61 protein-coding genes (1 of these 61 running past the window's edge) are annotated in these 56585 nt (G+C 47.7%); 16 read left to right on the plus strand and 45 right to left on the minus strand.

What is annotated here, in order from left to right; translation table 11 throughout:
* From RIG68_RS12305 to RIG68_RS12320, 4 genes are all read left to right on the plus strand, one after another.
* Positions 1-1072: the 3' portion of a GAF domain-containing protein gene (locus RIG68_RS12305; RefSeq protein ID WP_350122495.1), read on the plus strand. The gene continues 413 nt to the left of window position 1, outside the view; 1072 of the gene's 1485 nt are visible here — the last part of the coding sequence; its start codon lies off the left edge, out of view; it ends in the stop codon at positions 1070-1072.
* 231 nt (positions 1073-1303) lie between these two features.
* Complete coding sequence (locus tag RIG68_RS12310; RefSeq protein WP_317487635.1) at positions 1304-1438, plus strand: hypothetical protein; 135 nt, start codon at positions 1304-1306, stop codon at positions 1436-1438.
* Positions 1422-1706: a hypothetical protein gene (locus tag RIG68_RS12315; RefSeq protein ID WP_350122497.1), complete on the plus strand. Its 285-nt coding sequence runs from the start codon at positions 1422-1424 to the stop codon at positions 1704-1706. The genes RIG68_RS12310 and RIG68_RS12315 overlap by 17 nt, the downstream gene beginning before the upstream one ends.
* Before the next feature lie 30 nt (positions 1707-1736).
* Entirely contained in the window at positions 1737-1913 is a 177-nt protein-coding gene (locus RIG68_RS12320; protein ID WP_350122499.1) for a hypothetical protein, read from the plus strand.
* Positions 1914-2036: 123 nt separating this feature from the next.
* Here RIG68_RS12320 and RIG68_RS12325 read toward each other — a convergent pair whose 3' ends face one another.
* The 14 genes from RIG68_RS12325 to RIG68_RS12390 all read right to left on the minus strand — a co-directional run bounded on the left by RIG68_RS12325 (position 2037) and on the right by RIG68_RS12390 (position 12474).
* Entirely contained in the window at positions 2037-2372 is a 336-nt protein-coding gene (locus tag RIG68_RS12325) for a hypothetical protein (RefSeq protein WP_350122501.1), read from the minus strand.
* A 172-nt stretch (positions 2373-2544) separates the two neighbouring features.
* Entirely contained in the window at positions 2545-3057 is a 513-nt protein-coding gene (locus RIG68_RS12330; protein WP_350122503.1) for a hypothetical protein, read from the minus strand.
* 308 nt (positions 3058-3365) lie between these two features.
* Positions 3366-4583 (minus strand): glycoside hydrolase family 5 protein, encoded by a 1218-nt coding sequence (locus RIG68_RS12335; RefSeq protein WP_350122505.1) that lies wholly within the window; start codon positions 4581-4583, stop codon positions 3366-3368.
* Positions 4584-4587: 4 nt separating this feature from the next.
* Positions 4588-5856 carry a mandelate racemase/muconate lactonizing enzyme family protein gene (locus RIG68_RS12340; protein WP_350122507.1) on the minus strand — a complete coding sequence of 423 codons (1269 nt, stop codon included), beginning with the start codon at positions 5854-5856 and terminating at the stop codon, positions 4588-4590.
* Positions 5857-5945: 89 nt separating this feature from the next.
* Positions 5946-6416 carry a GNAT family N-acetyltransferase gene (locus tag RIG68_RS12345; RefSeq protein ID WP_350122509.1) on the minus strand — a complete coding sequence of 157 codons (471 nt, stop codon included), beginning with the start codon at positions 6414-6416 and terminating at the stop codon, positions 5946-5948.
* Positions 6417-6419: 3 nt separating this feature from the next.
* A complete protein-coding gene (locus RIG68_RS12350; protein ID WP_350122511.1) occupies positions 6420-6995 on the minus strand; it encodes a uracil-DNA glycosylase family protein in 576 nt (191 codons plus the stop codon).
* Positions 6996-7060: 65 nt separating this feature from the next.
* Complete coding sequence (locus RIG68_RS12355; RefSeq protein WP_350122513.1) at positions 7061-7519, minus strand: YHS domain-containing (seleno)protein; 459 nt, start codon at positions 7517-7519, stop codon at positions 7061-7063.
* A gap of 48 nt (positions 7520-7567) precedes the next feature.
* Positions 7568-7930: an SPW repeat domain-containing protein gene (locus tag RIG68_RS12360; protein ID WP_350088000.1), complete on the minus strand. Its 363-nt coding sequence runs from the start codon at positions 7928-7930 to the stop codon at positions 7568-7570.
* Between the two features lie 12 nt (positions 7931-7942).
* Positions 7943-8296, minus strand: coding sequence for a SnoaL-like domain-containing protein (locus RIG68_RS12365; RefSeq protein WP_350122515.1), 354 nt, complete (start codon positions 8294-8296; stop codon positions 7943-7945).
* A 102-nt stretch (positions 8297-8398) separates the two neighbouring features.
* Positions 8399-8983: a Crp/Fnr family transcriptional regulator gene (locus RIG68_RS12370; RefSeq protein WP_350122517.1), complete on the minus strand. Its 585-nt coding sequence runs from the start codon at positions 8981-8983 to the stop codon at positions 8399-8401.
* 253 nt (positions 8984-9236) lie between these two features.
* Positions 9237-9740, minus strand: coding sequence for a DinB family protein (locus RIG68_RS12375; protein WP_350122519.1), 504 nt, complete (start codon positions 9738-9740; stop codon positions 9237-9239).
* Positions 9741-9930: 190 nt separating this feature from the next.
* Entirely contained in the window at positions 9931-10413 is a 483-nt protein-coding gene (locus RIG68_RS12380) for a DUF2846 domain-containing protein (RefSeq protein ID WP_350122521.1), read from the minus strand.
* A gap of 85 nt (positions 10414-10498) precedes the next feature.
* On the minus strand, positions 10499-11182 hold the full coding sequence (locus RIG68_RS12385) for a response regulator transcription factor (protein WP_350122523.1): 684 nt from the start codon (positions 11180-11182) through the stop codon (positions 10499-10501).
* Positions 11179-12474: a sensor histidine kinase gene (locus RIG68_RS12390; RefSeq protein WP_350122525.1), complete on the minus strand. Its 1296-nt coding sequence runs from the start codon at positions 12472-12474 to the stop codon at positions 11179-11181. Before RIG68_RS12390 ends, RIG68_RS12385 begins: the two co-directional genes overlap by 4 nt.
* A 554-nt stretch (positions 12475-13028) precedes the next feature.
* Between RIG68_RS12390 and RIG68_RS12395 the strand changes: the two genes are divergently transcribed.
* Genes RIG68_RS12395 through RIG68_RS12415 form a run of 5 tightly spaced genes read left to right on the plus strand, consistent with a single transcriptional unit; the run spans position 13029 to position 17064 of the window.
* Positions 13029-13916, plus strand: a complete 888-nt coding sequence (locus RIG68_RS12395; protein WP_350122527.1) for a sulfurtransferase — start codon at positions 13029-13031, stop codon at positions 13914-13916.
* A 1-nt stretch (position 13917) separates the two neighbouring features.
* Positions 13918-14448 (plus strand): YeeE/YedE thiosulfate transporter family protein, encoded by a 531-nt coding sequence (locus tag RIG68_RS12400; protein ID WP_350122529.1) that lies wholly within the window; start codon positions 13918-13920, stop codon positions 14446-14448.
* Positions 14445-15032: a YeeE/YedE thiosulfate transporter family protein gene (locus RIG68_RS12405; protein ID WP_350122531.1), complete on the plus strand. Its 588-nt coding sequence runs from the start codon at positions 14445-14447 to the stop codon at positions 15030-15032. The genes RIG68_RS12400 and RIG68_RS12405 overlap by 4 nt, the downstream gene beginning before the upstream one ends.
* Complete coding sequence (locus RIG68_RS12410; protein WP_350122533.1) at positions 15029-15631, plus strand: rhodanese-like domain-containing protein; 603 nt, start codon at positions 15029-15031, stop codon at positions 15629-15631. The genes RIG68_RS12405 and RIG68_RS12410 overlap by 4 nt, the downstream gene beginning before the upstream one ends.
* Positions 15632-15678: 47 nt before the next feature.
* A complete protein-coding gene (locus RIG68_RS12415; protein ID WP_350122535.1) occupies positions 15679-17064 on the plus strand; it encodes an aminotransferase class V-fold PLP-dependent enzyme in 1386 nt (461 codons plus the stop codon).
* Between the two features lie 98 nt (positions 17065-17162).
* Here RIG68_RS12415 and RIG68_RS12420 read toward each other — a convergent pair whose 3' ends face one another.
* From RIG68_RS12420 to RIG68_RS12435, 4 genes are all read right to left on the minus strand, one after another.
* A complete protein-coding gene (locus RIG68_RS12420; protein WP_350122537.1) occupies positions 17163-17630 on the minus strand; it encodes a helix-turn-helix transcriptional regulator in 468 nt (155 codons plus the stop codon).
* Between the two features lie 2 nt (positions 17631-17632).
* A complete protein-coding gene (locus RIG68_RS12425) occupies positions 17633-18151 on the minus strand; it encodes a hypothetical protein (RefSeq protein ID WP_350122539.1) in 519 nt (172 codons plus the stop codon).
* 349 nt (positions 18152-18500) lie between these two features.
* Entirely contained in the window at positions 18501-18929 is a 429-nt protein-coding gene (locus RIG68_RS12430; RefSeq protein WP_350122541.1) for an EthD family reductase, read from the minus strand.
* Positions 18930-19147: 218 nt separating this feature from the next.
* Entirely contained in the window at positions 19148-19567 is a 420-nt protein-coding gene (locus tag RIG68_RS12435; RefSeq protein ID WP_350122543.1) for a hypothetical protein, read from the minus strand.
* A 100-nt stretch (positions 19568-19667) separates the two neighbouring features.
* Here RIG68_RS12435 and RIG68_RS12440 point away from each other — a divergent pair, with 100 nt between their 5' ends.
* Positions 19668-19871, plus strand: coding sequence for a hypothetical protein (locus RIG68_RS12440; RefSeq protein WP_350122545.1), 204 nt, complete (start codon positions 19668-19670; stop codon positions 19869-19871).
* A 38-nt stretch (positions 19872-19909) separates the two neighbouring features.
* On the opposite strand, the gene RIG68_RS12445 is transcribed toward RIG68_RS12440, so the two are convergent.
* Positions 19910-20914, minus strand: coding sequence for a glycoside hydrolase family protein (locus tag RIG68_RS12445; RefSeq protein WP_350122547.1), 1005 nt, complete (start codon positions 20912-20914; stop codon positions 19910-19912).
* Between the two features lie 355 nt (positions 20915-21269).
* Here RIG68_RS12445 and RIG68_RS12450 point away from each other — a divergent pair, with 355 nt between their 5' ends.
* Positions 21270-21485 carry a hypothetical protein gene (locus RIG68_RS12450; RefSeq protein ID WP_350122549.1) on the plus strand — a complete coding sequence of 72 codons (216 nt, stop codon included), beginning with the start codon at positions 21270-21272 and terminating at the stop codon, positions 21483-21485.
* A 185-nt stretch (positions 21486-21670) separates the two neighbouring features.
* Here RIG68_RS12450 and RIG68_RS12455 read toward each other — a convergent pair whose 3' ends face one another.
* From RIG68_RS12455 to RIG68_RS12465, 3 genes are all read right to left on the minus strand, one after another.
* Positions 21671-22099, minus strand: a complete 429-nt coding sequence (locus RIG68_RS12455; protein WP_350122551.1) for an EthD family reductase — start codon at positions 22097-22099, stop codon at positions 21671-21673.
* Positions 22100-22200: 101 nt separating this feature from the next.
* Positions 22201-22518: a nuclear transport factor 2 family protein gene (locus RIG68_RS12460; protein WP_350122553.1), complete on the minus strand. Its 318-nt coding sequence runs from the start codon at positions 22516-22518 to the stop codon at positions 22201-22203.
* 19 nt (positions 22519-22537) lie between these two features.
* Complete coding sequence (locus tag RIG68_RS12465) at positions 22538-23329, minus strand: SDR family oxidoreductase (protein WP_350122555.1); 792 nt, start codon at positions 23327-23329, stop codon at positions 22538-22540.
* 128 nt (positions 23330-23457) lie between these two features.
* Here RIG68_RS12465 and RIG68_RS12470 point away from each other — a divergent pair, with 128 nt between their 5' ends.
* Positions 23458-23829, plus strand: a complete 372-nt coding sequence (locus RIG68_RS12470; protein ID WP_350122872.1) for a winged helix-turn-helix transcriptional regulator — start codon at positions 23458-23460, stop codon at positions 23827-23829.
* Between the two features lie 121 nt (positions 23830-23950).
* Here the strand turns inward: RIG68_RS12470 and RIG68_RS12475 are convergent, their stop codons facing one another.
* The 4 genes from RIG68_RS12475 to RIG68_RS12490 form a co-directional block, all read right to left on the minus strand.
* Positions 23951-24895, minus strand: a complete 945-nt coding sequence (locus tag RIG68_RS12475) for a hypothetical protein (protein ID WP_350122557.1) — start codon at positions 24893-24895, stop codon at positions 23951-23953.
* Between the two features lie 251 nt (positions 24896-25146).
* Positions 25147-26523, minus strand: coding sequence for a coiled-coil domain-containing protein (locus RIG68_RS12480; protein ID WP_350122559.1), 1377 nt, complete (start codon positions 26521-26523; stop codon positions 25147-25149).
* A 350-nt stretch (positions 26524-26873) separates the two neighbouring features.
* Complete coding sequence (locus RIG68_RS12485) at positions 26874-27470, minus strand: hypothetical protein (protein WP_350122561.1); 597 nt, start codon at positions 27468-27470, stop codon at positions 26874-26876.
* A gap of 306 nt (positions 27471-27776) precedes the next feature.
* A complete protein-coding gene (locus RIG68_RS12490; protein ID WP_350122563.1) occupies positions 27777-27941 on the minus strand; it encodes a hypothetical protein in 165 nt (54 codons plus the stop codon).
* Positions 27942-28361: 420 nt separating this feature from the next.
* Between RIG68_RS12490 and RIG68_RS12495 the strand changes: the two genes are divergently transcribed.
* The gene (locus RIG68_RS12495) at positions 28362-30035 is read left to right on the plus strand and encodes a sulfatase family protein (RefSeq protein WP_350122565.1); all 1674 of its coding nucleotides are present in this window, start codon (positions 28362-28364) and stop codon (positions 30033-30035) included.
* A 276-nt stretch (positions 30036-30311) separates the two neighbouring features.
* On the opposite strand, the gene RIG68_RS12500 is transcribed toward RIG68_RS12495, so the two are convergent.
* The 17 genes from RIG68_RS12500 to RIG68_RS12580 all read right to left on the minus strand — a co-directional run bounded on the left by RIG68_RS12500 (position 30312) and on the right by RIG68_RS12580 (position 48871).
* Positions 30312-30710 carry a DUF1398 domain-containing protein gene (locus RIG68_RS12500; RefSeq protein ID WP_350122567.1) on the minus strand — a complete coding sequence of 133 codons (399 nt, stop codon included), beginning with the start codon at positions 30708-30710 and terminating at the stop codon, positions 30312-30314.
* Positions 30711-30781: 71 nt separating this feature from the next.
* The gene (locus RIG68_RS12505; RefSeq protein ID WP_350122569.1) at positions 30782-31708 is read right to left on the minus strand and encodes a helix-turn-helix domain-containing protein; all 927 of its coding nucleotides are present in this window, start codon (positions 31706-31708) and stop codon (positions 30782-30784) included.
* Positions 31709-31720: 12 nt separating this feature from the next.
* A complete protein-coding gene (locus tag RIG68_RS12510) occupies positions 31721-32818 on the minus strand; it encodes a ligand-binding sensor domain-containing protein (protein ID WP_350122571.1) in 1098 nt (365 codons plus the stop codon).
* Positions 32819-32979: 161 nt separating this feature from the next.
* Positions 32980-33414 (minus strand): hypothetical protein, encoded by a 435-nt coding sequence (locus RIG68_RS12515; RefSeq protein WP_350122573.1) that lies wholly within the window; start codon positions 33412-33414, stop codon positions 32980-32982.
* Positions 33415-33622: 208 nt separating this feature from the next.
* On the minus strand, positions 33623-34381 hold the full coding sequence (locus RIG68_RS12520; protein ID WP_350122575.1) for a CPBP family intramembrane glutamic endopeptidase: 759 nt from the start codon (positions 34379-34381) through the stop codon (positions 33623-33625).
* A gap of 148 nt (positions 34382-34529) precedes the next feature.
* Positions 34530-35813, minus strand: coding sequence for an alpha/beta hydrolase family protein (locus RIG68_RS12525; RefSeq protein ID WP_350122577.1), 1284 nt, complete (start codon positions 35811-35813; stop codon positions 34530-34532).
* Positions 35814-36132: 319 nt separating this feature from the next.
* Positions 36133-36867: a GIN domain-containing protein gene (locus RIG68_RS12530; protein ID WP_350122579.1), complete on the minus strand. Its 735-nt coding sequence runs from the start codon at positions 36865-36867 to the stop codon at positions 36133-36135.
* 70 nt (positions 36868-36937) lie between these two features.
* Positions 36938-37720 carry a GNAT family N-acetyltransferase gene (locus tag RIG68_RS12535; RefSeq protein ID WP_350122581.1) on the minus strand — a complete coding sequence of 261 codons (783 nt, stop codon included), beginning with the start codon at positions 37718-37720 and terminating at the stop codon, positions 36938-36940.
* Positions 37717-38259 carry a TetR/AcrR family transcriptional regulator gene (locus RIG68_RS12540; RefSeq protein WP_350122583.1) on the minus strand — a complete coding sequence of 181 codons (543 nt, stop codon included), beginning with the start codon at positions 38257-38259 and terminating at the stop codon, positions 37717-37719. The genes RIG68_RS12535 and RIG68_RS12540 overlap by 4 nt, the downstream gene beginning before the upstream one ends.
* A gap of 263 nt (positions 38260-38522) precedes the next feature.
* Positions 38523-39077, minus strand: coding sequence for a dihydrofolate reductase family protein (locus RIG68_RS12545; protein WP_350122585.1), 555 nt, complete (start codon positions 39075-39077; stop codon positions 38523-38525).
* Positions 39074-39925 carry a helix-turn-helix domain-containing protein gene (locus RIG68_RS12550; RefSeq protein WP_350122587.1) on the minus strand — a complete coding sequence of 284 codons (852 nt, stop codon included), beginning with the start codon at positions 39923-39925 and terminating at the stop codon, positions 39074-39076. Before RIG68_RS12550 ends, RIG68_RS12545 begins: the two co-directional genes overlap by 4 nt.
* Positions 39926-39956: 31 nt before the next feature.
* Positions 39957-41231: a metallophosphoesterase gene (locus RIG68_RS12555; protein ID WP_350122589.1), complete on the minus strand. Its 1275-nt coding sequence runs from the start codon at positions 41229-41231 to the stop codon at positions 39957-39959.
* Between the two features lie 78 nt (positions 41232-41309).
* Positions 41310-42287 (minus strand): alpha/beta hydrolase, encoded by a 978-nt coding sequence (locus RIG68_RS12560; RefSeq protein WP_350122591.1) that lies wholly within the window; start codon positions 42285-42287, stop codon positions 41310-41312.
* A 10-nt stretch (positions 42288-42297) separates the two neighbouring features.
* Positions 42298-43731 (minus strand): SDR family NAD(P)-dependent oxidoreductase, encoded by a 1434-nt coding sequence (locus tag RIG68_RS12565; protein ID WP_350122593.1) that lies wholly within the window; start codon positions 43729-43731, stop codon positions 42298-42300.
* A 286-nt stretch (positions 43732-44017) separates the two neighbouring features.
* Entirely contained in the window at positions 44018-45622 is a 1605-nt protein-coding gene (locus RIG68_RS12570) for a DUF1593 domain-containing protein (RefSeq protein WP_350122595.1), read from the minus strand.
* A gap of 304 nt (positions 45623-45926) precedes the next feature.
* A complete protein-coding gene (locus RIG68_RS12575; RefSeq protein WP_350122597.1) occupies positions 45927-48551 on the minus strand; it encodes an ABC transporter permease in 2625 nt (874 codons plus the stop codon).
* On the minus strand, positions 48548-48871 hold the full coding sequence (locus RIG68_RS12580; protein ID WP_350122599.1) for a PadR family transcriptional regulator: 324 nt from the start codon (positions 48869-48871) through the stop codon (positions 48548-48550). The genes RIG68_RS12575 and RIG68_RS12580 overlap by 4 nt, the downstream gene beginning before the upstream one ends.
* A 183-nt stretch (positions 48872-49054) precedes the next feature.
* Here RIG68_RS12580 and RIG68_RS12585 point away from each other — a divergent pair, with 183 nt between their 5' ends.
* The 3 genes from RIG68_RS12585 (at position 49055) to RIG68_RS12595 (ending at position 53162) form a co-directional block, all read left to right on the plus strand.
* Positions 49055-49828, plus strand: a complete 774-nt coding sequence (locus tag RIG68_RS12585; RefSeq protein WP_350122601.1) for an enoyl-CoA hydratase/isomerase family protein — start codon at positions 49055-49057, stop codon at positions 49826-49828.
* Positions 49829-50044: 216 nt separating this feature from the next.
* Positions 50045-51241, plus strand: a complete 1197-nt coding sequence (locus RIG68_RS12590; RefSeq protein ID WP_350122603.1) for a S41 family peptidase — start codon at positions 50045-50047, stop codon at positions 51239-51241.
* Between the two features lie 13 nt (positions 51242-51254).
* The gene (locus RIG68_RS12595) at positions 51255-53162 is read left to right on the plus strand and encodes a RecQ family ATP-dependent DNA helicase (protein ID WP_350122605.1); all 1908 of its coding nucleotides are present in this window, start codon (positions 51255-51257) and stop codon (positions 53160-53162) included.
* Here RIG68_RS12595 and RIG68_RS12600 read toward each other — a convergent pair.
* Together RIG68_RS12600 and RIG68_RS12605 are read right to left on the minus strand one after the other, a co-directional pair.
* Positions 53155-55236, minus strand: a complete 2082-nt coding sequence (locus RIG68_RS12600) for a tetratricopeptide repeat-containing sensor histidine kinase (protein WP_350122607.1) — start codon at positions 55234-55236, stop codon at positions 53155-53157. The genes RIG68_RS12595 and RIG68_RS12600 overlap by 8 nt on opposite strands.
* Positions 55237-55359: 123 nt before the next feature.
* On the minus strand, positions 55360-56544 hold the full coding sequence (locus tag RIG68_RS12605; RefSeq protein ID WP_350122609.1) for a phosphoglycerate kinase: 1185 nt from the start codon (positions 56542-56544) through the stop codon (positions 55360-55362).
* Positions 56545-56585: the final 41 nt, after the last annotated feature.

Genomic DNA, 56585 nt, shown 5'->3' on the forward strand with positions numbered 1-56585 from the left:
CGCTTTTGTCCACGATAATCTGGCGGTGCCAAAAGCTGGCAATGTGTATGGAGCCCTCGTGGCTCACCTCGGGCTGGCGGTCGTGATCTTCGTCTTCATCCAGCTATTCCACAGGATCCGCCAGCACCTGCTAACGACGATTACCGATAGGAATAATAAGCTGGAGGTAAGTCAGGAGGCGCTGGCAGCCAGGGTGAAAGAAATTGTTGACCGCAACAACAGCCTTGAAAAACACTGGCATACCCTGCTCGACATTTCAAAAAGCAGGAGCATCAGCTTCGGTACGCTAGAGGAGGCACTGCGGGACATTACCAAAACAGGCGCCGTTAGTCTTGAGGCGCACAGGGTGAGCATTTGGCATTATGACCGAACGAGCAACAAAATAAAATGCCTGCTGCTGTACAAACTGAAAGAGCAAGATTATGAAAAAGGGGCAGAGCTGCACGGCGAAGATTTTCCACGCTACTTTGAGGCACTGCTCGACGAAGAAATCATTCCGGCGGATGATGCGGAAGTTGACCCTAAGACGTTCGAATTTAAGGACAACTATTTGAAGCCCCACAACATCCTGTCAATGATGGATGCACCTTATTTCCTCGATGGAAAACTGGGAGGTGTGATTTGCTTCGAGCATCAAGAGCATCGCCACTGGCTACCGGAGGATTTGCTTTTTGCGAAAGCTCTGTCGGACATTGTGCCGCTGGTGATCAGGTCGATCCAGCGAAGAGACTATGAAGCGAGAATTCGGAAGCATAAGAAGGAAGTGAGCAGACTCAATCAAAGCCTGGAGGAGCGGATCAGCGAGAGGACGCAGGAGCTTGAAACGCAGAACAAGCAGTTGGCAGAGTATGCTTACATCAACTCCCATCAGCTAAGAGGGCCGATCTGCAGAATTCTGGGGCTCGTTAACCTGATCGAAGAGAGTGATACAAAGGAGAAGGAAATGGTTGGTCTTTTGAAAGCGTCGGTGGTAGAGCTGGATGATGTGGTGAAAAAGATCAACGAAATTGTGGACGCTGGCGCATCTATCGACCGAAACCAGCTGAACGGGTGGGTGCCCTCAGAGTCGTGAAGGAAGCTGCCGGCCCTCGCCTAACAGTTTTCCGCCGAGAGTCTCTGACTCATTTTTTGATTGGGCATTTTGCCATACCAGCACCGCCGACCAGGCGCAGGAGCAGATGGAGGTAATGTAGCGGTGGGTTTAGCACAGGAAAGGAGAAAGGCGGCTGAGAGGCTGCCTTTTTTGATGCTTTCAGTTGCGGAGGAAATTCCTGGGTGCAAATAAATTTGTATATTTGTTAATATGAAAGACGCAGTAAAAGACGCATTGAGAGCTGAAAAAGCAATGAATGAGGCTTTAAAGAGAGAAAAGGCATCCCGTGGAGGGAAAAAACAGTTAGTCGCTCCAAAAGTGATAGTTGTTGCAGAAAAAATCTGAACTCAGCTCGTCGTCATTTTTTATTGTTATTGCCGGACCCAACGGTGCTGGCAAGTCGACTACGAGTAAAGAAATACTTAGGCCGTATGGGTTAGAAGCCTTTGATTGGGATAAGGAATTCCACTCAGTATGGAAGAAATTCGGCTTTGATCCCCTGCTTACCGAAGGAATCAGGGAGTCTATCAACTCAAAATTTGAATCGTATTTGTCTCATTCTTTTTCCCAAGATATGTCGGTAGCCTACGAAACAAATTTCCACTCAGAATAGAATATCCAACTAGCAAAAAAAGCTAAGAAATTGGGTTATACAACGATTCTATACTTCCTGGCACTTACCGATCCTACCATTGCAATTCAGCGTGTGCAGGAAAGAGTCAGGAAAGGCGGCCATGCAGTGAGTGAGTCCACGATTAGAGAAAGATTTGCCAGAGGCCTGCAAATATTCGACGATAAAGCTATATCGGCTTTTGACTGAATAGCATTGTATAACTCTTCTAATAGCTTTGAATTGCAATTTGTGATCGAAGATCAAATGCCGATATTCATCAAAGATGTTGACAACGATTTAATCACATTATTACCTAACCTGAAGGCTCTTTTAGGATACGGATAATGTTTCGATACATCCTTTTTTTGAGAAATCGACCCAGCCCATCCTAGCAGCAGAGCTTGGCAATAGCAGCAAGCGCTGGTGCGATGGCCGGTTGGCGAAACTGACCCGGACGAAGTCTCGTGCCACTAGCGATAATACTATAGGAGATTGATTTAATTTAACTGGATACGAGCCGAAGGCTCGCACCAGCAGGGGCTCTTCGATGATGTACAGCCCAATGAAAATACAGGCGGCAAAGCCAATGGCCAGACCGAAGACATAGATGAAGCTGAGCGTTTTGCGGCGGGAAATGAATCTAAGGTAGGCGGTTAGGTTATGCATCGTCCGATGGTTTATTTAGCTATATGATCGACGTGACAACAATTGTCGGATAGTACCTAGATGCAACAATGCCTTTTTTGGTTGGAGGGCTGCTTGAGGTAGCGGTCGCCTGGCATGCTCCTGACTTTTTGGAAAATGGAAAGTAGGTCACACAACTAAACGTATCAAACACCTACTCTTCCGGCTGCCGCACCACCAGCTCAACACCAAAGCCACTGGCGAGCCGCTTGGCCGCATCGATGGCAATTGACCTCTTTGGGTATACAAATGAAAACACAGGCTTGGTTCTGTTGGCATACAACAGAACCTTGTGGTCAGTTATTTCCCCCGAAAGCGTCGGACTGATGCCGTTGGACGTGTTGGTGGTGCTGTATTTGGTGGAGGTTAAGGTTACCGTGGCGATAGACGGAAGCTCCACCCACTCACCAATTTTATATCCGAAAATTGACGTGTAGTGTTTTATTTTGTTTCCACTAAAATAGATGAGTGTTCCGCTGTACGATGACACTATTGCAAGGCCAATTACCACAGCGCCGACTCCCACGATCAAAGTCTTTTCCAGCGAACTCCCGCTCTCCATTAGCATGGGACTTATCAGGGCAAATACGCCCGTCAGGATCATCAGCGACCCCAGTAGGTGTGGGCCGGATAGAAGGTTTCTCTTTTTGAAATCAAATTGACTCATGAAGTTCGTTGGCTGTTTTCAGAATGGGCCTCGCCGTCAACCTCAAAGGCTCTCATGCAACCAGCACTTGAGAGCTTTCGACGTCGTACTCTCATCGTATAACAAATTTAGCCTTTTGGAGCTTATCATACTGCCCAGATAAATGTATCAACTCCACCACAACTTTGTCAAAGCGTAAACCAACTGCCGTTAAGCTCAGTCCGTTGGTTTCTGCAATGGCTTCGGCTATTTATTTTTCAGTGTTTGCCATAAGTCCAAAGCGATCGCTCCTCTCTGATCAACTTGCCTCCTGGGCGAGGAGAATGCCATCATTTTGTGCCGTTGATCAGTGCGTCGAGTGTTTGCTTATCAGCTATTTGGTTTGTAAACCTGTCGTAAATACCTGTGCCCAATTCCAGCGCTCCATTGTCCCAGAAAAAAGGAACTATGCCGGACTCAATGGCTTTCTTTGTCACAAATTCATGGTAATAGGCTCTGGAGTTAAGGTGCAATTGAAGGGCATCTCCCGTCAGGTTAGTTCTCTTCATGGCCCCATATTCTCCCAGAATAACCGGAACGCCTTTTTCGATAAACTGTGATTCCATCAGGTGAAAAGCCTCTGCCACGAATTCCTCCTCACCCCAGTTGGCGTTCCGATCTGTTTCCGTTGTTGAATGGAAGTCGGGACCCCAGTAGTAAAACATTTTGCCCCAGTCGGCATCTGCTTCAAGTCCGCAAAAATTCCATGGCGTATAATAGTGTATCTCTGCCATCATCCGATTGTCCACTTCGTCAACCGGTAGTTCACCCATCAGTTGGTTAGTTTTTTCAATATCCGTGCTGGGCCCCTGGATAACGAGCACCCGATAGCTGTTTTTGCCTCCGGTTGATCTTACGGCATCCACAAATGTTTGGTGGTAGGACTGCAGCACTGACATTTGGGTGCTGTTTTCTATATTGGGCTCGTTAGCACTGGCAAAAAGCAGGTGCTCGTCAAATTCACGCAGGTGGGTGGCTATCTGCTCCCAAAAAGCCTTCTGCTTGAAATTATTCTCCACCTTTTTGGCTTCCGTGCAATTGTTTTCAAGCCATCCGCCATCCCAATGGATATTGAGCAACACATACATGTCTCTGTCTGTGCAATATTTCACCACTTCCTTCACCCTGTCCAGCCATACCTGATCGATTTTGGCAGTCTGCGCATTTTCCATGTGCTGGTCCCAGGAGCATGGGATGCGGACAGCATTGAAACCGCTTTGCTTGACCATATCAATTAATTCAGCGGAGACAAGCGGATTCCCCCAGGCGGTTTCTCCGCCGATGGCTTCCAGCGAGTTGCCCATATTCCAACCAAGCTTCATTTTTGCAGCCAGCTGAACTGCATTGGAAGTCATGCCAGTAGGGTCAGGAGGCAAAGGGTTAGTATTATAATCCGGGTAACGGCCACTGTTTGTGTCTTTAGGATCGGTATCCGGCGTTGTATCTTCACAGGAAAAACTCAAGATCAGTAAGAAGGCGAGGAGCCGGAAAAGAGAGTTCTTGTTCATATGTTTATTTCCACCACGTTTCGCCCTCCACCATATATTTCTCTCTTATGAGCTTCTCATTGAGTTCGATCCCAAAGCCCGGCCGGTCGCTGAGCTGGATATGGCCGTTTTTAATCACGTCCTTATCGTAACCAAGCACATCAGGGTCACCATTGATGCCATTACCTGCCTTGTTCTTAGGATGGAAGATAAACGCTTCGTGTGCGACAAACTCCCGTACCGATGCAGCAAAATTGGCGGATGCAATCGTGGCAATAGGACCAGCCACATTGTGCGTACATACCGGGATATAATAGGTTTCGGCCATGTCGGCAATTTTTTTGGCCTCGAGCAGCCCGCCTGCCATGGAAACGTCAATCTCTATCATGTTCACGCCCTGGTTGACGATAAAGGGCCGGAAGTCGTCCCGGGTATACAGGTTTTCGCCTGTCAGGATGGGTACTGGCGACTTTTCCGTCAGCTTCACCCACTGTTCGTTGTAGGCAATGGGAAGAGGGTCTTCCAGCCAGATGGGCCGCACGGGAGCCACAGCGTTAGCCAGCCGCAGGGCACTGTCGAAGTCAAACTCCCAATGGCAGTGAACGGCGATATCGAACTCCAAGCCCAGCGCTTCCCGCATATTGGCGTAACCCGTTGCATTCCGGTCGGCCTCTACGTTGGACAGCCGACGGTTGTCGAGCCTGTCCCACTGCTGGTCTCTTAAGATATTGGTTTTGCAGGCAGTCCATCCCTGGCTTTTCATTAGTTCAGCAAATTCGGCGCAAGAGTCTTTGCTGAGCATGTCTTGCGGGCCCGACGAGGCATAGGCCCTCACTTCCTTCACATGACTGCCGCCGCCCAGTATTTTGTGCACCGGCTGTTCGGTGATTTTGCCGATCAGGTCCCACATGGCAAACTCCACACCGGTGATGGCGTGGGTGGCCAGGCCGTGGTTACCGCCGTAGTAGGAAGTACGGGTGCTCATCTTGAATACGAGGTATTCCAGGTCCAGAGGGTCCTGATCCATCAGGATGGGCTTGCAAACATTATGGATGATGTCTTTGGCTCCGTAGCCTGTTTCGTCGTGATGGCATTCGCCAATGCCTACCAGCCCCACATTGGTGCTGATCTTCACCAGCGGACTGACCCGAAAGCCAATTTTAGTCAGCACACATTGTACGTCGGTGATTTTTACTTTCCCGGAAAGTGAGTTAGCCAAGAGATCGAGGTAGGGCATAAAGGCCAGGGCGGGCGTGGCCAGGGCCATGTTTCGGACAAAGGTTCTTCGTTTCATAGGTAGGTAGTGTGTTTGAGCGTCCTATAAAAATAGGGAATTATGCCCTCGGCATCCAATGAATAAGTGAAAGAGTGAGATTCTTTGGACTACATTGGATTCCCCAGCCGATATCTTATAAAGCGTTGATCTCCAATATACAAATCATCGTCTTCCTTGAAACCAAGGCGTAGCAAGCCACTGACCCTTGTTCTGGTGGGAGGAAACAACACGGTGACAGAGTCCAGCCCCATTTCGATAAATGCTCTATCTATAATTTTCTGATACAATGTTTTCCCAATGCCCCAGTAGTTTGGATGTAAAACCAGGGCCAAATCAGCTTCTCCACCCTCAGGCTGCAAGCCACCCCAGCCGGCAAATTCATTGTTCACGACGAATGCCCACGGGCCATATCCGTGATCATTCCACAGTTTCATTTTAGATGCAATGAAGGTGTCGCAGGCATTTTCGTCGAAATGATCTTTCAGCAAGGGCATCTGCCGCCTGACGAGCGGGTGATTCATGAGCGTGATGATGTCCGACTTGTCTATTTCCGACAGTTGCTTGAATTCTATTTCCATTTTTTAATTTCTGAGTAGGGGTAATACGATCGATTGCAGCGCAGGCAGCACATCCTCCCGGAACCAGCTATTCTTCTTTTGCCATATGTTGTTGCGGGGCGATGGATGGGGAAGAGGCAGATAGTCTGGCAGATAGGTTTGATAGTTCCTCACAGTCTCGGTCAGTGTGTTTTTACATCTCTGTTTCAAATAGTAGGCCTGCGCATACTGCCCGATCAGCAGTGTGAGTTGTACTTCCGGCATTGAGGCGATCACTGGTTGATGCCACAACGGCGCACATTCCGGCCTTGGAGGCAGGTCGCCACTTTTTCCGGTGCCAGGATAGCAAAAACCCATGGGCATAAGTGTCAGCAGCTTGCCATTGTAGAAAGTTTCCCGGTCTATTCCCAGCCAGCTTCTCAGGTTGTCGCCGCTGACATCGTCCCACGGAATGCCACTTTGCTGCACCTTCATGCCGGGCGCTTGCCCGATTATCACTATTCGGGCCGATGAGCCCGCCTGAATGATGGGTCTTGGAACATAGGGCAGGTGTTCTTTACACAAGCTACAGGCTCTGATATCGTTGAGTAGTTTATCCATATATGGAAGCAGAAAGCCACCCGAAGCAAAGGCTTCAGGCGGCAGGTTTCACATGGCAGGAACCGCTATTCTTTGCTCAGCTTTTTCCAGTTGTTGTCGGCTTTAGAAGCTAACTGGTTATGATTGCCTTCCAGCCACAGCTGCTGAGCATCCACTTCCATGTTGTAAAGAAACAAGTAATACTTTCCGTCTTTCACCACAAATTTATTTGGATCAACCCTGAATTTTGCTCCAACCGACACGCCAAAGGCACAGTAGCCTCCGTATTGCGGCAAATACTTCTGAGGGTTGGCTTCAAAGGCCTTCTTCTGTTTAGCGTCTGTGAAGTAGAAAGCCACACCTTCGTGGGTAGCCTTGAACTCCTTCTGGCCTTTTTGGGCAATCCCTAAATCAAGGTACGACACGGGGCTGTAGCCTTGCAGAGCGATTTTGCTATCGTCAATATTGTAGCTGGTTTTGATGTCCTGCGAAAAGCCGATGGTTGAAATGAGCAATGCTGCGAATATGAATGAAAATGTTTTCATTGTTTGTCTGTTTATATGGTTTTAAAATGTTTGAATAGTAGCTATTGATTACGATTTTGAACTGACCGCTTCGGGTTTGTGCAGACTTACTACTGTTAACACAGCCACGCCGTTGATCAGGTAGTAGTAGGTGTCTAGCCCTTTGAAGGAAAAGACAAAGGGGGCCAGTACGAACACCGCTCCAACCAGGGCGTCTACAATGAGGTGAATCCGATAGGGAATCACCCGCATCACACCCAGGTGATGGTCAGTAAGCAGCGTGAGAGCAAAGGCAGCAACTCCTGTGGCCACGGAGAGTTGAAAGGCGAACATATTCGACTTACCGAGCCCCAGTACAAAAGGCAGAGCCATCAAAGCCACCGCCACCGGATAGTCCAGGTAGGCATGGATTCTTTTTGTTACGAATTTCATCGTTAGCGTTGTTTAAGCTTTGAAATATTGTTCCTCCACGATCTGTCCGTTTTCCCACGAAGTCTTGAGGATTTCATGCCACAGAATTTTGCTACCATCCTTCATGTCGAAATCGAAGGTGAATTCAGCAAAAGAGGTGTCGCCATTGAGAGAAGCGTTGTGCAACTGAATACCATTTACTTTGGCTATAGCGTTGGCAAACCCCTGCATTTTAGCTAGCATTTCTGATTTGTCGTTTGTTGCAGTCCCGTCAAAGTCGATGGTTTTGGCATTGGGTGCAAAGTACTTTTCGGTTGCCTCCACGATCTGCCCTTTCTTCACCATCTCGTTTTTAGCCGAGAAGATTTCGTTCAGCGATTGTTCCATTTTCTTTCTTTTTTAGATCATTTGTCAAAATTGACAGCACAAAAGTGCAGCGATCAAAAGGCAGTAAAAATGAAGCAGGTCAAGAAAAAAGGTTGATGTAGTTCAACTTCTCCGATGCGCCTTTTTGTTGCGGATTCGTGACAGAAACTCGGTGGTCATACCCAGATAAGAAGCCAGGGCGTATTGTGGCACCCGCTGAATGAAATTGGGGAAGTTCAGGATGAAATTTTCGTAACGGGCTTCTGCGGAGTGGCAGAGGTTGAAGATGATCCGCCGGTGTTCAAACGCCAGCCCTTTCTCGGCCATTATTCTGAAGAAGGTCTCAAATTTATGATTGGCCTTTTTCAACTCCAGCTCTTTAGCGTGTTCAATTTGAAGAAGGACACTGTCTTCCAGGGCCACGATGAAAAGAGTTGCCGGATGCTGGTAGATGTAACTGTTGAAATCCGACACCCACCAGTTTTCGATGGCAAACTGAAGGGTGTGTTCCTGCCCATCGTGTACTGCGTAGCTCCTGAAGGCACCCTTTACCACAAAAGCCCGGTGCTTGTTGGTGAAATTTGGCTGAACAACGAATTGCCGCTTTTTTACTTGAACCTCCTCAAAAGGAGCTACAAACTGCTCTGCCTCCTCGTCGGTGAGGGGAACAAAGCTGCGGACGTACTGGAGAAGTTGCTCTTTACTCATTTTTCAGGGTGCTTTCTCAAGTTGAAGATGTGATGCCGCCACACCGGCCTGGTATTATTTGCAGAACAATTTATTTGATTTCCATCGAATTGAGCTAAAATACATGTACCATTTTCACTATATGTCTGCTGCCCGCCAATTTTCGGCACATCACCTGGGCTCGGTGGGTTTCCTTAACCTGAGGTTTCAATTTTTTGTCATGTGCGAGTGTAACTGTTTAGCTATGCCTTAGCTGAGACATCCGGCACGGCTTTTACGCTTTAGCATTTGTTTGTTGATCCCAGAAATAGGCTTCGTAGTCAGTTTCCGGGATATTGGATACTGCTCCTAAAATGCGGGCGATGGTAATGATTTGCCCCCGGTGGTACGAGTTGTGATTGATCACATGCATGATGAAGTCGTGCCTGCTCCTCGTCATGACGGGCGACTTGATGTCAGCCGCAAGCTCCGGCTCAGTGAATTTTGTATAAGTTTCAATCATCTGCCTGGAGCCTAACAACAATTGATCAATCACTTTGTCAATGGATTTAGCCACAATTGTTTCATCAAGCTTCTTCACATCACCTTCGGTAATCACTTCGTACCAGAAGAACTGTGCATTTTTCATGTGCTGCAAGGTCAGGTCGATGCTGGCAAAACTGGCGTTAGTCTCTGTGTAGAGAACTTCATTGGACAACGTTTGTAGCCATTGAGTCAATCTTTCATTGGCCCAGTGGTTGTAGCGGATGTAGCTGGCGATGGTGTCTTTTAGTGTCATTAAATAATAGTTTCTGCTACCAGGCCTCCATTTGGCTAGAGACTTTCTGTAAATATTCTGATTTTTCCTGAAGGTTGGAAAGAGCCCAAACTAAAAGAGTGACGTGCCATGCCATAGGCCTGACTGTTGCAAAGATTAGGCCTGTCATTCAACGAACTAAATGTTGTATCGTCCGAAAGTAAGTTTACCGTTAGTTATCTGTAAGTATGCTCTTTTTGTGCGATTTTGAGCCAGCCGGGTCTAGATAGATACAGTCCATTATCTCTTCAGGACCATGTTCGCTTGTTGTGTTAACAAGGTCGAACGTCCTTGAATATTGGTTGCCAGTCATGAAAAATTCAGTGTCAAGTCGAATATATTGGACACCTCCTGAATCCAATGTCACATGAATGGTTGTACCCTCTTCGTATCGATTGCTGAGAATTAGCCCAATTTCATATCGACCTGGCTCAAGATAGAAATAGGTATATCCTCCATTCTCAAGTAAGATTTTTTCCTCTTGATTAATTGCCAGCCCTGGTTTGATCCAGCGATTTTGAGATTTGGCAGGTCTATAGACATAGAGGAGTGAAGATTCATTTTGTGGTTCAATAGCTTTAATAAAGGCAACTTTCCTGGTTGCGGAGCAAGAACCAATGACAATAAGGAATATAACAGGAATTGCAGTTTTCATTCTAAGTTACTAGGGGTAGAATATTATTCGAGCTATTAAAATAGCTCCAAAATTCCGACAATACCCTAAAATTGCCTGGCATTCCTCACCCCACCTCCAAAATATACCCGCTGCCGTGCATGTTCTGGATCTTGACGGTGTCGTCGGTGCTGAGGTATTTGCGGAGCTTAGAAATATACACGTCCATGCTGCGGCGGTTGAAGTAAGTGTTTTCGCCCCATACCTCCCGGAGGATTTTGTCGCTTTCCACCAGCTCGCCCATCGACTCGCACAGCAACTGCAGCACCCTGGCCTCTTTTTTTGTGAGGTGAATGGCTTCCTCATTGCGGAGTAGCTGCCGGTTTTTCAAATGAAAGGTGTAGCTGCCAACCGTGTAGCTTTCAGTGGTGGCTGCCTTGTCTGGCGGGCCGCTACGCCGCAGCACTGCTTGTATGCGCATGATGAGCTCCTCTTCGTCTACTGGCTTTACAATATAGTCGTCGGCACCGGCCTTGAAGCCCTTCATTTTGTCGATTTTCATCGACTTGGCGGTGAGGAAGATCAGGGGGATTTTAGGGTCAATCCCCTTCAGCTTGTCGGCGAGGGCGAAGCCATCCATTTTGGGCATCATCACATCCAGGATACAGATGTCGAACTTACCTGGCTTAAAGGCTTTCAGGCCTTCTTCACCGTCTTTGGCCCAATCTACCTCAAAGTCATGCATTTGCAGGTATTCTTTCAGGATATACCCAAGGCTGTTATCGTCCTCTACCAGTAAGATACTGCTCATGATACCTGGGGTAAAAAGATGCTGAACTCGCTGCCCACACCCAGCTGACTTTTGAGGGCAATGGTACCTTTGTGGAACTCCACAATCCGCTTCACATAGCTGAGCCCAAGGCCAAAGCCCTTCACCGTGTGAATGTCGCCTTGCTGGGCCCGGTAAAACTGATCGAAAATGTATTTCTGCACCCGTTCTTCTATGCCTATACCGTGGTCTTTCACCAGTAGCTGAATGTCGTTTTGCTCGGTATCGGCAGTTGTAATGTCTATCCGAGGTGCTCCATCGGTGTACTTCTGCGCATTGTCGATGAGGTTGTACAGCACATTTTTGATGTGGGTTTCGTCGGCGGTAATCAGGTGCCTCTTTGCCTGTAGACTCAGCTTTATTTCGCCTTGCTTTTCTGCAATGATCATCTCAAAGCTTTCGGCAACCTGGCGGATCAGCTCGTGCAGGTCGAGGGTTTTCTTTTCGAGGTGCAGGTTGCCTGAGTCGAGCAGGGCCATTTGCAGAATCTTGTCGACCTGGGTTTGCAGCCTTTTGGTTTCGGTGCTTACCAGGTTCACATAGGAGCTCATTTTTTCGGAGGTCTTGATCTCTTCTTTTTCTTTCAGCGACTTAGCGGCCAAGGAAATTGAAAAAATCGGTGTTTTGAATTCGTGGGTAAGGTTGTTAATGAAGTCACGCTTCAGGTCAGAAAGCTTCTTCTGGCGGTTGATGGTGTAGATGGTGTAACCGAAGGCCCCGAGAATGACAATAATGAGCAGCAGGCTGTTGCGGATAATGTCGGCCGATTCTCCCAACACGGCAGCCTCCTTGTTGGTGTAGGTCATGGCGATGTCGAGCTTTTTAGGGTAAATCATACAGAAGCACAGGTGATTGTCGGCCTCCATTACATTTTTGGCTTGTGGCTGCACGGGCCAGTTGCCACGGTGGATCATACAGCCATATTCACTCGATGTGTAGCCGTCTACCCTGTAGTCGAACCTGGGATAGTTCAGCGCCAGCACCTTGTCGATCTCGGTTTTTAGTTTTAGCTGGAGTGGATCGGTGAGCTCGGAGGTGTTGGTAAATGCAAAGGAGCCAGTTCCTCTGATATCACTGACCAGGTTTCGCAGCTCGTCGTTGTACATGGAGTTGTCGTAGAGATCGGAGAGGATGTCGGGCACCGCCATGCTCATGACGTTCTTGTTGACTTCCAGATCCCGTTCAAGAATGCGGTATTGGTTGTACAACAGTACCCCCAGCGAGGTGACTACCACGAAGAAGAGGAGGATGAAGGTGTACTTTGATAGTTTCATGTTGTTCGCTCACCGTCATCGAGGGAGCATATTGATTATTTCATTGTGTGCAATAGTCGACTGCGACTGAAGCAATCTTGGTCATTAGGATAACGCTTCGAAATAAAAAGATGGCCATCTGTTGGTTGCAAAGTCATTCATCGAAAGGCTGGCTTCACCAGCTTTTCTTTTTGTTACTTTTCCAAACGATGAAAAGTAACCCGTTTCGGCGTCGGTTCGCCGCAGCGACCGAAAAATCTTTGGGAAAATAAGCGCTCAGGCCAAAGGCGCTCAGGCTTCCCGCCATTTTCCCTCCAACCCTCCTGCGTGGGCGCTCAATTTGATTGAAGTTGAGCAGTCAATAATGACATTTCCGTTTGGGCCCACTAGCTTCCCTGATATTGTTGGCTTCACCAAATCTCGCATATTTGCTTTCAAAATTTAAGTGTTTTTAATCACTTGAACCCCTTTTTAACCTTTCTTTAACACTTTTAACTTTTGCTTAAGTGAGTTTAACGCTTTGTTAACCCAAAGAGAAGAGAGGAAGCCCTAAACTGCATGAAAAACTCAAAGTCATGCATAAACTCAAATTCATCGGACTCCCTTTTTTATTGCTATCCTGTCAACTGTTGGCCCAGAAGACCAATATCATCGTGGATGCCAATTGGTTAAACAACAGGATGAAGCAAAACAACCTGGTTATTCTCCACATCGGCATGGAGGAGAACTACAAAAAGGAACACATTCCCGGCGCTGTTTTTATTGCGGGGAATGAGTACACTGTAGACAACGACCCGCACGTTTTTGACCTTCCGCCAGACGCTACACTGAAAAACACCCTGGAAAGCAAAGGAGTTAGCTCGTCAACCGACGTGGTGATCTACACCGGTGAAAACTGGATTCCGATGGTGACCCGGCTTTATTTCACCTTCGACTATCTCGGCCACGCCAGCAAAACCTATGTTCTGAATGGTGGTCTAACGGCCTGGAAAGACGGTGGAGGAGCCCTGTCTTCGGAGACTCCATCCCCTGCAAAAGGAGTTTTCAGCATTAAGCCTAACCCAGGGCTTGTGGCCGACCAAGCCTATGTGCTGAAAAGCATCAAAGACGCCAATACTAATATTGTTGATTGCAGAGCAGCGGTTTTTTACAATGGCATTGAACCTACTCACGGCGCCAGAAAGGGCAGGATACCAGGCGCCAAAACCATCCCCTATACAAGCCTGTACGAAAAGACCAGCACAGGTGCCTACGAGTTCAAGTCGCTGGAAGACCTGGGGGCCATTTTTATTGCACAGGGGCTGTCCAAAGACAAGCAGCTGGTGCTCTACTGCCATATCGGGATGCAGCTGACGGTCGTTTACACGTCGGCTAAACTGCTGGGGTATACCGATATCAAAATCTACGACGGCTCTTTTCATGAGTGGGGGCCGAACGAAAAACTCCCGATAGAAATTGACTGATATGTCAAAAGAACTAAAAGTACCACAGTCTTACTGGAATCCCTACGTCTGCGGCATTGGGCTAGGGCTTGTATTGCTGGCGGCGTTCGTGGTGATGGGCAGAGGTATCGGTGCCTCAGGAGCCATGAGCTCGGTGGTAGCTACGGGTGTGAAAACCGTGTCGATCTCGCATGCGGAAGCCAATGCCTTTTACAAGGGCTACCTGGGCGATGGCACCGTCAGTCCGTTGAAGGACTGGCTGGTGTTTGAGGTGCTCGGCGTGCTCATCGGCGGGTTTCTCTCAGGCAAGCTGGCGCATAGGTTCAAGTTCAAGGTAGAAAAGGGAGCGCTGCTGACCAACAACCGACGGTTTCTCTATGCCTTTGTCGGCGGCATCATCATGGCCTTTGGCACCAAGCTGGCAAGGGGCTGCACCAGCGGACAGGCGCTCACAGGCGGAGCCCTGATGAACGTAGGCAGCTGGATTTTTATGATTGCATTATTCGCAGGTGCCTATGCCATGGCGGGCACTTTTAAACGACTTTGGGCATGAACGGACCCTTTTACGAATTGGGTTGGATAGGAGAGGAGGCCAGCCTGGCCTTTGCACTGGTCACTGGCGTGGCCTTCGGTTTTTTTCTGGAACGAGCGGGCCTCGGCAGCGCCAAAAAGCTGGCAGGGCAGTTTTACTTCCGTGACATGACTGTCTTCAAAATGATGTTCACGGCCATCATCACAGCCATGCTGGGTGTGTTCTGGCTTAGCTGGGCCGGGCTGCTACAGGCCGACATGATTTACCTGACGCCCACCTTTGTCTGGCCGCAGCTCATCGGCGGACTGGTATTTGGTGTGGGCTTTATTGTGGGCGGCTACTGCCCGGGCACGTCCTGCGTGGCCTCTTCCACCGGGAGTTTGGATGGACTGGTGAACGTCGCCGGGCTGCTGTTTGGCATCTTTTTGTTTGGAGAGCTGTATCCGTTGCTGGAAGGTTTCTACACAGCAGGGCCACTGGGCCAGGTCACCATGGTCGACTACTTCGGCGTACCGGAAGGTGTCATGGTGTTTTTGCTCGTCAACATGGCATTGGCTGGGTTTTGGGCATCGGAGAAACTGGAGAAAAAGTATTCGGCTCAATGACTCAACTCACCTTTAACCAGAAGCTGGCGGCTATGGCCTTTTTACTGGCTGTTGCCTCGTTGATAGCGTCGCTGGCGTTTCCCAACGGCCCGAAAAGCGTGAGTCAGGAGCCCCGGTTTGTGTCGGTGCTGACGCTGGCTGAGCAAATCAAGAACAAGGAGCCGTTAGTACTCATCGACCTCAGGGCGTCCGATTTGTACGATGAGTTTCACTTGCCAACGGCGGTAAACATGTCGCTTAATGAAATACAGACGAATGGCCTGGAAACAGGCGTAACCTATGTTTTCTATTCTGCCGACGACCTGCTAACCCGCCATCTCTGGATTTCACTGCCGCCAGAAACCAAACGGCGGTCGTCTATTCTCTACGGCGGCGTGCACGACTGGTATGATCGTTTGCTTTACCCCACGCTTCCGCTGGTGGCTCATGGTGACGACTCAGTAATGACCGAAAAGGTCAATGCGCTGACCCGTTTTTATGGCGGGCAGGCGGAGTTTGAGAAGGACAGCTGCGGGCTTGCCTACTACAGCAGGGACTTGAACAAAGCCGCTTGGCCCGTGGTGAAAAGGGTGGGTAAGCTGGCTAGAAAGGGCTGTTGATGGAGTCAATAGTTCTGCCTATGACGCTTGCGAGATAAAAGCTAATCATGAACGACATTAAACAAACACTCAACCTGGAAGCGTACTTCGCTTCTTACAGGAAAAATATTATCGGCGTTGATCAGCAAATAGCCACGGCCAGGCATGCCTCCGTCCCCATGTTGTACGCTGACTGGACGGCCAGCGGGCGCTGCTACTGGCCCATTGAAAACAAGCTGCTGGGGGAGATCATGCCGCTGATGGCCAACACGCACACGGACACCAGCCATTCCGGGGCGTTCATGACAAAGACATACAAGGAAGCCCGGCAATTGATAAAAGCCCATGTGCATGCTTCGGCAGATGATGTGCTTATTGCGGCAGGCTCAGGCATGACTGAGGTGGTGAACAAGCTACAGCGGCTCCTGGGGCTTCGGTTGCCTGAGCAATTCAAAAAGTATGTCCACCTGACAGAGGAAGAAAGGCCTGTTGTTTTTATCACCCATATGGAGCATCACTCCAACCAGACTAGCTGGCTGGAGACCATCGCCGATGTGGTAGTGGTGCCACCCAACGACAGGGGAGAGGTAGAGGCCTCCCTGTTTGAAGAAGCAGTAGCTCGCTACGATGCCCGGCCGCTGAAGATCGCCGCTATTACCGCCTGCTCCAATGTGACAGGCATCAGCACACCCTACCACGATATTGCGAAGATCATGCATGGACATGGTGGATACTGCTTTGTGGATTTTGCCTGTTCGGCGCCTTATGTGAACATCAACATGCACCCACCGGAGGAGGGAGCACACCTGGATGCTGTCTACTTTTCTCCCCACAAGTTTCTGGGTGGACCGGGCTCTTCAGGTGTGCTGGTGTTTAATAAAAGGCTCTATCAAAACGAGGTGCCCGACAACAGCGGTGGTGGTACAGTCGACTGGACCAACCCCTGGGGTGGACGGAAGTACGTGGAAGACATTGAAGCAAGGGAAGACGGAGGCACGCCGCCGATCTTGCAAACAATCAAGGCAGCGCTGTGCATTGAGTTGAAGGAGGAAATGGGTGTAGAACAAATGGCCAGGAGGGAGGAAGAACTGCTGGCCATTTTGTGGGAAGGGTTGTCCGAGATTCCCGGTGTACGCATACTTGCTCCTGAGCATAGGAACAGGCTACCGATTGTGTCTTTCTATATAGAGGGCCAGCACTTCAACACCACCGTGCAGCTCCTCAACGACCACTTTGGCATCCAGTGCCGGGGAGGCTGCTCTTGTGCAGGTACGTATGGCCACTATTTGCTTGGCATTGATCAGTATCAATCAAAGCAAATCACTGACCTGATCGATCGGGGCGATACCTCTGCCAAGCCCGGCTGGGTGCGGATTTCCCTTCATCCGACAATGACGGAGGAGGAGGTGAGGTTGATTGTGGAGGGCGTGGGGGCGGTGAGTAGGATGAAGTGAGTATGAGTTTCTAAGTGGCGATGCAATCGCCAGTCCCGTATATTCTTGTTTCTCCCGCTATCGGGATTCAAATGAAGACGATTACGGAGCTACAGGGGTTATTCGATGTCAACCAAATTTTCGTAACCGTATTTTTTAAACTTTTCAACGGTCGCTTTATCTCTTCTTAATGCGGATAATTCATTTTTTACTTGAATAGCAAACCATTGCTCTGGTTGGGTGTGTGAGAATGAGCTTAATTTCATTGCTATTTCTGCGTTGAGCTTTCGCTCCCCAGACAAATATTTATGAAGATTTCCGTCTTGCATGTCAAAGTATTGAGCCAAACTTCGCTTGGAAATATTTAGCACCTCCAAATACATTTTCACAAAATCAAGAATTCGTAATTCAGGTTGTGGTTCAGGGTTATTGGCATAGTCTTCAAGTTGATACTGAATAGACAACAGCTTGTTTCTTATAAGCCTTTCTTTTGGCTGCTTTTTAGACTGCTCCGATATAAAATTACTTAGCCTGGTCTTCTTATCGTTATTCCAAATCTCGTTAGGTGCTATCTCCTTCGCTTTCATCATTAATTGTTTAGAAATTCATCAATCAATTGTTCACCACCTTCCGGAGGAATGACCATCGTGGTGGTGCTACCTAGTCTTAGCGCTTTGTATTTAGATGAGTACAAAGCCATTAGTTTTGCTTCGTCTTCCTTCCTTTCTTCAAATACATCAAATGCAAGCCACCCTAAATAATCACCCTTTCCATTAACAAAGCTTAGTCTGCAGGCGAAGGCAATCAGGCATTCCGCAACATTTTTCAGCTTACCTTTCTCATGTCTATTGTGTGGAGCTATTTCAATATAAGCCATATAGGGCTCCACAGTATTCTTCATTTCAAAAATCAAGCAACCTTCAATTATTTCCGGCGAATGAGGGCAATAGAGAATATAAGTCTGACGATTTTTCTTTTTAGCGTGCTTGTTAAAATTAAATCTCCATCCCTCGGTAACGGAAGGTAAATCAGTTCGTACTTGATCATTCGAGACAATTTTTGCACCTAATATCTTACCACTTTCTGTCTCAATTACCTTAACATTCATCCATTGCAATTTACGAAGATAAGACTGAAATGTTATACAAATTGTATAATACTTTCCCGCTCTAGTTCAGGCATCCGGCCGGATACGTGAGGCATGTTGGGTGGCGATACAATCGTCTGTCTCGTTACATCCTCTGCCGCCGTGGCTCGTGTCTTCACGAGCCACTCTCGGCAATGCAGGGCTAGCTATTGACTGGTGAGGCGTTCGGCGAAGGGTTGGAGGCTACAGCAGATTACAAAAGTTTCGTTACCAGCTCCAAATTTTCCAGCACGCCCGGTGGGACGATGGAGAGCAAACCTCAGAGGCTATTCCAAACTTTTGTAATCTTAGTTGACGATAGTCAGAAGCCTCACCTCACTACCTCACTCACCAGAATCACGGGAACCACATTGGTGTAATTGGCAAAGTCGGCTCGTATGGCATCTCTGTTGGGGGCTATGGCATCCTGGTAAGCTTTCAGGTCTTTTATGTAGAATGTGCCAATCGCCATATAGGGCAGAGGTGCGTTGGGTATGCCGCTGGAAAGGCCCTTTTCAATGGTGTATTTCACCAAATTATCCCCTAAGTACCCCGCCACCATGGGCATGTGTTTGGTTTTATAGTAGTCCATGTCAAAGGTTTTGCCTTCGGCAAAAGGGTACATGACGGATACCTTAATGAGCCCTTTTTCAACGACGGTCTGCTTTTGCTTCCTGGCTTTTCCAGGCTGTTTTTCCTGGCTAAAGGCAGCTACAGATGCGAACAGAAGCAATAACGACAGGATGAGTTTAACTTTCATGATTGAGTTTTTTAGTAATGAAATTTACATGAAAAATATTCATTCAGGCAAAGTTATCAGTAGCAATTGAAGGTAAGAAGTGGTAAGACCGGCAGGTTAGGGGGCCGATTGCGGCAATTATCTTAACTACATTCTACCGCAGTGGCTCGTGTCTCACGGGCCGATCCTGGCAATTGTCGACATTGGTTCGTGAGGTACGAACCAAGGGGGTAGGTCGTTTAGTGAAAAATATATACAGCGAGAACGACGATAGCCAGACCGCACAGTAAAGTCATTTTACCAACCTGTTCCATCTTTTTTAATTGGAGTTCTGCATCACCTTTCCCTGCCTTCCTGGTCAACGAACTAATCAGTGTAAGCAGCACCAGAAGTACGACGACCAGCGCCAATTTGAGCATTAATAATGGCGATGAAGGTAGAATTGCCCAATAGGGGGTAATTAAATACAGGCCTGAAATAATGAGCAGTCCTAGTCCGATATGGCCCATTCTACTCAAAACCATTGAATGCATGCGAAATTTTGTTGCTTCATCAGCCGACATCTTTGAGGTGGCAATGCTTAAAAAAGCATGGGCAAAGCTTGTCCCCAAGCCCATAGTAAGCCCGATAAAATGGAGGATCAACATCAACTCTCTCATAGGGTAATATTTACAGTTGTTTAACTCATGCTGTCGCCTGCCGCAGTGGCTCGTGTCTCACGGGCCACTCCTGGTCATTGTCAACATTGGTTAGTGACACATGAGCCAAGGAGATAGCTTTTTTTACCGGAAGTTAGGCGATAAAACTTTCATCCCAAAGCGTCTGTTTCGTTGGCTTGAGTCTGCAGCAGATTACAAAAGTTACGCCACCCGCTCCGAAGTTTCCGGCACGCCCGGCGGCACGATGGGCATCAAAACTCACAGGCCATTCCAAGCTTTTGTAATCTCCGGCAAAGAACAGTAATAGGCTAATTACGGTAATTGGGCTAAGCAGCCAACCCCCTACTTCCCCACAAACCTCAGCTTCGCCATCCGAATCCCGTCCAGGGCATCCGTCAGGGCCACGAGGTAGTACTGGCCTTCGTGTAGCACCACTTCCGGAGCGGCGATGGGGAGCGTGCACACTTTGTTGGATTCATCATCCACACCGAAGTAGTAGGGGTTGGCGGAGGCGTACACAGTGGTTTGGCTCTTCTGGCCGTAGGTTTGGGTGACGAACAGGTAGTACAGGTCATGCTCCGGGAGGTACACCACGTGGGGGCATTCGTCGGAATAGCGGGGACTGTTGAAGTTATAGGGCGGGGTGTGCGACACGATCGTACTCTCGCTCCAGTCTTTCATGTTCACCGAGGTGCGCACAAAAGCAGCGCCGTCGTTGATAGGGTCGGTCAGGTGGCTGGTGTAGTAGCAATAGTAGGTATTGCCCCGCTTGATCACCATTGCGTCCCTCGCATAGGACTCGAACTGCGGATTGCCTTCTTTTTTGAATTTGTTGATGTAGCCATATTCTGCAAACAGATCAGGCTGCCCATTGCCGCCCAGCACCCGCTCAAAATGCTTCCCGTCCGTTCCTTTGGCCAGACAAATGCGCTGCCAGTCGCCATAAAACAGGTAATACGCACCGGCCTCCCTGTGCACATACGGCGCCTGCATGCCGCCGGGTGTTTCGCCCAGGGAAGGATCGGCTACCCACTTGATGCCCTGGGGCGACCAATTTTTATCGGTGAGGTTTCTGCCCTCCCAGCCGTACAGGAAACGGGTGGTATAGGCAGTGCCAGGGTGTTTGGACCCCCGGATGCACGACCACACCTGCCAGGTGCCATCGGCGGCCTGCCAAATGCCAAAGTCTACGGGTTCCTGCTTGTCGGAATTATACGCTCCCAAGTCGGGATTGCTGGCAATTCTCCACCACTCGCCTTCAATGGTGGGCACAGGGACAGTGTTTGATTGTGAAAAAAGCTCAACGCTGGCTAGTAACAGGAGTAGGGTGAAAAGGTGCTTCATCATTACACAGTGGTTCATGACAGGGGAGTGATGTAATGATTAAATATAAGGAAAGTGTGGAGGCATTCCGATTGGAGCGGGCATGGATTATCACAAGCGGGGGACGGTACTAGCTAAAAGCTCGCACCAGCGTTCACTGCTATTGGATGGTTTAGCTGCTCGGAGCGGGGCAGATTACAAAAGTTTCGTCACCAGCTCCAAAGTTCGCCGCACGACCGGTGGCACGATGGAGAGCAAACCTCAGAGGCTATTCCAAACTTTTGTAATCTTAGTTGACGATAGTCAGAAGCCTCACCTCACCACCTCACTCACCAGTATCACAGGAGCGGCGTTGGTGTAATTGGGGAAGTCGGCTCGTATGGCATCTCTGTTGGGAGCTATGGCGTCCTGGTTGGAGGCCGTAGCAGATTACAAAAGTTTCGTCACCAGCTCCAAAGTTCGCCGCACGACTGGTGGCACGATGGAGAGCAAACCTCAGAGGCTATTCCAAACTTTTGTAATCTCAGTTGACGACAGTCAGAAGCCTCACCTCACCACCTCACTCACCAGGATCACAGGAGCGGCGTTGGTGTAATTGGCAAAGTCGGCTCGTATGGCATCTCTGTTGGGAGCTATGGCGTCCTGGTTGGAGGCCGTAGCAGATTACAAAAGTTTCGTCACAAGCTCCAAAGTTCGCCGCACGCCCGGTGGGACGATGGAGAGCAAACCTCAGAGGCTATTCCAAACTTTTGTAATCTCAGTTGACGACAGTCAGAAGCCTCACCTTACCACCTCACTCACCAGAATAACAGGCGCAACGTTCGTGTAATTAGCGAAATCTGCCCTTATGGTGGCTATGTTTGGGCCGATGGCCGCCTGGTATTCGCTCAGGTCTTTTACATAGAAAGTGCCGATGGCCATATAAGGTAATGGTGTGTTGGGAATGCCGCTGGCCGTGCCTTTTTCGATGGTATACTTTACCAGGTTCGACCCCAGGTAGCCAGCCACCATAGGCATGTGTTTGGTTTCATAGTAGTCCATGTCAAAGGTTTTGCCTTCGGCAAAAGGGTACATGACGGATACCTTAATGAGCCCTTTTTCAACGACGATCTGCTTTTGCTTCTTGGCTTTGCCAGGCTGCTTTTCCTGACAAAAGGCAGATACAGAAGCGAACAGAAGCAATGCCGATAGGATGAGTTTAACTTTCATAGTTGAGTTTTTTAGTAATGAAATTTACAGATAAATTTTACTTTGTGAAGCCCCTGCTCGTAATTGTATCTGTTCGCCTACACCCTGGAAGGCATAGCCTCTCACCCTGTTATTTTCAAAGACTGAATAAGCCCATCCTTCAGTTTTAAATGATAGGCCAGAACGATAGGACTTCCCGGAAAATTGCCTGAAACTTCGGCTTTCAAAACTTCTTCGGTTGCTGAATAGCTGATCGGTTTCATTACGGTTTGGTATGCCTCATTGGCTTTTTTAATCCATTGCTGAATTTCCTTTTTTCCCTTGTGTGTTTTGCCCTCGTCAAAAACGACAGCTGTTTCAGAAAAACAATTTGCGTAAGCCTGGCTGTCGAAATTGTTTTGTGCCTGTGCTAAATCTGTGATTACATCTGGTAAAGTCATTGTTTGTATGTTTTAGTTGTTAAATCGTTGGGATGGTACCTCCGTCGATGACGAATTCGGTACCGGTTATATAGCCGGCTCTTGGCGATACGAGAAAGCCCACCAGCTCTGCTACCTCTTCCGGATTGGCTGGTCTGCCGTAGGGGATGCCACCCAGGGCGTCCATAACGCTCTGCGTTGCCTGCTCAATACTGATGTTTGAGCTCTCGGCAATGCGTTCCATCATGGCTATTGAGCTTCCGGTTTTAATCCAGCCTGGTGAAACCGTCAGCACACGCACCCCTTTGGGTGATACCTCGTTCGATAAACTTTTACTGTAATTGATGAGCCCAGCTTTTGCGGCTGCATACGGCAGGGTGGAGTCGAACAACGGCAGCTTGCCCTGAATGGAGCCTATGTGGATAATGACACCGGATTTTTGTTGGATCATGCCAGGCAAAAATCCCCTGTCGAGCCGTACCGGGGCCAGTAAATTTGACTGAAGCGTTGTGGTCCAGTCGTCGTCGGTCAATACGGAAAAGCCGCCACCGGGTGTGTCCGAACCACCCAAATTATTGACCAGAATGTCCAGCTTGTCGAAGGCTGACTTTACTTCCTGTATCACTTTGGCTGTGCCCTCCGGGGTGCTTAGGTCGGCAGGAATGAAGTGAAGGTTTTTATGTGATTCGTCAGGACTGTTCCTCGCCGTGATGATCACCGTAGCCCCTGCTTGCAGCAGCCGTTCGGCAATGGCCTTTCCCGTGCCCTTTGTTCCTCCAGTCACCAGGGCGGTGTGGCCCGATAGCTCATTATTGAAGTTAAAATGTTCCATTTTGCATCTCTTAGTGCAGGGCAAAATTGGGCTATACGAACAGCTGCCACAAGTACGGGCAATCGAATCACATAGGGATAAATTTGTCCCATATGCCATATTTCGCTGCGTTGGGCTATTTTTGTGATATGTATGAAAGAAAAATTCCGTTGAACCTGAACTGCGGTCTCGACCTGATCGGCGAAGTGCTGTACGGCAAGTGGAAGATCAGATTGCTGTGGTTTATCAATGAAGGATTTCAGCGCCCAAGCGAGCTGCAACGAAAAATACCCGACGCTTCACGCAGGGTGTTGAATGTGCAGCTGAAAGAATTGGAACAGCACGAATTGGTGACGAAGAAAATTTACCCTGTAGTTCCTCCCAAAGTGGAGTACTCCCTGACTGATTTTGGCAAAACATTGATTCCTGTCATTTCAGCGCTGGGCGACTGGGGAGATAAGCATGAGGAGCGTTTGCGGTCTCTTATTTTGAAAAGTGAAGGGATGCAAGCGGACGAATGAATGTACTCCTGCACCAATTTTGATTTGTTGAGTGGCGATGCATTCGCCTGTCTCATACGTCCTCCCGGGCGGACAGCCGTTTCCGCTATCGCTCAAACGAGGACGATGGGGGTCTGCTTTATCAAGCGAGGTTATTCTTTAGCTGTTCCACTTGGCGGGCAGATACTGAATTGCGAGCGCTTTCGATCATGCCTTCAATTAGTTCGGGACTGAATTCGAGACCAATTTGCTTAGCATAACTCTTGATGAGCGATTTTATGTAGATTGTACTTCTATTGAGCATCATGGCCTTAACTATTTGCGCCTCTAAATCTGGAAAACCACTTGGAGTGAATTTCTTTCGAATAGCATCTGGCATCTGGTGAGAGTAGTCATTAGCAACATCTTCCAAATATGAGGCAATTGCTGTAGAATGAGGATTGACGGTTCGTTTTAGGCTATCAATACTGGACGCCAGGCTTTCCAGTTTTTCTAGTATATAGCGACCCTCTTCAACCTCTATCTGCTCAAGCTTTTTTGGAATAGTTCTGCTGAAAGCTTTTAGAAAAGGCGAATAGTCCTTGACCTTAGCGGCCAGCAGTGTAGCTGTTATGCTGGCTGCGAGATCTTTCTTGAAATTTTCAATTTCATGGTAATGAAGCGACGTAGGATATTTGAGGTGTTGCACCGGGGCGATGTCGAAATTGTATTTACTCAGATCGTCTTTGATAATGATTGTCGGCATGTCAAAGGCTAGTCGCATTCCGAGTTCAAACATAACATTCGGATTTGCACTACTAACGTCACAAATCACGATGTCGTTTAAGTAAAGGTTATGGACAATACGCTCGTGAATAAGACCGGATGGTTTGTCGTCACTAACTAGTGCTGCTTCGAGTTCGAGACTATCGGTCACTTCGAGCAGGATTCGTTTCACATCTTCCCAGTGATTATTGTCGTATCCAGAAGTTGGCGATATCGGCATGATAAGACCACATTTCTTCGGCTTAGTCCCAGTCTTGGTCGAAGCTTTTTCGACTTTTTCATCCTCTAGAGGCTTTCCATTCTCACTGTTGGTTTTTGTCATCGTCGATAGTGTTCGGTATTTTTCAACTAAAAAAGTTACTGAAGATACCACAATGTCACGAAAATTCAACTGACGCTGTCTGGAAGGTAATGTTGCATTCCAGCTGTTTTGGTTGACTCTGACAGGCGGCTTTTTGGGTCATAATCCGTGGCACAACCTCCACATTGTCGTTTCAGCTTTTTCTTAAACGAGGACGATGGGGGTTAATGGTTCACGCTAGTCTATTCGATTATGATGTTTTTTTATTGATTCTAGGCTTTCTTTGTGGCGCTTGAAATTCCTTCCTCTATTTCATCGGCAGCTTTTCCAATGATGTCTTTTGTTCGTTCTTCGACAGTTTTTACTATTGATTGGCCTTTAGGTCTGTCTCGATCAAGAATATTGAGAAATGGGTTATCAGACTTCTGATAATCGGATATTAATTTACCTGGATTCTCATTGCTCACAGTCAAGAAATTGTGAAGCAGCTTTATTCTGAGTTCCTCTGACAAAGCACTGTCTTCTATGCCTTGTATTTGATTTGATAGTCCTTCAATAGTCATGCTAAGCACTTGTTTGTGAGAATATTCTTCAATTAATCTTTTTGATAAATTAACCTTTTTGTTTGCCGAAATTGTGATCCATATTAGGGGCGCATATAGCGGCATAAATGATAAAAGTATCTTCGGTGACCTTTCAATAACTTCAATCAGGCTTGAGCCTGTAGAAAGAAAAAAAATACTAATGGACATCGGAATCAGTGAAACCATGGATAGATAGAAGATTCCTCTATTGAAACTCGATTTATACTCGTTAAAGAGTAACTCCTCCTCCTTCTTCTTTGCAATAAATGCAGAGCTGAGTCCCGCTGTTAATGCATCTGGTAGTAGTGACGCAATACGTTTGTTAATTCCATCATATTCTCTTCTGGCATCTTCTTTAGTTTTATCTATTTCGAGGCTATTTTTACTAATAAAAAGATTGTACTGTTCCTGACTGGAGTTTTCAAGGGTTTCTATTTGCTCAGCTAATTCTGTGGTCTTTTCATCTAGTTCATTGTATGCGGTTTCCAGCGCAGATTTTAATCCCTCGATATTTACAATTTTACCATCTTCATCCTCGTCCTCATACCCGACAATTTCCCGATGTAGTTCATCTATTTCAGATTTCTTTGCTAGAATACCTTTATATGTGGTTGTTGCTTTACTTGCATTTTCCTGTATTTCCGTCAGTGTGGTGTTTAGTTTTTCAGCCTCACTTTCTAGATCTGGATGTTCATCAAAAATGTCAGTGATCTTGGTTAATGCGGTTAAGAGTTCACTGCTTCGTGCATCAATGCTGTCACTGGATTCTCTAGAATTCTGATTCAGTTGCTCAATTTGATCCTTTATTTTTGATATTGAATCAGCTTTTTCGATTAGCATTGACTCTGTTTTTGCAATTCGTGCAAGAATCTCAGAAGACTCATTTGATCGTTCCTCAGCCTTATTTCTATATTCGGCAGCTTTTTTTGATGCCTGCCGTGCCTCTTTTTCAATGTCTGAAGGTCTTTCTTCGATTCTTTTTTCTAGGATTGTTAATCGATCCCAGAGCTTTTTCCTTTCGTCCTCCAGATACTCAATCTTTTTAGAGTTTTTACCATCAAACATGTTTAGTATTATTTAAGCGGTGAAATTTTTGCGACTCGTAAAATCTGGCTGTGGAACACTCTATTTCTAGGTTTTTTCAATTGGTTAACATAGATCTTACCAACCACTCCTAGATACCAACAGGTAAAAAAAACTCAGATAATAGAATAAAACTAGCTGGCAAAAAATCCGGCAAACAAGCTCACGGGCCGGAACTAAAAATTAACGGAAATAATACTAGTGAAAAGGGGGGTTATTCGCCAATGATTCCGGTTATATTTTCGAGAAGCGGTGTGCCAGCACTTATTTCAAACCTATTCCAGGAATAGGCGATTGGTGTCAACCTATTGTAGGAATAGCTCTTTAACCTGTCAACCTATTTCAGGACGTGAAAGACGACCAACCAGCTTGTAGACCCATAGGAGCCGAAAATACCTGAAAAACCGCCTTCTACCCCCTCCCAGAGGGGGGTACCCCCCTTCCAGATACCCCCTCCCCCTGATTTTTGTGGTCACTCTCACCTTTTTGGTGAACTGGGTCATCTTTTTGGTGAACTGGATCATCTTTTTGGTGGTCGCTCGCATCTTTTTGGCGAACTGGGTCATCTCTTTGGTGGTCGCTGTCACCTTTTTGCTGAACTGGGTCACCTTTTTGGTGAGAGCTGTTATCTTTTTGGTGACCGCTGTCACCTCCGAACAGACAGCTGGCGTGTTTTTCGTGGCACATGTCTGCTTTTTGGTCACCGCTGTCACCTTTTTACTGACAGCGGTAGGGTTTTTACTAACAGCTGTCACTTCCGGGCTGACAGCGGTAGGTTTTTTAGCGACAGTGGTGAACATTGAGTATATCCTGCGCCACCCCTGGAATGAGTCGGAGGCTAGCCGTTCCTCCCTGTTGTGCTTCTTGTTTCTATCGGTACGGGTATCGGCGTCTTCCTCTTGCCTAAGAAGTTTTGCCTGATTCAGCAATGAGAGCAGACTTCAACAGCATGAAGTACCGTACTTTGTTCGTGAAACCGTCTGCTTGCTGCGGTGAAAGTTGGCGCCGGTTGGTGTATGGAAAGGCACCTGTGGCGTTGGCGGTAGCGGGGTGTAGACCTGGCTCCTTCAATCAGTTGCGCATAGGCCATTTTGGGCTACTGCAAGGCCTTTTCTGATCTAGCGCAAGACCTTTCCAAATCTAGCGCTACTCCCAGCCAACAGTAGCGCTAGATGTAACCAACAGTAGCGCTACTTATACCCCCATAGTAGCGCTACTTCCAGCTCGCAGTAGCGCTACTTTTTCCTCCCTGTAAGGCAACATGCACCTCCATGCAGCGCAACAAGTTGTTGCCTTTGCACCCAAAAGGAGAGGGGGAGTAGCGCTACAGGCAGGTGGTTGTTAGGGTAGAGGTAGATGGAAGTAGCGCAAGACCTTTCCAAATCTAGCGCTAGATCCATTCACATCTAGCGCTAGATTGCTCCCGGTCTAGCGCTAGATTCAACTCCATCTAGCGCTAGATGGATCTCCATCTACGGCCAGATGCCGGTCGGTCTTCGGCTAGATGCATCTCCATCAACAGCAAGATAGATTTCGAACTACAGCAAGATGCATTTCGGTCTACGGCAAGATGGATATCCATCTACAGCTAGATGCATGTCGGTCTACGGCTGGATTGAACTCCATCTACAGCTAGTTCCATTCCCATCTAGCGCAAGTCCAAAACCTGCGTTTGCGGTGGCAGTCGGGTCCAGCATCGCTCCGCCGGCCGACTACCTAAGAAATAAAAAATACTATTTTTTCAGTACCTTGAGTTGTGTAACAGTTACTACCGGGTCGCAGTGACTTTCGGCATTATCGAACCAACCATGGATACACCTATGAAATCAAAACGACTACCTGCCCACCTTGCCTGTCTTTTACTGGTAGGTGTCGCGATGCTTACCGGCTGCCAACCAGAAACCAAGCAAGCAGAAGAGGTTAAAAAAAGGCCTAATATCATTTTCATCATGAGCGATGACCACGCCTACCAGGCCATTAGCGCTTATGGCGGGGCATTGGCCGAGCTGGCGCCCACACCCAATATCGACAGGATAGCCCGGCAAGGCATGCTGTTCAATAATTGCCTGGTCACCAACTCCATTTGCGGGCCCTCCAGGGCGACTATTCTTACGGGAAAGTATAGCCACCTCAACGGATTTATCGACAATACCATTGGCTCAAAGTTTGATTTTAGTCAGGAAAGCTTCGCCAAGGTGCTGCAGCAGGCTGGTTATAAAACAGCCACCATTGGTAAGCTGCACCTGGGTGGTGTGCCCACCGGGTTTGATTACTTTGATATCCTGCCCGATCAGGGGCGCTACTACAATCCCCAGTTCATTAACAAGGACGGACAATACGAGGTGGAAGGGTATGCGACGGACATCATCACCGACAAAACATTGCAGTGGCTTGACTCTGCGAAGGAAGATGAAGAACCTTTTATGGTGATGATGTGGCACAAGGCCCCTCACCGAAACTGGGAGCCTGGCCCCAACGAATTGGGCATGTATGAAGATGTGACCTTTCCTGAGCCGGAAAGCCTGTTCGACGACTACTCCGGCGACCGGGAGGCAGCCTCGCTCAACAACATGACGATTGCCAAAACCATGAAGATGGAAACAGACCTCAAAATGATGGAAAATGCACCGGCATCCATGACTGAGGCCCAAAAGGAAAAATGGAATGCGGTGTATGGGCCTATCTACGAAGACTTCAAGCAAAAGAACCCGACTGGCGATGACCTGGTGAGGTTCAAATACCAACGGTATATGCGTGACTATCTGGCATCTGTTTCCGCTGTGGACAAAAGTGTGGGCCGGTTGCTGGATTACCTGAAGACCAACGGACTGGACGAGAACACCATTGTGATCTACACTTCGGACCAGGGATTCTACCTCGGCGAGCACGGTTGGTTTGACAAGCGATGGATGTACAGTGAGTCGTTGCGCACGCCATTGCTGATTAGCTGGCCCGACGTGGTGAAGGCGGGCTCGGTGAGCAATCAGTTGGTATCTAACCTCGATTTTGGAGAAACACTGATCGACATCGCCCAGGCACAGATACCAGCCGACATGCAGGGAGCGAGTCTGGTGCCGATTCTGAAGGGGGAAACGCCGGCCGACTGGAGGCAAGCGCACTACTACCACTATTACGAGCATCCGTCGGAGCACAATGTGATGCGCCACTACGGCATCACCACCAGCAAGTATAAGCTGATCCATTATTACTATGATATAGACACGTGGGAACTGTTCGACCTGGAAAAGGACCCACAGGAAATGCAGAACGTGTACAACGATCCGGCCTATGCCCAGGTAAAAGCCGAGCTGCATCAGCAGCTGGACCAACTTCGGGCCCAGTATCAGGACAGCGATTCTCTCAATCAGATGTTCATCGAAGAGTATCATGAGAAAGTAAAGGAGAACCCTGTGATTGAATACTGGAAATATTCAAGGGAAGAGATTGGAAAAATGTTGCAGGAGATGCGGGCGAAAGAGGCCGAATCGAAATAGTTATGTCATTTGTTTACGACTCAACTGGTTCAAGCGTCCGCCGGGCCGCTTAGGCTTGGCCCCCGAAGTAATATCACGCAAAGGCGCCAAGACGCAAAGGAAGAACTGGTTGTGGCTGCCTCCGAAAGATCAACAGCCTTTGCGATCGGATTTGTCCGGTCTGCGCCTTAGCGTGCTATTTTTCTTCGCTGGACATTTTAAGCCACAATGGAGCCTGGCCCGTGAGACACGGTACAGGGCGGAGGAATGAACCTGCGCCGGAGGGCAAGCACTGTCCTACTGCGGGATTTGTTCCACCAAAATTTCGTTTCCCGCTTTGTCGTAATAGGTGCAGGTCATTTTTTCCATACAAATGATCCATTTTTCGATACCATAGGTGGCACACATTTTTATGAAGGTGTTATAATCCGTTTTGCCTTGCTGATGGGCCACCAGCTCCGTTTTAAAGGCCTCAATATTGGCCGTGTCGGCTATTGCTGTAGCGTCATATTTCGCAGGTACTTTTGCCGTGTGACTGTCTCCATGATAGTCGATATGTCCATCGGTTACGTAGGCCTCATAGTGGGTTACACCCAGGGCTTTAATTTCCTGAATGTAAGAAGGGAAGTCGGCGCCTGACTTTACTTTGCTGTGGGCAGCTTTGATTTGGTCTACTGTAAACATTGGTTTCTTCATTGCTTTGCTTGTAAAATGATGGTGCAAAGGAGCAATGAAGAATGGCCCTTTGATTGTAAAAAATCGTTTTTCTACAAGAAGCGTTTGAATTGCTCGGGTGTGTCGCCGGTGAACTGTTTGAAGCTCTTGATGAAGTGTGCCTGGTCGAAGAAATTGTGCTCGTAGCAGATGTTGGTGAGCGATTTTGTTTCGCTAAGGTTGTCGAGCACAGTGTTGAACCGCACGATGGAGGCAAATTTCTTGGGTGTGGTTCCCACTACTTTTCGAAAGCGCTTTTCGAACGGACTCTGGCTGATGGCCAGCCTGTCGTTCAGCTCCTGAATGCGGATGGTGCCATTGCTCTGGTAGATAAGCCGGACAGCCTCAACAATGAGTTTGTCGGCCTGAATATTTTTGAGCCGGGCAAGAAGAAACAGCTCCACCAGTTTGATGCGTTGCTGGTCGGATGTGGCAACGAACAATTTCTCTTCCAGCTCGCCGATGCTGTCCCTGCTGAAAATTTCTTCCAGCGAAAGGCTCAGGTTGAAGAGCTCGTGTGCAGGATGTGAGGCGAAATGTGTGAAACCAGTTTCAGTAAAATACACCAGAATGGAGCCAATACCCGCAGCGTTTTTGAAGACCTTGAAACTATCGGAAATACCGGTGATACCTGCGGTAGCCAGGTTTGTGGCCACATTGCCTTTCACCGTCGCCAGCTGGCCTTTGTACTGAAACCCAATAACAAGGCCTGCGGTAGGGAATACCTTGTACTCATTTTCCAGCTCACTTTCCGACACCACAAAGTGCCTGATATAGGGCTTTAGTCTCTCAGTCGGAAGATGTTTTTCAAACTTCATTGGGTTGTTGGCCGCCTGGAAGTGTTTTCGTGAGGCAATTGGGATAAAAATACACAAAGTGGGCGGTAGTGCAAGCCCCATGGCGGTGGAGACGGAGACCTTTGCGTGGAGCCTTTTTTTTCTCGCAGAGACGCCGAGACGCCAGGGAGGAGTGGCTCTCATCCGCCCAAGTCTTTATTTCTGCCCCTCTTTCCCCTTAAAATCTGTGAGGTTCGCTCCATCATAGCGATACACGCCATCGGTGCTGCCAAACCAAATGTTTCCGTCATTGGCCTCCAAAATCCCAAAGACCAAACCTGGGTTTCCGCCCTTCCAGGGGTCGATCACCGTGGGCGTAGCCTTTAAGCCAGCCAATGTCATGGCATCGTAGCGGGAAAGGGCCCAACCCTTACCTGTTTCGGAGCTTGTCCAGATATTGCCCCGGCTGTCTTCGTAGATGTACCCGCAAAAATCCTTCGAGATTTGCGTCAGTTTGTTGCCCTGCCCGTCCGGTAGGCGGGTGCTGTACCGCCACATGCCGTCGTTTCCGCCGAACCAGAGTTGCCCCTTGCTGTCTTCGATGACCGTACGAACATTGGTAAAAGGCTGGTCGTCGTGCAGGAGGGCGGTGAACGTTTTCCCGTCGTACATGAACGTGCGGCCCCGGGTAGCGAACCAGAGTTTGCCTGAGCGGTCTTCCATGATGGCATTTACCTCCATGGGCGGACGGGTAAGATCCGGGATTGTTTTGCCTGTGGTGTCTTCCACCATCGTTTCTCCTTCGATCAGGAAATTCCGAAACGAGGTGCCGTCGTACCGGCTGGCCCCTCCGTTCACACCGAACCAGATATGGCCGGCTTTGTCTTCATATATCCAGGTAATCTCATTGTTGGGAAGGCCGTCTTTGGTGGTGAAATTCGTAAAGTTGACGCCATCATACCGATAAACACCCGAGCCAATAGTACCGAACCAGAGGTGGCCCTTCGTGTCCTCCAAAGCGGAAAAGAAGCGGGCATCGCTTATGCCTGTGGTCATGTTGGTAAAGGTGCCCTGCCCGTCCGGTAGGCGGGCGTCGTAGCGGAACACGCCCTCCCAGGTAGCCATCCAGATGTCACCCTTTTGGTCTTGTATCACAGCCCGGGTAATGTTGGTCGGCCCGGTGTAGGCGGCTACGGTTTTGACTTCGGCGACTTGGGGAGTTTCCGTGGGCTGGTCGGCTTTGGTTTGTTGTTTGCACGAAGCGCAAAAAACAGCCGCTAAGAGCAGCAGGTAAACAAGTGTGTATTTTTTCATGGATTCTCTTTCACTGCCCGTTCTCTTGAATGGGCAATGGCTAAAACTACGGGAAGTGCGCACGGAGCGCTATAAACGGATTGTAAAAAGAATGTAAAAGTTTTGTGGCCGGGGGGGGCAGGTAGTGGGAAAGGCCTCGAGGCAATCACCACTTGATCGCATCATCTGGTGGGACCAAATTGATCGAATTTTTGCAACCTTTTGGCTACTTTTATTTCGATGAGTGCCAGAAGGCCGACTATCAAAACCTCAATCAACAGATAAATCCACCCCAGGTTTGTGATGGTTCCGTAATGATACACTGCCAAACCGATAGACAAGCAACAATACAGCAAGTTCAATAGTGCAATTCCTTTGAGGAAGGGTCCCAATTGGTATGCCACACGTCGATAGCAGTAGTAATCATAGACGGCAAATATTACCGGGAATGCCGCCAGCGTATACAAAGTTGCTGCGGGTATGCCAAAAAGTGTCTGCAGTTTGACCAGCACAACCCCCAACAGGAAAGCGGATAGGCTGGCTCCAAACCCGTCGAACAAAAAGAGTTTTTTGGGGTTATTTTTCGCCTTTTCAATCACTTGTTGTAATGGCGCCATATCATTGTAGTCTGGATTCCATTTCGGTCGCCATGTTCTGAGGTGGCACTGCGAGCCGAAACTTAGTAAATTACAAAGGAGTTTGCGAAATCTATGGCTTCACAAAAGGTTTGACGTGAAGCGCTGACGGCTTGCAAACAGCACTAAACTTTCGTAAATCATTGAACATCCTATTTACTATATACAGGGTTAGCCACTTGCTTCTTTATTAGGCTAAAATTGGTTCAGTCATTACAATAATCACGTGTGCAAATATGTGAGCCAAGAAAGCACTTTCTAATCCTTTTTTCCAGTAAAGCCAACCAAATATTAATCCGCCAAATGTGTTTCCAATAAGTATATAACTCAATAGACCTGTTGAAGGATATTCAACTGCCTGGTAAGCAATTGGAAAATGCCCAAGTGCAAATAGGATAGAAGCGATGATGATCCCGGTCCAATATGTAATTGGTTTTGTTTCCCCAAATATTTTAGAGGCTATCCAAACTATTAAAGTCATTAACCCAAATCGCATAAGAATTTCCTCAGTTAATCCTCCGTATAAAAATCTGGCAGCTAAGGTGGGTTTTAATGACTCACCTAATTCCAAAAATTCTGTTGGAAGAATTGAATTGAACATAAAACCAACAAGACTTATCAAAATTCCAGACATAACACCTCCCAAAACCCCATATTTTAAAATGCTGATGGTATTCAAATTATCATCCATTACACCCACCATTTTCTCAATGAGCGGTACTTTCAAACTAACTTTTTGATAAAGGAAAGTTCCTATAACTACTGCAACAACCAGCATTATTGTTGGGTTGACTAAGGTCAACATTTTTATTTGTTGAGGGGTAAAACTCTCTTTTAGGAGCGCTTCTGCTTCTGAAGGCAAACGTATTTCCATTGTAAGAATCGACAGCACGCCAATGATCCCCAACCCAAATAGTATTAATCCCAAGAATGCTTTCTGTTTTTTCATTTATTGAAATCCATTTTGTGGTTTTTTTGCCGTTTTGTATAACGAGAAGCATGGCTAGGGCAGATTACGTGGCAATTCCTGATCACATGCCAAACTGCTTTGAAACAGGCTATGCTAATTCAGCATTAGTATCGGTCAAAATAACTAATCAAAGCGATCTCATTTTCTTTAACCATTTGCTTATAACAGGATAATATTCAGGTGATAATATTTGAAAATAGGGAAACTCTTCATTCAAAAATGTCATGGAATGAGTGGTGTTTTCGAAAGTGGCCATCTGGTAATTGGTTGACTTTGATTTTTTGATAGCCTTTTCAATCGTAAGGTAGCTGTTGAGGGGAATCACTTCATCAGCTAATCCCTGAATGACCAAAACAGGTTGAGTTATATTCTCAAAATAAGGAAGTCCTTTAAAATTTAGTTTGTAGTCCTTCTGGATATCACGTTCAGGTATCCAACAGTATTTTAACCAATCTTCTTTACTGTTTTTATTTTTTAGCTGCTCCAACGATTCATAGGAAATATTTCCTGCCAGATAATTATATCCAGCTTCCTGCATTTTTAAGGCTTTATGAAGTTCTCTTTCACCTATTTGATTCCTGTTTAAATTTTCCCAATAGTTTAAATCACTTTCCAAAAGTGTGCCGTCGGGACAGCTGATTGAAATTCCAAAACCCAATTCAGGCATTTTTGATAAAACATAAGGAATCTTGACACCTCCCTGACTGCTTCCTTTAATGCCAATTTCGGAAAAGGGAAGCGCTGAAATTTTAGAAAAAAACTCAATGGCATTTATATCATCTGAGCTGAGCTCTTCGATAGTTGCCGATTGCCAATCTCCTTCAGACTTGCCAGTTCCCCGTTTATCGTAATTAAAAATAGTATAACCTAAACTGGCAAAATAATAAGCTTCTGCATTGGTTGCACTTCGGTCATTGCCTTGAGAGGACGTCAGGAAAAGAAGACCCGCATTGATTGGGTTTTTTGGTTTCCACAGTGTCCCTGATAGTTCAAGGCTGTTCGACGAAAAGCTGAGTTCTTGTTTGTCAATGACGTCAGATTCAATTGAAAATTCTTGATTTAAGTTGGTTTCAAAAGTGTTTAATAATTGCTCTGTTTCGTTCGAATACACTTTTAATTCTCCACGAAAGCTTTCCTCTTGTTTGATATATTGATAACTATATGTGTAGTAATCGCTTACTACAAAAAATTTCAAAGTGTCTTTTTCCAGGGTTGTCTTTTGACATGGAATTTCATACGCATTCATATGGATGCTCGTAAAGAACGCATTGGTTTGGTTCTCTGTTTCTACCAGATTGATCTGATAGTCTATCGTCGATTTTCCGAAGTGGATAGTTCCTGACCAGGTTTGAGCAATTAATTCTCCAAAAGAGAGCAAAGCTAAAATTGATAAAAATGATATATGTTTCATGAGTTTTGATATTTCATACCGAATAGGGATGCCCCTCCATTTCCTTTTTACAGCCATCTTTAGCTTCTCGTAATATGTTGCTCCTGGATAATTGGTATTTCGATATGGTTAAGAGATATATGGCCCCATTCGTTTGTAAGTGAAAAAAATGACCTGTTTGTAGAAAATCCGAATGCCATTTTATCTGCAAACGCAAATTTCACAAGGTTAAAATTGTTGCTTTTAAAGCCGCCCACAGCTAATGGGAAATTTGTATTTACCAATTTCGACCATGGGTTTTATCACTGCGATTTTAAACTCCGAATAGTCTAAACCCGGCTTAATCCAATTTTATAATTGTAGAAGTGTCTTTAAGGTTTTGTTTTTCTACTACACCATCACCTTTATAATAAACGTTTGAAGTTCCACTTGCTGCAACATCCAACGCCTGATTAATAGTTAACGAGATATTGCAACTACCATTAAGGTTGGCTTTTAAGTTTTTGGTTGCAAAATCAAAACCAGTCATTTCAGAAGCCCCTGCCGCATCAATATCAAAGGAGTCTGAGTTCCCGGAGATATCCAGTGTCGCTAGCCCGATAAGCCTGGCAACCAAATCATCAACTTCAATACTCCCTGAAACTCTGGCGGCATCATTAATTTCCAACTCTAACTGTGGTGTTTTCAATAGATTGTCGAATTCAATGGATGCGGTACGATCAGCTTTTACTATTGTAAGTGTCGCCGTTTTAATGTAAATATTTAAAACAAGCGCTCCGCTGATATTGGTATTCTCGTTTAGGCCAACAGTTAATTTGTTGCCCGACTGTTTCATTTCTATTAAATGATGCAGATTTTCATTTGCTTCCACCTGAACAGATTCTTCGGTTTCCGAAAAACTTACGTAAACATTAAACACATCGGAAACATCTAGCTGGCTAATGTTTGAAGCCGTAAAATTGGTTGTTGTTATTATTGCCGAAGGAACTAAGTTTACATCATCTTTTTCACAGGAGGTGATGATGAAAACCAAGCCTATTGTCGCTAATAAAACTACTTTTGTGTTTTGATTCATTGCTTTATTTTTTAATTTTTCTTAGAAGTTTATTTATCGCTGAGCTGTCATATTTTTATTCTGCGCTATGCTAAAAATGGATGTCAAACAGGATGTTTGAACAGTAAAAGCCTGATCTTTCAATCGCTTTTCTTGCGGCAAGATTATCCAGTGTGGTAGAACATATTGGTTTTCTCTTCGCCTTCAACAGTCGATTTACCTGCATTTGCATGACACGTGTAGCTATTCCTTTGCCTTGATACTCCCTTTTTACAATGATCCCCAAATCGGCAATACCTGGTTGAGAATCACTCATTCTACATTCACTAGTGGCAATAATTAAATCTGACGCCCTTACCAGGTATATTTCTTTCCTCGAAACAAGATTTTCGGTATAACCAAAAGTATCATCCATGCCTATCTGGTCCTTTAAGAATTCTTTTACAGCAGGAATATCATCGCTTGAAACTAGTTCTACAGTGAAAGCTACCTTCAAGTCAATTGGCTTATTTGAATGCTGAAAACAAAAAGTGTTGGCCTGAATTGACTTTGAATTATTCAAGCAAGCATTAAATGAAACGGGCTCGTTAGAGCTTAGACTTGCCGAATTGACAAGTTTGGTTCCGACCAAGCTTTTAATAACTTGATCCATCTTTGATGTGGATTCCTCCAACAGAAATAGCTGTAGCAAACAATTCTGGTCAGTAATGCAGCAATAACCCAGGGTAACGCCCTTGCTTTCAATAAGGTAAGGTTGAGCAGATGCGATGTATAGCTGTTCCCACATGGCATCAATGGGAGCGGTCAGATTTTGATATAGTTTAGCCCTTAGTTCACTAATCTGGTCTGGGTCATTTGCTTTGATAAAGTTCATGCTTGGGAGTATTTTTTAATAAGCAGTTCTTTAATCTGTCCCAGTGGAAATTCCTTGTAGACTCCCAAATAGCTTAATGCAATTCCATCTAGTTCCGCAATGAACATATGGCTTTTTACTAGTGAATTCTCAGGGTCAATCTCATTGAAAATGCTGAGGGTCGCTTTGAGGATAAAAGATGACCTTTCTGTAATCAAGTCGGCCAACACCTCTCTCGTGCTTGGCTGAACGATCATATTCAAATTAAATTGAAAGAACAGCTTATCCACCTGCAACTGTGAAAAGAAGGACTCTATAAGTTGTATTAACCTTTCTTGGGCAGATAGATTCACCTGGTCTATTTGGTTCATTTCCACAATCAAGTCTGTCGTTCTCTTAAATATCTCCCTCAGCAATCCATCCTTAGATTTAAAATGGTGAGATATCAAACCCTTCGACACATTGGCGGTTTCACACACTACCGAGAGGGGCGTATTCTCAAATCCTCTTTCAGAAAATAATTGGGTAGCGATTTCAATGAGTTCTGTTCGTTTATCCATGGCCTTCGAATACTGACTGCACGTGCGTTCAGTTTGTAAATCTACAGATTAAATTCTAATTAGCAAGTGCCTGATTACTTTATCGTAGAATTTAAGGTTTATTCCCAAGCATAGAAGCTGGTACGCTTTGACGGGTCAGAATGGCATATAACGTTGGCTATAAAACGTATGCGGTTAAAAACCCACCGCAGTGGTTCGTGTCTCACGAACGACTCAAGGTGATGATGAGTATTGGTTCGTGGGACACGAACCAAGGGGGGTAGTCATTTCCTCACCGCCTCATAGTAAAGCGCCAGCTGACCGGCTTTGAGGGCTTTTGTTTTGATAAGCTTCAGCGTTGCCATGTCGTCGATGTCTTTGAACAGCCGCAGTCCCTTTCCTGCGATGATCGGGTGCATGCAAAGGTGGTATTCGTCGACTAAACCATGTCTCGTAAGAGCGGAAATTAAACTCGGGCTACCCAAATAAATGTCTTTGCCGGGTTGCTGCTTTAGTGCCAGCACTTCGTCCTGAAGGTTGCCTTTGGCTAGTGTGACATTGGTCCAGGCCACACTTTTCAGCGTGCGGGAAAAAAGGATTTTTGGGACGTTTTCCAGCAGCACAGCAAATTCATCTATTGGCTGGTTGCCGGTGGGGTTTTTCACTACGGCAGGCCAGTAGCTTTCCATCAGCTGGTAGGTGGTTCTGCCATAAAGCAGCACGCCGGCGCTGCGCAATGCATCGTTGAAATGCTTATGTAATTCGTCGTCTGCAATTGCTGACGTGTGGTCGCAGAACCCGTCGAGGGTCATATTGATGGCAGCGATAATTTTTCTCATAGTAATTGTTTGTTTAGGGTTGCGCCTGCCTGCTGGACCAGGTTGGTAGGTGGGTAGCCAAATTGTTTTTTGAAAGCGAAAGAAAAATGCGACAGGTTTTCAAAACCAGTTTCGAAACAAACCTCCACCGGTTTTCTTTTCTGCTCGGCCAGCTGGTAGTGTGCCAGTTCCAATCGCTTTTGCGTCAGCCACTTTTGGGGTGTCGTGTTAAAAGCTCGTTTGAAATCCCGTTTGAAAGTGGTGAGGCTCCTTCCGGTTAAGTAGCCAAACTTTTCCATCGGCATATTGAACATGTAGTTCTTCTCCATAAAGCTGATTAAGTCCACCTTATGGGGGTCATCAAAATTGGCCAGCACACCATCGATATCCGGTTCAATGGCTCGTAGGATGCTAATGGCTTCTTTTATTTTCAGCGATGCCAGGCCTTCTGGTAAACCATCTTTCATGTCAAAGTAGGGTATCAGAGACGCCAGGCAGCTTTCGAGCAAGGGGTGACTACTGAAGCTGCGGATTCTTGGCACAGGGGCAACCTTTGTTTTTATTTCAATACCGCTGTAGAAGTTTCTCAGGATGTCTTTGGTGAGCAGCATGACCACCGTTTTATGCGGCAGGCCATCTTTTGGGTAGTTGATAACGGTGGCGGGCTTATTCCTGGGAATAAGGAAAATGTCGCCCGTTTTGAAACGATGAACGGCATCAGTTTGCACAATTTTCGTTTCGCCGGAGATAAACCAGATCAGCATGTGATGATCAAAGACGATCTCAGATTTAGAGAACTTGTCCTCATAACAGGAGAGCTTTATCTCCGGGGTTAGGTATTTCGATATAGGATCCAATGTATTTATCACAGTTTAAAAATAAGCAATTTAAAATATCGGTCTATGACCCGGCCAATTCAAAAATGGTGATTTCAGGAGGCATGCCTACCCGTCCGGGATATCCCAAATAGCCAAAGCCTCTGTTTACATACAATTGTTGTGTTCCATTCCTGTACAGGCCTGCCCATTGTTTGTATTGCAGCTGTGCCGGAGAATAGGTTTTACCTCCCAGGGTGACGCCAAACTGCAGCCCATGGGTGTGTCCGCTGAAGGTCATATCTATCTCCTTGTAGTGGGGAGTCACTTCCATGTTCCAGTGCGATGGATCGTGACTCAGCAGTAGTTTTACAGCTGCTTCGTCACTGCCCTTCACTGCCGTGGCCAGATGGTTATTTGCAGGAAAGATAGATTCTGTGGCGGAGATGTTTTCCACCCCAATGATGGCCAACTTTTCTCCTCCCAGGGTGATGATTCGGTTTTCGTCGACGAGTAAATCGTATCCCATGAGTTTGTGGGCATGCCTGATGTCATCCAGATTTTGCTGCCTGGCTTGCTGATCGGGAAATTTTAAGTAGGCTCCGTAGTCGTGGTTTCCCAGCGTACTGAAAACCCCCATAGGCGCTTTCACTTTGTCGAAAATGCCAAGGTAGTCTTTTACTTCCCAGGCCCTGTCGTTCACCAGATCACCGGTGAAAAAGACCATATCTGGTTTTTCTTTCAAAAGCATTTCGACTCCTCCTTTTGCGGCCGTTTTGTTAAAAAAAGATCCCGTGTGGATGTCTGAGATCTGCCCGATGGTCATGCCTTCGAACGCCCTGGGAAGATTGTTCAGTACCAAACGAACCCGGCGCAACCGGTAGTCGTGTGCTCCGGAGACAATGCCCCAGGTAAGTGCCGTTGCCGGAATGGCGGCAGCCATCAAAGAGGCTTTCATCAGAAACTCAGAGCGGGTAATGACCTTGCCGTTACTACTTGTGGCTGCTGCTGGCAAATCATCGCCAGGGCTGATTTTGTTCGCTGCCCATCTCACAAACCTGGCTGCGTCGTCGATCAGAAGGAAAGCCACAGAAACCAGCTTCGAGCAATAGACAACGAATAGACTTGACAGGATAAAAGTGCGGGCTTTCACCCCAAGCAGCTCCGGATCAACAAAGTTATAGGCCCAAAGCCCAAGCAACACTGCCACTGTCAGACTCCAAAAGGCCCACTTTACTACTTCCAGCGTTTGGCCACCGGAGGAGTGAAACACCACTTTCAATGCTTGCCATACATACCAGTCGATAAGTAGCAATACGCATGTCAGTATAGGTATTACAAGGAATTTGCTTGCTGTCATTTTTTTGAAGTTTGGAATTATCGCCGATTCCATCGATCACGGGGAGGAGCTGTTGGCACCTCCCCGTTCGATGCTGGTTCATGCGGCTTTGTTTGAGTAGATGAATTGATCGACATAGGCTGCGTACGTTGTCATCAAAAATGACCATGCCTTTTTGCTGATCTCGATTTCTGGAAAAAGAACCTCAAACGCATGATAGCACCCTGGGAACAACTCAAATATCACGGGAACGCCCGCCTTTTTGAGGTTGTCCACGTAGTCGATGGTTTCATCTCTGAAAGGCTCCAGATCGCCCACAAACGTGATAGTGGGAGGTAATTTGGAATAGTCTTTTGCCCGTGCCGCAGCTGCATAGGGCGGGATTTCTGCTCCCTGGTTGACAAGGTTCCTGAGATAAGCGGACCAGCCCAGCTTATTTGACTTCGCATTCCAACCCGCTGAGTTGTTGTCCTTTGCCGACTCGGAGTTTTGTCTGTCATCCAGCATGGGATAAATGGGAATCTGGAAGGCGAGCTTTACATCCCCGGTATCTGTTGCTTTCAGCGTAACAGCGGCTGTCAGTCCCCCGCCAGAACTATGCCCGGCAATGATGAGTTTGTTCGGAATGATGCCCAGCTGTTTCACGTTCTCGTTCATCCACAGCAAGGTGTCATAGCAATCGTTGAAGGCTGCCGGATAAGGCGCATCATAGGCTTTGCGGTAGTCGGGTGCTACCACCACGCAGGGTCTGGCGTCAATAAAGCGTTTGATGACTGAAAGGAAGTCTTCCGGATTCCCGAGCAGGTAACCTCCGCCATGGATATAAAGCATGCCAGGCAGGTTTTCAGTTTGTGCTGCTGGCCTGAATATTCTGACACGGATATCCGGGCCACCATTTCTGCTGGGGATGAATCTCTCCTCGCCTTCGATGCCCTCAATGTTCCTTCCTTTTGAACGGGCGCTATTGGCATTCAGAAGACTGATCCCAATCCGGTTCATGATCAGCCTCGATGACATTTTCATTATTGCATAGGTAGGCTGAAGCCCTTTGTTGTGCATTTCTTTTGTGACCTTCATAAACTTCAAATTATTGAGTGATTAAATCTTTCAGACCGTTAGGGAAAAATGCTTCTACAAACGGCACGGTGTTCAAAAACTCCCGGTGAGAAGTGATTTTTCCATCCTTGGTCGTGATATGCCCCATGTAAAGCATCTTGTAAGGCCTGCCATTGGCCAGGGTGGCTTCACTCTCGTATTCGGCCACCACCTCAGTAGGCGTTTCCATCAAAATATTGACGCTGGTAAAATGAAAGTTGGGAGCCATTTGCAGCATCCCCTTCATGGAACCGGCTATTTGTTCATGGCCTTCAAATTTTGAAGGCATACCAAACGTGGCTACATAGGGAGCTTCCAGGTAGCCGTCTTCTGCAAAGAATGAAGCCGCCTTTTCAGGGTTACCCTCACTTACACAAGTAAGGAATTCTTTGAAGGCAGCAGCAGCTGACTTTGGTTGTTCGTCAGCGATGGCGAATTTGACGCCAGTCAATTCTTCACTCAAATCCCATAAACGTCTGGCTGCGGCTTTGTCCAAAGAGTAGGCTTGCACACCATCTGCACCAGCAGGTTGATTGCTATCGGTTATCAATCCGGCGATGTCTGCATCTTCACAGTATACGCCCCCGATATTATTGAGCAGAGGGCTGGTGGCACACCAAATAGTAGTGGCAGCTCCCTGAGGCACCGTTTTCAAACTTGCTGCTACTTCGGGAAGCATGTTGCCTTTCGCATCCAAAAAACCCATTTGCTGAAATAGCTCCAGCGGTGCCTCACGAGCCAGGTCGGTACCCCCTACTGAACCAGGATGTACAGCGTAAGCTCTTATATTAAATTGCCTGGCCCTGCTGTCCAGCTCCACTGAGAAGAGGTTACTGGCAGTTTTGGATTGCCCGTAGCCCTGTAGGGTTTCGTAATCTCTGCTTTCAAAATGAGGGTCTTCGAAGTTGAAGGGAGCAAACTGGTGTCCTTGAGACGACACGTTGACTACTCTCGCCCCGTTCGCCTTCAAAAGGGCTGGCCACAATTTTGCCACCAAATGAAACTGTCCAAGGTAGTTGACTGCCAATTGCGATTCGATGCCCCGACTGTCTCTGCGCAGCGGCACCCACATGATGCCTGCATTGTTGATCAGCAGGTGAAGAGGTCGTCCGGATGCCAGAAAACACTCGGCGAATGCGTCGATGGATTCCGGGTTGATAAGGTCGATTTCCTTCAGTTCGACATTGGCGATTCCCTGCAGACTTTTCTCTGCCTTCTCAATGTCTCTAACGGCAACGATTACTGTTGCTCCAGCACCCGCCAGCACTTTGGCTGTCTCCAGGCCGATGCCTGTGCCACCACCTGTTACGATCGCCACTTTGCCAGTAAGGTCGATGCCTTTGATGACCTCGCTTGCTGTTGACTTTGCGTTAAAGCCAGAGCCTATCGGCTGCTGCAACGCTCCCTGATAATTGTTCTGTTCCATTTCTAATTTTGTTTTGATAAGACAAAACTAGACGGAACAAATCCGGTCGACTTTGTTTAAAAGGCCGAAGATACTTTGTTTAAAAGGTCGGGTAACTGTTTTGACTTTTGCACCGAACCTGGTCATCACAGCGCCCTGCTCCAATGCCCGGAAATCTCTCATTTTTGTGGAGAGATGAATGAGGTTCTTCGGTAGCGGCGAGACACCCAAAAGACTAAAGCCACAAACGGAAGACGCTTGTGGCAGTGGGCATCCCGCCCAATTAGCAAAGGCATCTCCTATCTCCCTACCCCCCAATCATAATAACAACCCGCTGGTAGCGGGTGAGGGCTGGCTTGCCATTGTCGGTCGCTTCTAAGATCACGTGGATGGTTTGCCCGGGCCGTACGTCGTCTGGCGCCAGTACTTCGGCTTTTGAAGTGCCTGACTGTTCTATCTCTACCTTGCCACGGTAGGTGCCCACCGGCAGTTGAGACCATCTCAAAGTCACCTTGTTGCCATCGGGGTCAGTTGCTGTGCCACGGAGGCGTACTTTTTGCCCGGGTGCTGCCACCACCGTCAGCGGCCCCTGAATGGTTACCTCCGGCTCGTGGTTGGCGTCGGCATACCTGGGGGTCACAGCCCATTGCATGCGGGCGGCAAAATCCTGCTGCGCCTGTGGAAAGAAATTGGGGTAGGGCAGCTCTTCGGCTTTGGGCTCGTTGTTGGCGCTCCCCATTCTGTCGGCCATGGCATCAGCGCTTGCGTCGGCAGGCATGGTAAAAATATCGGCAGCTGCTGGCCCGGCTTCCACCTTGCCGCCCCAGCCTCCCCAGGTGCCTTGTTCGTGGGCACGCAGCCCGTTGCCCAGCATGTTCATGAAGGTGTGGTTGTCGCCTTCACCCAGCCACGAGCCCTTGGCTTGCACCGGCATCCACACCACATAGCCCATCTTTTTCAGCTCTTCGGTGGTGTGGCCAGCTATGCCGAAATAGTCGACCACGTCGCCTTTCACCATCTGCTTGCCGTCGCCCCACACCCGGTAGAGGGCGCCAAGGGATCCCCGATCCGATACATTTTCCTTCATCCAGGCAGGGGTGAGGTAGGGGGCGTTTTCCTCCGAAGCTCTTATCTGAGCTCCGTAGCCATAGTTGGGTCCGCCTCTGAACTGCCGGTACTCAATCTCCGGCCAGTTGGGTTTGATGTAGGTGGAATAAGTGGCGTCCTGGTCGCCGGAAGGCAGCAGCACCACTTTGCGGCCAATTTTTCTTTTGATCTTGTCCCATTCGGTGGTGTACTGGTATTGCTCTTCGATCGACTTCAGCGCACGGGCAATGGTGCTCTGTCCGCCCCAAGCAGTGATGTAAAGCTGACCAGGCTCATTGTCTATAATCAGCGACCTGATGAGGTCGGAACCGGGCGAGTCTTTGGAGATGTCGCCATCGAACTCAATGTTGCCGTAGCGGATTTTCGACTTCAGCTCGTCGGGAGAAGGATACTGCCCGTTATGGGTTTTGAGGTTAGGGTAGGCTTTTTCGTAGGCTTCCACAATGTCGTGAATAAAGCGCTCGTCTTCTGCCCAGCGCCACGACTCGCAGGGGCACAGGTCGAGCCCGAAGCGATCATATTCTCTACCTGGCACAAACCATTTGGTGCCCTTGCCATCGCCCTTCCAGTGAAACTGGCTGCTGGCATAGATAAGGCCTTCAATTTTCAGGTCGCTGCTGTAGAGCAGCAGACGGATGAGGGAGTTGTTGTCGTCGAGCTCAGGGTCGGCGGTGATGATGATACGGGGCTTGGCCTGTGCTGCGACAGTTTGTGCGGCCAGCTTGTTGAGAGGCATCACTGCAACGCACAGAAAGATGAAAAGGAGGAGGCAATGGCCTTTCGGCGCCTGAGTTGTTGAGCACATGGTTGGCAAAGGGTGTTTCGTAGCCGACTGCACCTCGCAGCCGTTCTTTTGCCTAAGATACTAACAAATCTGTTTCTGGCAGCAGGCATTGTTTCATTCGGTATTGACTAGATGATTCAGCTGCTGTCTTGTTCGGGTCCACCGCCTGAATCTTTAAGCAGAATGGTTTAGGAGGCAGCGGATCTTTGAGAAGTAGAGGCAGAGGCTTGCCCTGTAGGAGAAACATTGGCCTTGGCGGCACGGCGTGAACCACTGACCACCACGCCGCACCCGGTTTGTCTTAAACCTGCCTTAAAGGCGACTCCTATTCATATCGCAAACTCTCTGCCGGATTGGCATTGGCCACCTTGGAGGTTTGCCAGTAGATGGATGCAAAGCCAATCAGGAAGAGAAAAAGTACACTCGCCACAATTTCAATGACGCCCACGCCACTGCTGTACTTGAGCAGCATGCGGAGAAAAATGTAGTCGTAGAAAAAGTAAGCGAACGGAATGGCCAGCATTGCAGAGATCACAATCAGTCTCACAAAATCTTTGGTCAGTGCATAGTAAAGGCTTTTGTTGGTGGCACCCATAATTTTCCTGATGGCGATTTCCTTCGTTCTGTTTTCGGTGGTGTAAGCCACCATTCCCAGCAAACCCAGGCAGGAAATGGTTATGGCCATGGCACTCAGGTAGCTGAAGATCTTGATCTGCGCCGTCATGAAGTAGTACGCTTTTTCAATTTCATCGTTCAGGAAAGTAGCTTCAAAAGAAGGCTTTTGGTCAATACTCATCCAAATGGCATCCAGGTCGCCAATCGTGCGCTTGATATCCGTGGAGTTGATGGTGAGCAGCGCATAGTTGCTGTTTTCCAGTGAGTGCCTGAACACGAGAGGGCTGATGTACTCGTTGAGTGGCTCAAAGTTGAAGTCCTCTAAAGCACCCACTATCCGGCATTGGGTGCCGTCGGCCAGTGTAAAGGTGAGGGAATCGCTCTTGGTTTTGAAAACGCCCATGGCCTGAATGAATGCCTGATTGACCAGCACCTGCTCTTCATTTTGATTGGAGGCAGTAAGCCTTCCTTCTCCCCAGGCGAGTTTCATATGGAGTTGATCAATAAAATCCTCACCGATAAAAACTTGTTTTACGGGCAGGGTGTCCACTTGGTTAGGGGTCACCTCGAGCTGTGTTGGTAGAAAAACGCCGGGCAGGTTGGAAGCTGCTGTAACCGATTTTACATCAGGATGCGCTTTGAATTCGTTGAGCAACACTTGCTTGTCGATCCCCTGAAAAGGCACAGCTAGCACATTGTCCGAATTAAAACCATGTTGGTAGCTGAACACATAGGCATACTGCTTGCCGATGGCGGCCACGCCGATGATGAAAACCAGCGACAGGAAGAATTGAAAGACAAACAATCCTTTTTTGATTCCCGAAACATTGGCTGATTTGTTTTGCAGTTGTCCCTTCAGCGTATTCACCGGGTTAAGCCTCGAGAAGTATAGTGCCGGAAAAATTCCAGCCAATAAACCAATGACCAATGCAAGCACAGTGATGGCTATCACGAGCATCAAGCCGAATGACGTGTCCAAAGACTCAGCGGCCATTACCATGTCGAGAAACTCCGGTTTGATGAAGTAGAAAACAAACAACGAGCCGAGCAGTGCCAGGAATGTCAGCAGAATTGTCTCAACGATGAACTGCATCTTTATCTGTCCCTGACCTGCGCCCACCACCTTCCTTATGCCAATTTCCTTGGCCCTTTTCAGCGCCCGGGCAATAGAAAGATTGGTATAGTTGAAAATAGCCGGCAAAAGGATGAGACAGCCAATAGCCATGAAAAAGAGCAAACTGGGCAAGTCCCAGCCAACCCCCAGGCCATTACTGACATTCCACGTGGGAATCACATTGTCCAACCGTGTAGCCTGGAGATTTATTTGCTGGTTGGGGTGAAAGGAGGCGGCTTGCGCAGATACCTGGGCCAGGGCTTCGGTCAAAGTGGCTTCGTTAGTACCGGCCTTTAGCAGTAAGTACAGATAGTTGTCTCTGAAGTTTATCCAGTCAGTATTCAGGCGAGCCTGGCTGTTTATTTGCTCAAATGTTTGGTGGGAAGTGAGCAACTGGAAGTAAAAATGCGTTTCTTTCAGGTCGTCTATTACGCCGGTTACGTGTAGCTGCCCGTAGTCGGACTCAAGCACCTGCCCGACAGGGTTTTCGTTTTTGAACAACGTTTCGGCCGTCGACCTGGTCAGTACCACGCTAAAGGGCTCTGTCAAAGCAGTTTTCGCATCGCCGCTAAGCAGTGGAAAGGTAAATACATCAAAAAATGTTGCATCGGCGAAGTAGCCATTGAAGTGCATAGAGTTGCCCTTGTGCTGCACCTCGGGGCTGAATCCCTCTTTGACTTTCACCACCTTTTCAACGAACGGGTATTTTTCGCTCATAAAATCAGCGGTGGCATTGAAGGTAGACGCATACAGCCTGGTATCCTCTTTGTCGGCTATCGAGGTGTTGACCTGATAGATGCGGTCCTTGTTTTCTTGAAATTCATCGAACCTAAAAATGGACACGGCAATGGACAAGGCCAGCACACAAATGGACATGCCAAGTGCCAGGCCAATGATATTGATGCTGGTAAAAAGCTTTTGCTTGGAGAAGTTCCTGACGGCAATTTTGAAGTAGTTCCTGATCATGGCGAGGGAGTTTCCTGAGTAGTAGTGGGAATAGGCGGCGGCATCTTTTCTTTTTCTTAGTGTGTAGGAAAAGGCAAGAGATGCTACCTGTCTGAAGTAAATAAGCTGTGCTTTAAACTTCCCCTTGTCAGCGACGTTGTAGAGAAAGTCTTCATCCAAATCGCCAAGCAGGTCTTCTGTGTCGGCCGTTTTGGCCCACCATGCAAAAGCTTTTTTGGCAAAACCGGGAGGAGAGGGGTGCTGGGAGTTCTTCATAGCGACAATTTCACTTTTGTGTTGGCCCACAGTTCATCCCGCAGCGATTTCACATCGTTCAGGGCTGCAATGCCGCTGGATGTAAGCTCGAAATACCTTTTTCTTCGCCCACCTCTTTCGTTGGTAGGCTCACCGAGATAAGACGAAATGAACCCCTTTTCTTCCAGCCGTGTGAGCGTGGAATGCATGGCGCCCATACTGAGGTTTCTGCTGGTTCTTTCGTTAATGTCGCGGATAAGCCCCAGCCCATAAGCCTCTTTGCCCAGGTTGGCAACAGTTAGCAAAACAAGTTCTTCAAACTCTCCTAAGTAGCCTTTCATTATATCTTTCTATTTGTGAGATGATATATGATACGGGTCTTTTGATTATATGTTTCTGTTTTTGAGATAAAAAAAATGAGGAACCCATATTTAGGCAGTTTCCGGGCTGCCAGCGGTAATTTTTTTCCCTCACAGCTTGCCTCCTTCTATCCACTCCTTAAATTCACACCAAAGAGAAGCAACATGGACCTGATAAAATATGAGACTGGTGAGCGCCTGGCGTGGATCACGCTCAATCGACCTGAGAAGAGAAATGCGCTGAGTTATGAATTGGTAGCTGAGCTGAAGGAAGCTTTTCAAAAAGCCGCCTACGATCCCAAAGTGAAGGTGATCATTCTGAGAGCAGAAGGCACTTCTTTTTGTGCCGGTGCCGACATCGCCTATTTGCAGCAATTGCAAAGCAATACCTACGAAGAAAACCTGGATGACAGCATCCACCTGAAGGAGTTGTTTGAAATGATCTACACCATCCCCAAAGTAGTAATTGCTCAGGTGCAGGGCCCTGCCATTGCAGGCGGCTGTGGACTGGCCACGGTTTGCGACATGGTGTACGCAGTGCCCGAAGCCCAGTTTGGCTACACTGAGGTAAGGATCGGCTTTATTCCTGCCATTGTGATGGTGTTTCTTGTGCGGAAGCTGGGAGATGCAAAGGCAAGGGAGCTACTGCTCACTGGCCAGCTGATCGATGCCAAAAAGGCGTGGGAATTGGGTATTGTAAATGAGGTAGTCGTCGCCGATAAGCTTGCAGGCAGGGTGGAGGAAATGGCGGCCAGGCTGATTACCAACAACTCGGAGCAGTCGATGGGCATGACCAAGCAAATGATGGCAGAAGTGCAGCAGATGTCGATTGTTGACGCCCTGCAGTATGCCGCCGAGCAAAACGCTGTTGCCCGCTCGACCAAAGACTGCAAGCGGGGAATGGCCGCTTTTTTGAACAAAGAGAAGATCAGTTGGTGACGACTTTGAGCGAAATGACTTCTAATTAGGAGCGTCATTCCGAGAGAGCAGGAGAATGTTGATCTATGTACCTGCTCGTTCAGCGATAGTGGGAATCTTCGTTAAGCGGGACCGGACGTAATTAATACCAACCAATTTTTCCAACCAACGCTGGTTCTTCTCTCTTTCTGCCCTTAGCTTTAGATTTGTTCTTACTCAAGATTCAAGCGCATCATCATGAAAAGTCCTTTAGTCCTGTTGTTTACCTTTCTCATCAGCTTTTCCGTTAGTTTGGCCCAAAACGCCATTGCTCCGCTTTTTCCGGTAACAATCACTCACGACTTTGCTGACCCGGAAAAGACTTTCAATGAGGTAAGGAAGTTGATTCTTGGCAACTACTACTCCGCTGAAGTTACAGACCAGGCGCTCTACTGGGCCGCCATTGAGGGGATGCTGCGCCACATCTCTCCGCCAGAGAACCCCGACTTGGCGAAGATTTGGACACCGGAGGAGTACGAAAACATTCTGAACTCACTCAAGGGTGTAAAGGTGTCGCTTGGCTTCAACAGCACATTCAACACCAACGACGGCAGCCTCACGGTAACAGAAGTGCTGAAAGACTCGCCTGCCGTGGGCAAGCTGCAGGTGTACGACCGCATCGTGCGCATCAATGGCGAGGCACTGAAGGGCAAAACATTGGCCTTCGTCAACGATCTGCTCGACGGGCCGGCCAACTCAGAGGCTACCTTGAAAGTGGTCCGGGATGTCAGCGTGATGGACGTAAAGCTGAAAAGAGCCGCCTTTCCTTCCAACGACCTGAAAGTGACTGTACTTCCGGGGAGGCCAGCGGCCCTTGTAGAAATTAAAAATGTGTCGCAGGGGCTTACGCAACAGCTGGCTGCCGACTTGCAAAAACTGAAAGAGCAGGGGGTAAAGAAAATACTGCTCGACTTGCGCAACAACCCGGGCGGGGTGCTGAACGAAGGGGTGAACATAGCCAACCTGTTTTTAAATAAGAATAATATTATTGTGCGCACAGTGGCCCGCAGCGACAAGGCCACACCGATTGTGGCCGACCGGGAGGCACCGTTCGACTTTGAAGTGGTAGTGCTGGTCAATAAAAATACGGCCTCTGCGGCCGAAATCATCGCTTCTGCTTTGCAGGATCACAAGCGAGCCACCATTATTGGTACCAAAACATTTGGCAAAGGGGTAATTGAAACCACCTACACGCTCGAAAACCAGTACAGGGTCAAGTTCATCAGCAGCGCTATGTACTCACCTGTAGGGCGGTCGTGGCAGGCCAGCGGTGTGTTACCCGATTTTCTGGTGCAGCAGGAGCCGTCCGTGAGTGAGTCGATGGCGAAGCTGCCCATCGACCAGCGGGTGAGCAACGATATTTATATCCTCACTGCCATTAAGCTTTTGCAATAGGTATCTTCGAAAAGTGAAAGCGCCAGCCGACATATTAAAGCAATACTGGGGATACGACGCCTTCCGGCCGCTGCAGGAGGACATCATCCAAAGTGTGCTCGACGGCAAGGACACACTGGCGCTCCTGCCCACAGGCGGTGGTAAGTCTATCTGCTTTCAGGTGCCTGCCCTGTGCGTGGAAGGTATTTGCATTGTGGTGTCGCCGCTCATTGCTCTGATGAAAGACCAGGTGTTCCAGCTGCAAAAGCGGGAAATTGAAGCAGAGGCCATCTACTCGGGCATGAGTAAAAGAGAAATTGATATCATACTCGACAACTGTATTTACGGCAATATCAAGTTTCTGTACGTTTCGCCTGAACGGTTGCTGACCGAGATTTTCATTGAGCGGGCAGCTAAAATGAAGGTGTCGCTGTTGGCCATAGACGAGGCGCATTGCATTTCGCAATGGGGCTACGACTTTAGGCCTCCCTACCTTCAAATAGCCGATTTCAGGGAGAAAATATCCGACGCCAAACTCATCGCTCTCACCGCCTCAGCCACACTGAAAGTGCAGCAGGACATACAGGACAAGCTGAGGATGAAAGCGACGGCTGTTTTTATGAAGAGCTATGCCAGAAAGAACTTGTCCTACTCGGTGTTTAAGGTAGAAGACAAAGGCAGGAAGCTGCTGGAGGTACTCACCAATGTGCAGGGGTCGGCCGTGGTGTACGTAAGAAGCCGGAAGCGCACCGAGGAGCTCGCCAAATGGCTCATGTCGAACCGCATATCTGCCTCCTACTATCATGCGGGGCTGAACGCCATGGAGCGGGCCAACCGGCAAACCCACTGGATCGACAACAAAGTGCGGGTGATGGTGGCTACCAATGCCTTTGGCATGGGCATCGACAAGCCCGATGTGCGGGTGGTGATCCACGTCGATATTCCTGACAGCCTCGAGGCCTACTATCAGGAAGCGGGTAGGGGAGGCCGTGACGAGAAGCTTGCCTACGCAGTCATGATTTATCTGGCAGCGGACGTCAGGGAACTGAAGGAACGCACCCTTCGCTCATTGCCGGAGGTTGAGTACCTCAAGCAGGTATACCAGGCACTGGCCAACTACTTCAAGCTGGCGGTGGGTAGCTCACAATTTGTGTCGTTCGACTTTGACTATGACCAGTTTATCAAAACCTACCAGCTGAATCCGTTTGAAGCCTTTGCTGCGCTGAAAAAACTGGAGGAGGAAGGGCTGATCCAGCTGACAGAGAGCTTTTACCAGCCATCGAGGCTGTTTGCTCAGGTCGACAAGCAGGAGCTTTATAAAATACAGGTGGCCAATGCTGCGGTTGATCCGGTGATCAAAGCAACTCTGCGACTTTTTGGTGGGGAGCTGTTCACTCATTTAACCACAATTTCGGAGAGCGACATTGCCCGATTGGCCAACTGCACCAGGGGTGAGGTGGTGAAGCAGCTGACCTATTTGGACACACAGGGTGCTTTTGTTTACGAAAAAATGAAAGATGCCCCGCAGGTGCAGTTCCTTACGCCCCGCCAGGATGCAGCCAAGCTTTCCATCGACAAACAGCGCCTGGCGCAACGAAGAGAAGAGCTGATTGGTAAGGTGGAGGCGATGGTAAAATACCTGCAGCAGGAAGTGAGGTGCAGAACACAGGTGATTCAGGAATACTTTGGTGAAGAAAATGACATCCCCTGCGGGATGTGCGACTACTGCATCAGGCAAAAGAAGATTCTTCAGTCGGAAAATGACTTCAATAAACTACTGACACAGCTGATGGATGAAATTGGAAAGAATCAGGTGTCGTTAGAGCAACTAATGAAGGGGCATTCTGGCAAGACAAAGGAGGCGAGAATGTACGGGATCAGGCATTTGCTGGATGAAGAAAAGGTGCGATACAACGAAGTAGGCAAGCTGATGCTCACTTAGCCAACACCGTTGCCTGAGGCACGTGGCTATTTTCCATTGTTGGAATACTCACAATAAATTCGCAGCCCCTGCCAATATCACTTTCCAACTGAATATCCCCTCCCAGTGCCAGCGTTAGCTTTTTTGCGATGGACAAACCAAGGCCTGTGGACGACTCGTTCCCAGTTGCCCTATTGCTGGTGGTGGTGTATTTGTCAAACAAAGTCAATTGTTCCTCTTTAGAAATGCCCGGCCCATTGTCTCTCACGATGATGGCGCAATGCTTTAGCTGCATGGCAAACTCCAGACTTACCGTGGCACCCGACTGGCAGTATTTTATGGCATTGGATAAAAGGTTGGAAAGTATCTGCGAGATGTAGTCGCCGTCAGTTAATACCTCATTTTTATTGTCTGATGGCGTAAATAACAACTCGATATCCTTCGACGCAGCTTTTGGGCTAAACTCGCTCATTGTTTCAACTATCAAATCATTGATGCTCACCATCTCAAGCTCTGGTACCCTGCTGGCTGGCGAAGCGTGCTCATTTCTGCCCAGGAATTTAGAAATGCTACTATTGATTCGCTGGCAAATGGATGCTATCAATTGCACATATTCTTTTCTCTCTTCGGCAGTAGTGGCTTCATGCTCCAGCAACCCGGCGATGGAAACAATATTGTTTACAGGGCTGCGCATGTCGTGGGCCACAAGCTTAATTAAGTCACTTTTTTCGTCATCAAGCCTCTTCAACTCGATATTTTGGTTGTTCACTTGCTCATTTACAGCATATAGCTTCTTTGTGACTTTTTTGAGCTTCCGTTGGTTCAATGCAATAAATGCGAGCAGGGCCACAAAGAAAAGTGCAGCGGCCAGATAATATTTTGACAAGGTGTTGGTGCTTGCCAACTCCCCCTGTGTAGCTTCAAGTTGATTGTTGAGAGCTTTGATCTTAAGGTTGGATTTTTGAATTTCGAAAGACGCCACCATATCGGCGATGTAGTTCTTGTAGCCTTCCGAGTTAATTGAATCCTGAAGGGTGTAAGCCCTTGAAATATCCCTTAGAGCAGGCCCTTCCAACCCCATTTTTTTAAGGATTTCTGCTTTGGTGAAGAGTACCCTTGTCAGCAGGGCAATGGCCTTGGTCTTCTCACTCTTTATGAGCGCTGAGTCGATCATCTCAAGTGCACTCCTCAGGTAGTTTTGTTTCAGACAAACGCTGGACAGATCCAGCATTATCTCTCCCTTTTCAATATCGTTGGTGCCCTCGTCAATGACGGTTTTTGCTTCAAAAAAGGACTTCTTAGCCTCTTTGTAAAGGCCTTTTTCCAAATAGAATTTCCCCAAAGCCCTGAGTCCGGCTGCGTTGATTCTCGGCGACAAGTTCTCTTTTCCTATCAGCACCAGCCCCAACTTATAATTCTCGAGGGCCAGCGTGTCTTTATGCATGCCTGCGTATATGTCGGCCAATAGAACGTGGGAGAGTCCACCTTCAATTTTGACCTCGTTGCTCAGGCTGAATTGATCACATTCCCGCACCCGGTCAAGCGCCTTTTGAAACTCTTTGTTTTTCACATAAACAGCCGCCTGATCGTAGTAGCAATAGGCCACCAGCTGGTTTTCATTTCCCTGGCGGTAAACGTCCATGGCCTCATTTAGGTATTTCAAAGCGTATTCATGGAAGCCGAAGGCAGAGTAAACAAGACCAATGCAATGCAACGATTCTCCAATGAGCCGGTAATCATTGATCTCAACACTAATATTTCTGGCCTGTTCAAGCAGTGTTAGGGCTGGAATAATTTCTCCGTTATTTAGCTTCATCATGCCTTCCTCCTTTGTTGCGAAGGCCAGACCTGCTTTGTAGTCAAGCTCCCCGGCTAAATTTTTTGCTTGCTGTATGTAAGCGCTGGCTTTTGAGGGGTCGGATATATTGTAGTACAGCGAAAGTTTGTTGAGCACGTCCACAAGCTGCTCTTTCTCACTGGTTTGGAGAAGGTTGATCAAGCTGTCCCGACTTTTGTCGGAGGGGAAATAGATGGAGTCAGCCCAAAGATTGGCTGAAATAGAGAGAGTGACAATGAAGAGAAGAAGTGATTTCACCTTTATAAAGCAGTCTTTTATAGGTTAAAGCACTCTAAGGATATAATTAGGTCTGTGGTCAACGAAAATACAAAAAGGCGGCTTTAAAGCCGCCTTTTTTTTATTTATTTTCAGGGAGTAGCTCTATTGAAGGGCTTTTACGCCCGGAAGTTCTTTGCCTTCCATAAATTCAAGAAGGGCTCCTCCACCTGTTGATACGTAACTTACCTTGTCTCCGTAGCCGAGTGTATTAACGGCAGCAGCAGAGTCGCCTCCACCAATAAGAGAAAAAGCACCATTGCCAGTTGCTTTCACTACGGCATCGGCAATTTTCTTTGTGCCGTTGGCAAACTTCTCCATTTCAAACACACCCATGGGGCCGTTCCAAAGGATCGTTTTGCTTGATTCCACCACTTTCGAGAAAACGGCAGTGGCTTCCGGTCCGATATCGAGCCCCATCCAGCCGTCAGGTATAGAGTGGTTGTTGGCCACTTTTGTATTGGCGTCGTTGCTGAAGTTATCAGCTATTATCGAATCGATAGGCAAGTGAAGCTCAACACCTTTTTCCTTGGCTTTCTGAATCAACTCCCTGGCGAGTGAAAGCTTGTCTTCCTCTACCAGTGATTTGCCAATATGGCCACCCATTGCTTTGAAGAATGTGTAGGACATGCCGCCGCCAATGATGAGGTGATCAACTGTATCCAGCAGTCTTTCGATGATCAGTATTTTGTCGGAAATTTTAGCACCACCCATAATGGCTGTAAAGGGCTTTGTGGCATTTTCAAGTACCTTCTGTGCGTTGTCAAGCTCTGCTTGCATCACGTAGCCACACACTTTGTCCTTCATGTAGTTGGCCACGATAGTAGTGGAGGCGTGCGCCCTGTGCGCAGTTCCGAAGGCATCGTTTACATACACATCACCATGTTTAGCGAGTTTTTGTGAAAACTCCGCATCACCTTTTTCTTCCTGCTTGTAAAACCTCAGGTTTTCAAGTAACAAAACATCTCCTGGTTGTAGAGCGGCACTCATTTTGAAAGCTGCGTCGCCAATACAATCGTCGGCAAACTGAACCTTTGTTCCAAGGGCTTCACTTAGGTAGGCTACTACATGCTTCAGCGAGAACTTGTCTTCCGGCCCTTCCTTCGGGCGGCCTAAATGGCTCATGAGTATCACCGAGCCTCCGTCTTTTAAAATTTTATTGATTGTTGGAATGGCTGCCTTTAAGCGGTTGTCGTCTGTTATATTGTTTGACTTGTCGAGGGGCACATTAAAATCGACCCGTATTAGCGCTCTTTTTCCTTTAAAATTGTACTGATCTAGTGTTATCATAAAAGGTTTTTAATTTTTTAAAACCAGGGAAATAATTGGCT

Origin of the sequence: Imperialibacter sp. (assembly GCF_040222385.1) — a bacterium.
Lineage (GTDB): Bacteria > Bacteroidota > Bacteroidia > Cytophagales > Cyclobacteriaceae > Imperialibacter.

Excerpts from the sequence above, each read along its gene's own strand:
- RIG68_RS12340 (WP_350122507.1), bottom strand. The coding sequence starts at position 5,856 with ATGAAACGAAGAACCTTTGTCCGAAACATGGCCCTGGCCACGCCCGCC.
- RIG68_RS12450 (WP_350122549.1), top strand. The coding sequence starts at position 21,270 with ATGGCATCTCTGTTGGGAGCTATGGCGTCCTGGTTGGAGGCCGTAGCA.
- RIG68_RS12475 (WP_350122557.1), bottom strand. The coding sequence starts at position 24,895 with ATGACAAAAACCAACAGTGAGAATGGAAAGCCTCTAGAGGATGAAAAA.
- RIG68_RS12335 (WP_350122505.1), bottom strand. The coding sequence starts at position 4,583 with ATGAACAAGAACTCTCTTTTCCGGCTCCTCGCCTTCTTACTGATCTTG.
- RIG68_RS12555 (WP_350122589.1), bottom strand. The coding sequence starts at position 41,231 with ATGACAGCAAGCAAATTCCTTGTAATACCTATACTGACATGCGTATTG.
- RIG68_RS12515 (WP_350122573.1), bottom strand. The coding sequence starts at position 33,414 with ATGGCGCCATTACAACAAGTGATTGAAAAGGCGAAAAATAACCCCAAA.
- RIG68_RS12535 (WP_350122581.1), bottom strand. The coding sequence starts at position 37,720 with ATGAACTTTATCAAAGCAAATGACCCAGACCAGATTAGTGAACTAAGG.
- RIG68_RS12350 (WP_350122511.1), bottom strand. The coding sequence starts at position 6,995 with ATGGATAAACTACTCAACGATATCAGAGCCTGTAGCTTGTGTAAAGAA.
- RIG68_RS12355 (WP_350122513.1), bottom strand. The coding sequence starts at position 7,519 with ATGAAAACATTTTCATTCATATTCGCAGCATTGCTCATTTCAACCATC.
- RIG68_RS12375 (WP_350122519.1), bottom strand. The coding sequence starts at position 9,740 with ATGACACTAAAAGACACCATCGCCAGCTACATCCGCTACAACCACTGG.
- RIG68_RS12495 (WP_350122565.1), top strand. The coding sequence starts at position 28,362 with ATGAAATCAAAACGACTACCTGCCCACCTTGCCTGTCTTTTACTGGTA.
- RIG68_RS12435 (WP_350122543.1), bottom strand. The coding sequence starts at position 19,567 with ATGAGAGAGTTGATGTTGATCCTCCATTTTATCGGGCTTACTATGGGC.
- RIG68_RS12580 (WP_350122599.1), bottom strand. The coding sequence starts at position 48,871 with ATGAAAGGCTACTTAGGAGAGTTTGAAGAACTTGTTTTGCTAACTGTT.
- RIG68_RS12465 (WP_350122555.1), bottom strand. The coding sequence starts at position 23,329 with ATGGAACATTTTAACTTCAATAATGAGCTATCGGGCCACACCGCCCTG.
- RIG68_RS12440 (WP_350122545.1), top strand. The coding sequence starts at position 19,668 with ATGAGCCAAGGAGATAGCTTTTTTTACCGGAAGTTAGGCGATAAAACT.
- RIG68_RS12570 (WP_350122595.1), bottom strand. The coding sequence starts at position 45,622 with ATGTGCTCAACAACTCAGGCGCCGAAAGGCCATTGCCTCCTCCTTTTC.
- RIG68_RS12310 (WP_317487635.1), top strand. The coding sequence starts at position 1,304 with ATGAAAGACGCAGTAAAAGACGCATTGAGAGCTGAAAAAGCAATGAAT.
- RIG68_RS12415 (WP_350122535.1), top strand. The coding sequence starts at position 15,679 with ATGAACGACATTAAACAAACACTCAACCTGGAAGCGTACTTCGCTTCT.
- RIG68_RS12575 (WP_350122597.1), bottom strand. The coding sequence starts at position 48,551 with ATGAAGAACTCCCAGCACCCCTCTCCTCCCGGTTTTGCCAAAAAAGCT.
- RIG68_RS12505 (WP_350122569.1), bottom strand. The coding sequence starts at position 31,708 with ATGAGAGCCACTCCTCCCTGGCGTCTCGGCGTCTCTGCGAGAAAAAAA.
- RIG68_RS12370 (WP_350122517.1), bottom strand. The coding sequence starts at position 8,983 with ATGAGTAAAGAGCAACTTCTCCAGTACGTCCGCAGCTTTGTTCCCCTC.
- RIG68_RS12585 (WP_350122601.1), top strand. The coding sequence starts at position 49,055 with ATGGACCTGATAAAATATGAGACTGGTGAGCGCCTGGCGTGGATCACG.
- RIG68_RS12605 (WP_350122609.1), bottom strand. The coding sequence starts at position 56,544 with ATGATAACACTAGATCAGTACAATTTTAAAGGAAAAAGAGCGCTAATA.
- RIG68_RS12420 (WP_350122537.1), bottom strand. The coding sequence starts at position 17,630 with ATGAAAGCGAAGGAGATAGCACCTAACGAGATTTGGAATAACGATAAG.
- RIG68_RS12405 (WP_350122531.1), top strand. The coding sequence starts at position 14,445 with ATGAACGGACCCTTTTACGAATTGGGTTGGATAGGAGAGGAGGCCAGC.
- RIG68_RS12345 (WP_350122509.1), bottom strand. The coding sequence starts at position 6,416 with ATGGAAATAGAATTCAAGCAACTGTCGGAAATAGACAAGTCGGACATC.
- RIG68_RS12545 (WP_350122585.1), bottom strand. The coding sequence starts at position 39,077 with ATGAGAAAAATTATCGCTGCCATCAATATGACCCTCGACGGGTTCTGC.
- RIG68_RS12395 (WP_350122527.1), top strand. The coding sequence starts at position 13,029 with ATGCATAAACTCAAATTCATCGGACTCCCTTTTTTATTGCTATCCTGT.
- RIG68_RS12390 (WP_350122525.1), bottom strand. The coding sequence starts at position 12,474 with ATGAAACTATCAAAGTACACCTTCATCCTCCTCTTCTTCGTGGTAGTC.
- RIG68_RS12540 (WP_350122583.1), bottom strand. The coding sequence starts at position 38,259 with ATGGATAAACGAACAGAACTCATTGAAATCGCTACCCAATTATTTTCT.
- RIG68_RS12410 (WP_350122533.1), top strand. The coding sequence starts at position 15,029 with ATGACTCAACTCACCTTTAACCAGAAGCTGGCGGCTATGGCCTTTTTA.
- RIG68_RS12325 (WP_350122501.1), bottom strand. The coding sequence starts at position 2,372 with ATGCATAACCTAACCGCCTACCTTAGATTCATTTCCCGCCGCAAAACG.
- RIG68_RS12590 (WP_350122603.1), top strand. The coding sequence starts at position 50,045 with ATGAAAAGTCCTTTAGTCCTGTTGTTTACCTTTCTCATCAGCTTTTCC.
- RIG68_RS12380 (WP_350122521.1), bottom strand. The coding sequence starts at position 10,413 with ATGAAAACTGCAATTCCTGTTATATTCCTTATTGTCATTGGTTCTTGC.
- RIG68_RS12385 (WP_350122523.1), bottom strand. The coding sequence starts at position 11,182 with ATGAGCAGTATCTTACTGGTAGAGGACGATAACAGCCTTGGGTATATC.
- RIG68_RS12460 (WP_350122553.1), bottom strand. The coding sequence starts at position 22,518 with ATGACTTTACCAGATGTAATCACAGATTTAGCACAGGCACAAAACAAT.
- RIG68_RS12565 (WP_350122593.1), bottom strand. The coding sequence starts at position 43,731 with ATGGAACAGAACAATTATCAGGGAGCGTTGCAGCAGCCGATAGGCTCT.
- RIG68_RS12430 (WP_350122541.1), bottom strand. The coding sequence starts at position 18,929 with ATGAAAGTTAAACTCATCCTGTCGTTATTGCTTCTGTTCGCATCTGTA.
- RIG68_RS12400 (WP_350122529.1), top strand. The coding sequence starts at position 13,918 with ATGTCAAAAGAACTAAAAGTACCACAGTCTTACTGGAATCCCTACGTC.
- RIG68_RS12365 (WP_350122515.1), bottom strand. The coding sequence starts at position 8,296 with ATGGAACAATCGCTGAACGAAATCTTCTCGGCTAAAAACGAGATGGTG.
- RIG68_RS12360 (WP_350088000.1), bottom strand. The coding sequence starts at position 7,930 with ATGAAATTCGTAACAAAAAGAATCCATGCCTACCTGGACTATCCGGTG.
- RIG68_RS12445 (WP_350122547.1), bottom strand. The coding sequence starts at position 20,914 with ATGATGAAGCACCTTTTCACCCTACTCCTGTTACTAGCCAGCGTTGAG.
- RIG68_RS12455 (WP_350122551.1), bottom strand. The coding sequence starts at position 22,099 with ATGAAAGTTAAACTCATCCTATCGGCATTGCTTCTGTTCGCTTCTGTA.
- RIG68_RS12520 (WP_350122575.1), bottom strand. The coding sequence starts at position 34,381 with ATGAAAAAACAGAAAGCATTCTTGGGATTAATACTATTTGGGTTGGGG.
- RIG68_RS12330 (WP_350122503.1), bottom strand. The coding sequence starts at position 3,057 with ATGAGTCAATTTGATTTCAAAAAGAGAAACCTTCTATCCGGCCCACAC.
- RIG68_RS12470 (WP_350122872.1), top strand. The coding sequence starts at position 23,458 with ATGTATGAAAGAAAAATTCCGTTGAACCTGAACTGCGGTCTCGACCTG.
- RIG68_RS12525 (WP_350122577.1), bottom strand. The coding sequence starts at position 35,813 with ATGAAACATATATCATTTTTATCAATTTTAGCTTTGCTCTCTTTTGGA.
- RIG68_RS12510 (WP_350122571.1), bottom strand. The coding sequence starts at position 32,818 with ATGAAAAAATACACACTTGTTTACCTGCTGCTCTTAGCGGCTGTTTTT.
- RIG68_RS12425 (WP_350122539.1), bottom strand. The coding sequence starts at position 18,151 with ATGAATGTTAAGGTAATTGAGACAGAAAGTGGTAAGATATTAGGTGCA.
- RIG68_RS12530 (WP_350122579.1), bottom strand. The coding sequence starts at position 36,867 with ATGAATCAAAACACAAAAGTAGTTTTATTAGCGACAATAGGCTTGGTT.
- RIG68_RS12490 (WP_350122563.1), bottom strand. The coding sequence starts at position 27,941 with ATGGATCTAGCGCTAGATTTGGAAAGGTCTTGCGCTACTTCCATCTAC.
- RIG68_RS12480 (WP_350122559.1), bottom strand. The coding sequence starts at position 26,523 with ATGTTTGATGGTAAAAACTCTAAAAAGATTGAGTATCTGGAGGACGAA.
- RIG68_RS12500 (WP_350122567.1), bottom strand. The coding sequence starts at position 30,710 with ATGAAGAAACCAATGTTTACAGTAGACCAAATCAAAGCTGCCCACAGC.
- RIG68_RS12560 (WP_350122591.1), bottom strand. The coding sequence starts at position 42,287 with ATGAAGGTCACAAAAGAAATGCACAACAAAGGGCTTCAGCCTACCTAT.